Origin of the sequence: Dankookia sp. P2 (assembly GCF_050632255.1) — a bacterium.
GTDB lineage: Bacteria > Pseudomonadota > Alphaproteobacteria > Acetobacterales > Acetobacteraceae > Paracraurococcus.
In genome coordinates this window covers 4,257,045-4,311,350 of record NZ_CP192581.1, presented here as the reverse complement: position 1 = coordinate 4,311,350, position 54,306 = coordinate 4,257,045, and the positions used below count along the sequence as shown (strand labels likewise).

Here is a 54,306-nt window from a genome sequence, read left to right as displayed (position 1 = left end):
CTGGACCGCGACGCGCACCGAGAGCTTCCTCAGCGACAGCCATGCGCGGGACAATGTCTCGACCGCCGAGCTGGCGGTGGCCGCGGATGGCACCTTCCTGGCGATGCGGGTGCGGACGCTGTCCAACATGGGCGCCTATCTCGCCTGGCAGGGGCCGGTTTCCTCGACCAACAATGTCGGCGGCCTCGCCGGCGTCTACCGCACGCCGCATATCTGCACCGCGGTCACAGGGCTTTTCACCAATACCCAGCCGACCGCGCCCTATCGCGGCGCCGGGCGGCCGGAGGCGATCCATGCGATGGAGCGGCTGGTCGACCTCGCCGCCGAGAAGCTCGGTTTGGACCGCGCCGAGATCCGCCGGCGCAACATGATCTGGCCGGAGGAGATGCCGTTCCAGACAGGGCTCGACTACGCCTATGACAGCGGCGACTTCCCGCGCAACCAGGCGCTGGCCATGCAGGCCGCCGACTGGGACGGCTTCCCGGCGCGGCGCGCGCAGTCCGAGGCGCGCGGGCTGCTGCGCGGCATCGGCATCGCCAATGCGATCGAGAGCGCCGGCGGCCCGCACCGCAAGCCGCTCGAGGAAGGCGCCGAGATCCGCTTCGATCCCGGCGGCACCGCGACCCTCCTGCTCGGCAGCCACAACCACGGCCAGGGGCATGAGACGGTGTTCCGCCAGATCGTCGCCAGCCGGCTCGGCCTGGCGCCGGACCGGGTGCGGATCCAGTTCGGCGATACCGACGTGGTGGCGCATGGTCGCGGCACCATTGGCTCACGGTCCATGATGGCGGCAGGCGGCGCGCTGGTCGGCGCGGCGGAGAAGGTGATCGCCCGTGGCAAGCAGATTGCCGCGCACCTGCTGGAAGCGGCCGAGGTGGACATGGAATTCGCCGATGGCACCTTCCGCGTGGTGGGGACCGACCGCGGCCTGGGGCTCGAGGCGGTGGCGAAGGCGAGCTACGTCCCCGGCGCGCTGCCGGACGGGGCGGAGCTCGGCCTCGGCGCCTCGCTGGTGACGCGGCCGGGCGACGCGACCTTCCCCAATGGCTGCCACATCGCCGAGGTGGAGGTGGACCCCGAGACCGGCGAGACGCGGCTGCTGGCCTATACCGTGGTGGACGACGTCGGCACCGTCATCAACCCGCTGCTGGTCAAGGGGCAGATTCATGGCGGCGTGGCGCAGGGCTTCGGCCAGGTCTTCGGCGAGGCCATCCTGTACGCTGAGGGCCAGCTGCTGACCGCGAGCTTCCAGGACTACCCGATGCCGCGCGCCGCCGACTTCCCCGAGATGCTGGTGAAGAGCAACCCGGTGCCGACGAAGACCAACCCGCTCGGCGTCAAGGGCGCCGGGGAGGCCGGCACGGTCGGCGCCCTGCCGGCGCTGGTCGGCGCGGTGGTGGATGCGCTGCGGCCGCATGGCGTGACGCATCTCGACATGCCGCTGACGCCGGAGCGGGTCTGGGCGGCGATGCAGCCAGCCCGCGCGTAGCGTCGGGACAGCAAGATTGGGGAGGAAAGCATTTCCTCCCCAAACCCCACCTTTGCTTTTTGTGAGTCTGGCAGCCGCCGTGCGGAGAGCGTCTCCCCGGCCTTACGCCTTCGCGCCGCGCACCAGGCGGCCGGGCAGCGCCCCGGTCGCCTCGCCCTCGCGGTAGGTCACCGCGCCGTTCACCAGCGTGGCCGTATAGCCCTCCGCCCGCTGCACCAGCCGCTTGCCGCCGGCCGGCAGGTCGTAGCGCATGACCGGCACCTTCACCTGCAGCCGGTCGTAGTCGATGACGTTGATGTCGGCCTTCTTCCCCGCCGCCACCAGGCCGCGGTCGGCCAGGCCCAGCGCCATGGCATTGTCGCGCGTCAGGCGCTTCACCGCGAAAGCCAATGGCAGCTTCGGCCCGCGGGTGCGGTCGCGCGTCCAATAGGACAGCATGTGGGTGGTGGACGACGCGTCGCAGATGATGCCGACATGCGCACCGCCATCGCCAAGGCCCATCAGCGTCTGCGGATGCTCGACCATCGCCCGCACCGCTTCCAGGTCGCGGTCGGCATAATTGATGATCGGGCGGTTGAGGATGGCGCGGCCGCCCTTTTCCATCATCCATTCCCAGGCGAGTTCTTCCGGCGCCATGCCGCGCTGCGCCGCGATGGCGCCGAGGCTGGTCTCCGGCGCCGGCTCGTAGTCCGGCGGGTCGCCCAGCCGGAAGATCATGTCCCAGGTGTTCAGCCGCGCCCGCAGCATCGGGTCGGGCGTCTCCTCGGACAGCAAGCGCGCCTTCAGCGCCGGGTCGCGCAGCGCCTGCATCCGCTGCTCGAAGGGCAGCTGGGCGATCGCCCTCCAGGAGGGCTTGGCCACAAGGGATGCTGCGACAACTCGAAGCCGAACATCAGCCCGACCGGCCGCGCCATGACCTGGCCGGTCATCCGGGCGCCTTCGCGGTTCGCCGCCTCGATCTTCTCCAGCAGGAAGCGCCAGAGCCAGGGCCGGCTCTCCCGCTGCAGCAGGGAGAAGGTCATGGGACGGCCGGACGCGGTGCAGATGCGCTGCAGCCGTGCGAACTCGTCCTCCGGCTCATCGAAGTCGGAGATCACCTGCATCCAGGACGCGCCGGCGGCGCCGACCGCGCGGCCGATCGTCTCCAGCTTGTCCTCGGGCGTCCCCAGCGTCGGGATATGCCGGCCGTCCAGCGTCTTGTGGGCGATGGCGCGGGAGGTGGAGAAGCCGAGCGCGCCGGCGCGGATGCCCTCGGCCGCGAGGCGCGCCATCTCGGCGATCTCCGCCGGCGTCGCCACCGCATGCGCCTCGGCCCGCGCGCCCATGGTATGGACGCGCAGCGGCGCGTGGGTCACCTGCGCGGCGATGTCCATGTCGTAGTGCCGCGCCGCCAGCGTATCCATGAACTCGCCGAAGCTCTCCCAGGTCCAGGGCAGGCCCTCGGCCAGCACCACCTCGGGCAGGTCCTCAACGCCCTCCATCAGCTTGACCAGCGCGTCGCGCCGCTCCGGCCGGCAGGGGCGAAGCCGACGCCGCAATTGCCGATCAGCGCGGTGGTGACGCCGTTGTAGCTGCTGCTGTCGATCCGGCTACTCCAGGTCGCCTGGGCGTCGTAATGGGTATGGATGTCGACGAAGCCGGGCGTGACGATCTTGCCGCGCGCATCGATCTCCTCGGCGCCACGACCGGTCACCTTGCCGACTTCCACGATCTTCCCGCCGGCGATCGCCACGTCGGCCTCGAACGGCGTGCCGCCGCTGCCATCCACCACGGTGCCGCCGCGGATCACCAGGTCCAGGTCGGACATGGAACGTCTCCTCGCTTTGCCGGCAGCATGGGCCGGGAGATGAGCCTGTCAACCAACTTCCGGGCGGCGCATCATCCCCGGAAGGAGGGAGGAACCGTAACATGGCCAGGATACTGCTCATCCACGGTGCCTATCAGGGCGGCTGGATTTGGACCCGCGTCGCCGCCCGGCTGCGCGAGGCCGGGCACCTCGTGCTGGCCCCGAGCCTCGATGGCTGCGCCGAGCGGGCGCATGCCGTCCGCCCCGGCATCACCACCGAGAGCCAAGCGGAGGAGCTGGCCTCCCTGCTCTTCCACGAGGACTGGCGCTATGCCACCGTCGCCGGCACGTCCACGGGCGGCATGGTGCTCTGTAAGCTGGCGGAGCTGGCCCCCGACCGGATCGGCCGGCTGGTCTTCGCCGATGCGCTGGCGCTGCAGAATGGCGAGAAGCTGCCGGACATCGTCGCCCGCCCGACCGCTGTGAACACCGAGCTGACCAGCGGGCCGAGCCGGGCGGATGCCGAGGGGCGGCTGTTTGCCGAGCTTGATCCCGAGACCCGCGCCTGGACGCTGGAGCGGATCTGCCAACACCCGATCCTGCCCATGCTGGCGCCGGTGGTGCTGCCGCGCTTCTGGTCGATGCCCTGGAAGGCCAGCGTACTGTGGTGCCGCCGCAGCCAGAACCCGCCGGTCGCGCACCAGCGGCGGCTGCAACAGGCGCTGGGGGCATCCTGGCATGAGCTCGACACCGGCCACTACCCGATGCTGAGCGAGCCGGCGACGCTGGCCGGGCTGATCGCCGCGGAGTAGCCGGGCCCGCCGGCCCGTGCTGGGATGGCGCCCGAGCAATGCGGAGAGGGATATGAGCCCCGCCGATGGTCGCATCCCCGTCCTCGATATCGGCCCGACCCTGGCCGGTGAGCCCGGCGCGGCGGAGGCGCTGGCCGGGCGCGTCGCCCGCGCCTGCGAGGATACCGGCTTCCTGGTGCTGTCGGGCCACGGCATCGACCCCGCTTTGCCGGCGGCCTGCTTCGCCGCGGCGGCACGCTTCTTCGCCCTGCCCGACGAGGTCAAGCTGGCGCTGAAGGTCGGCGCGCTGAACATCGGCTTCCTGCCGACCGGGGCGCAGGTAATCCGCACCAGCAAGGTCGCCGAGGTGAAGAAGCCCAACCTGAACGAGAGCTTCTACATCATCCGAGACCACGGCCCGGACCATCCGGACATCCTCGCCGGGAAGCCCTTCGTTGCCCCGAACCGTTGGCCGCCCGACCTGCCCGGCTTCCGGGAGGCGACGCTGGCTTATTTCACCGCGATGGAGGCGCTGGCGCTGCGCCTGCTGCCGGTGGTCTCCATGGCGCTCGGCATGCCGCCGGACTTCCTCGCCGGCGACTTCCGCGACCCGGCCTGCACCCTGCGGCTGATCCGCTACCAGCCGCAGCCGGAGCCCGAGGAGGGGCGCTTCGGCTTCGCCCCGCATATCGACACCAACCTGATCACCTTCCTGGCGCAATCCGCCCTGCCAGGCCTCGAGGTGCGAACACGTGAGGGCGAATGGCTGCGCCCGCCGGCCATCCCTGGCACCTTCGTGGTAAACACGGCTGAGATGCTCGGCCGCTATTCCAACGACCGCTTCGCGCCGACGCCGCACCGGGTGGTGAATGCCGCGAACGAGATGCGCTACGCCATCCCCTTCTTCTTCGGCCCCGACAACGACGCGGTGATCCGCCCGGTGCCGAGTTGCGTCACGGCCGAGAACCCGTCGCGCTACGAGCCGCTGCTGTACGAGGACCACAGGCGCAAGCTGAACCAGGCGAATTTCGCCCATCGACAGGCGCCGGCCGGGGCCTGAGGGCAAGAAGGCCAGGGAGGGAAAAGTATTCCCTCCCCGGACCCCTCCCTTCTTTTGTGAGTCCGGCACTCACCGCGCCACGAGTGCCGACTCACAAAAATAGATGAGGGGGTCCGAGGGAGAATACCTTCTCCCCGGCCTTGGGGGCTTCGGCGCCCGCCGCCGCCCGGGTCTAATCTCCCCCAAACTGCGAACCTTGGGGAAACGGGCCATGGACGGCTTCGATATGGGCGGCATTCCGGCACTGGCCGAGGAGCACCGGATGGTGCGCGACCTCGTCGTCAAATCTCGTCGAGCGCGACCTGATGCCGCTCGAGGCCGCGGTGCTGAAGCGCGAATCCGAAGGCCAGCGCTACGGGCTGACGCCGGAGGAAGAGGCCCCGCTGCTGAAGACCTGCAAGGAGCTCGGCCTCTGGGGCCTTGACGTGCCGGAGGAGTTCGGCGGCGCCGACCTGCCGCTGGCCGCCCTGATGGCGATCGAGGAGGAGATGGGCCGCACCGTCACCCCCTTCCTCTTCCCGCCGGACAGCCCGAACCTGCACATGCTGAAGGCGGTGGCGAACCCGGAGCAGCGCCGCAAGTACCTCGACCCCTATGCGCGCGGCGAGATGCGTTCCTCCATCGCCATCTCCGAGCCCGGCGCCGGCGGCGACCCGGCGGGGATGACCACCCGCGCGGTGAAGGATGGCGACGACTGGGTCATCAATGGCCGCAAGATCTGGGTCAGCGGCGTGCCCCGCGCCGACTTCATCATCCTCATGGCCCGCACCGGCGAAGGCAAGCGCCAGGAGGGCGTGACCGCCTTCATCGTCGAGCGCGGCACCCTCGGGCTTCGTCATCGAGCGCGAGATCCCGATGATCGGCGGCCGCCGGACCTATGAGCTGGTCTTCGAGGATTGCCGCGTGCCGGGCAGCCAGGTGCTCGGCAAGCTCGGCGAGGGCTATGCGCCGATGCAGCTGCGGCTGAACGTCCGCCGGCTGCAGATGGGCGCGCGCTGCACCGGCATGGCCCGGCGGGCGCTGGCCATGATGTGCGAGCAGGCGAAGAATCGTGTGACCTTCGGCGTCAAGCTGGCCGACCGCCAGGCGATCCAGTGGTGGATCGCCGAGGCCGCGACCAAGATCCATATCTGCCGCCTGATGGTGCGCGACGCCGCGGCGAAGATGGGCGCCGGCGAGGACGTGCGGAACGAGGCCTCGATGCTGAAGGTCTTCGCCACCGAGATGGCGCAGGAGGTGCTGGACCACGCCATGCAGACCTTCGGCGCCATGGGCATGACCAAGGAGCTGCCGCTGCAGCTGATGGCCAACCAAGTCCGGGTGCAACGGATCTACGAGGGCCCGAGCGAGGTGCATCGCATGGCGATCGCCAAGCGGGTGCTGAAGAACGGCATCTGATCCGCGGCCTTCCTGGGAGAAACGACACATGGCGGACAACGCCTACAATGTCGGCGACCTGGTGGCGGAGTTCCTCTCCCGCATCGGCGTCACCACCTGCTTCGGCATCGTCTCGGTCCACAACATCCCGATGCTGGACGGCATCGGCCGCCGCAATGCCATCCGTTACGTCATGGCGCGCGGCGAGATGGGCGGGGCGCATATGGCCGATGCCTATGCGCGGGTCTCCGGCCATCTCGGCGTGATGTTCTCTTCGACCGGGCCAGGCGCGGCGAACACCGTCCCTGGCCTGGTGGAGGCGCAATCTCGCCGGCTCCCCTGTGCTGCACATCACCGGCCAGACGCCGACCAAGTTCATCGACCGCGACATGGGCACGGTGCACGACGTGCCCGGCCAGACCGCGATGCTGGCGGCCGTCGGCAAGGCCGCCTTCCGCATCCGCTCGGCGCAGGAGGCGCTCGGCGTGCTGACCCGCGCCGCAACGCTGGCGCTGACGCCGCCGATGGGCCCGGTCAGCGTCGAGGTGCCGATCGACATCCAGCGCACGCCCATCCCGCGCCCGGCGCAGCTGGACACGCTGGTCCTGCCCCTCCCGCCGCCCATGCCGCCGTCGGAAGCGGCGCTGGACGAGGCGGCTGAAATCCTGGCCCGGGCGAAGCGGCCGATGCTCTGGCTCGGCAACGGCGCCAAGGCGGCGGGCGCGGAGGCGATGGCGCTGCTGGCGCTCGGCTTCGGCGCTGTCTCCTCATGGAACGGACGCGGCATCATCGCCGAGGACCACCCGATGACCCTCGGCGGGCTGCATGGCAACGGCGCGCCCCGCGTGCAGGAATTCTACAAGACCTGCGACGCCATGCTGGTCGTCGGCTCCCGCCTGCGCGGGCATGAGACGGGCGATTTCTCGCTGCCCCTGCCCGAGCCGCGGGTGCATGTCGATGTCGACCCGCGCGCCAATGGCCGCACCTATGGCAACACCGCCTTCGTCTGCGGCGATGCCGCGCTGGCCATGGCGGGCCTGACGAAGCGGCTGCAGGGGCGGATCGCCGTCGATCCCGGCTTCGCCGCCGATTTCGCGGCGATGAAGGAACGGGCGCTGGCGGAGTACCGCGATACCCTCGGCCCCTATGCGGACTTCCCGGCCGAGCTGCGCCGCGCCCTGCCGCGCGACGCGCTCTGGGTGCGCGACATCACCATCAGCAATTCCTCCTGGGGCAACCGCATCTTCCCGGTCTATGGCCCGCGCGACGCGGTGCACCCGATCAGCGCGGCGATCGGGCCGGGCCTGCCGATGGGCATCGGCGCGGCGATGGCAGGCGGCGGCCGCAAGGCGATCGCCATGGTCGGCGACGGCGGCTTCGCCATGAACCAGACCGAGCTCTGGACCGCGGTGCAGGAACGCGCCGAGCTGGTGATCATGGTGATGAACGACCGTGGCTACGGCGTCATCAAGCATATCCAGGGCGCGCTGCAGGATGGCCGGATGTTCTTCGGCGACCTGCTGGGGCCGGACCTGCAGAAGCTGGCCGCCGTCGCCGGCCTGCCGAGCTTCAAGGTCAGCCGGGCCGAGGACCTGGCGGGCACGGTCGCCAAGGCGGTCGCCACCCCGGGCCCGAGCCTGGTCGAGGTGGACATGACCGCGATCGGCGCCTTCCCGCCCTATGCGCCCTACAACACCATGGGCATCTACGCGAGGCGGTCTGCGGAATAGCCGCCCGCGAAACGCCAATCACGGCCGGCCGCTGCCGCCGCCGCCGCCGTCATTGCCGCGCGGCGAGCCGAGCCGGTCCTGCCGGTCCATCTCCTGCAGGGCGAGGTTCGCTCCGGCGGCGGCGCGCGGCAGCACCGGCATCGCCGCCAGCCGCTGCAGCGTCGCCGCGCCGCCGAGGGTGAAGACCGGGGGCGACAGGACGCGCTCCGCCCCCACCTGGTCGCCGGCCTGCAGCGCCCGGGATGCGCCGTAGAGCCCGTTCACCACCGCCTGGGTCGGCGCGTTCGGGGCGATGCCGAAGGCCGCCTGCACCTCCTGCATCCCGAAGCCGAGCTCGGTCGAGACATTCGGGTTGAAGCCGCGCCAGCGCGGACCATAGGGCAGTTCGACCGTGAGGAAGGCGTAATTGGCCACGGCCCGTGCTGCCTGGTCCGGCCGGCCGGCGACGCTGCCCGGGTTGCCGAAGACATAGGCGGTGTTGATCATCGCCGCGCGCACCGGGTCGCCGGCGCCGACCACGGCATCGTTCGGCAGCGTGGCCCAGCCATTCGGCGGCTGCTGCGGCGGGGTGCAGCCGGCCAGTAGGGGCAGGCAAAGCGGAAGGCAGAGCAGGGCCGCGCGCAAGGTGAAGGCGGGCCTGGGTCGGTCGAAAGCCATGATGCTGGGATCTCCTGCTTGCACCGAACGGTGAAGGGCCCGGCCTCAACGGCGTCCACCCAGTATAGTCGCCCGTTGCAACGATTTCATGTGTCATCTCGACGTGAGGCACGGCCCCTGGCTGCCGCTTTCCGCTCCGCCGCAAGGGTGCATAATCGCCGCAACGGAGCGGGGAAACGCGGCATGAGCGGCAGTGGCACGGGTAATACGGGCAAGCCGGCGGGCTGGGGTGCAACCGGCGCGGCGGACACGCCGGCCGCACAGTTGCGCCGCAAGTACCCCACCTTCAACGACCTGCAGCGCCGGGCGAAATGGCGCGTCGCCCGCTTCGCCTACGATTTCGTGGCGGGCGGCGTCGGCGACGGCGCGCCGAACGTGGCGCATAACCGTGCGGCGATGGATGCGGTGCGGATCGTGCCGCGCTACGCGGTGGACCTGACGGGCGTCAACATCGCCACCTCGCTCTTCGGCCGCGACTATGCGGCGCCGGTCGGCGTGGCGCCGATGGGCAATGTCGGCATGGTCTGGCCGCGGGCGGATGCCATCCTCGCCGCCGCGGCGCAGGCGGCACGCATTCCCTATGTCTCCTCGACCGTTGCTAATGTTGGGATGGAGGAGCTGGCGCGGATCGCGCCGGACAGTTTGTGGTTTCAGCTCTATGGCATGCCGGCCGACAGCCACCGGCTGTCGCTCGACATGATCGCCCGGGCGGAGGCGGTCGGGGCGCATGCGCTGGTCGTGACCCTCGACGTGCCGATGCGGCAGAAGCGGGTGCACGACGTGCGCAACGGCCTGGTGGTGCCGTTCAAGTTCCGGCCGAGGACCGTCCTCGACATCGCCCGCGCCCCCTTCTGGGCGCTCGAGATGCTGCAGAAGGGCCAGCCGCGCTTCGAGAACATGCGCAAGTACGTCGGCGAGAATGCCTCGGTCGCCGAGCTGGCGAGCTTCGTCACCCAGAACATGACCACCGGCGTCACCTGGGATGACATCGCCCGGTTCCGCGAGGCCTGGCCGCGCGCCCTGGTGCTGAAGGGCATCCAGCACCCGGCGGATGCCGAACGCGCCGTGGCGCTCGGCGTCGATGGCATCTGGGTCTCGAACCATGGCGGCCGGCAATCCGATGCCGCGCCGGCCTCGATCGACACCGTGCCGGCGATCGCCGCCGCGGTCGGCGGCCGAGCGAAGATCCTCTATGACGGCTCGATCCGCTCCGGCCTCGACGTGCTGCGGACCTTGGCGGCGGGGGCGGATTTCTGCTTCGCCGGGCGGGCCTTCCTGCTCTCGGTCGCCGCGATAGGCGAGGCCGGCGGCGGCCATGCGACGGCCGCCTTCATGGAGGAGATCCGCGGCACCTTCGGCCAGGCCGGCATCCGCAACGTGGAGGAGGCGCACCGGGCGACGGTGCTGCACCCGAATGCTGTGCGGTTCGAGCCGGAGGGGAATACGGCGGGGGTCGAGGTGCCGCGACGGCGGGTGGGGTAAGCAAGGCCAGGGGAGAAGGTATTCTCCCCCGGACCCCCTCATCTATTTTTGTGAGTCTGGCACTCGCCGCGTGGCAGCAGCCGACTCGCAAAAGGGAAGGGTGGGGCTTGGGGAGGGAATACCTGTTTCCCTCCCCAACCTTGCCTACCCGCCGTCCCGCAGCAGCTCGCCGATCACCCTCTCCAGGTGCTGCAGCGTGTTGCACACCGCCGTTACCCGGCAATGCGGCGCATAGCGCAGCATGTCGGAATCGCCCGTGCCCCACAGCGTGCGGTATTCCGGGTTCAGCCAGACGATCTGCTTTGACCGGTCGGCCATGCGCGTCAGGATATCGACCCGCGCCTCGGTCCGGTTGCCGCGGCCGTCGCCCAGCACGATCACCGTGGTGTGGCTGTCCAGCAGGCGCATGTGCTCCCGCTCGAAATCCTCCAGCGCCATCCCGTAGTTGGACGATCCGAACCCCGCCCGCGCCATGACCTCGGGGATCGCCGTCTCGATCGGGTTGCGCTCGAGGATCTCCGAGACATCGACCAGGTTGCCGGAGAAGGCGAAGGCGTGCAGGTCGGATAGCGCCTCGTTCAGGGAATAGAGGAAGAGCAGCAGGAATTGCGCGATGGCGGCGACCGAGCCGCTGACGTCGCAGAGCACCACCAGCTTCGGCTTCTGGATGCGCTCCTGCTTCCAGATGGTGTGGAAGGGGATGCCGTCCCAACCCATGTTCCGCCTGAGCGTCCGCCGCACGTCCAGCACGCCGCGGCGGTCGCGCTTGCGGTTGCGGCCGTATTGCGTCGCCAGGCGCCGGGCCATGGCGCGGACCAGCAGCCGCATGCGCTCGTGGTCGCGCCGGTCGATAGCGGATAGCCGGGTCTGGGTCAGCATCCGCTCGCGGAAGGCCTCGGTCTCGCCGCGGGCATAGAGCGCCAGGTTCTGCTCGACGAATTCCTTCACCTGCTCGCGCAGCCGGTCGCGGCCCTGGCGCAGCTGGCCGGTCCGCTCGGCCTTCGGCGCCGCGGCGATGGCGCGTTCCAGCGCTTGCAGCCCCATGCGTTCCAGGATGCGGCGGGTGAAAAGGTTGACCTGGGTGAAGAGCGCGATGTTCGAAAGCCCGGCCTCCTGCCCCGCCCGCTCCACCGCCGCGGCCAGCGCCGCTTGGTCGCCGGCCAGCAGCATCTCCGCCAGCGGACCGCCGCCACCGCCGCCATTGCCCTCCCCTCACCGCCACCGGCCTCCCCGCCCGGCGGGGGCTGCGGCCCCGGCGGGGCCTCCGCCTCCGGCTCCGCGTCGCCGGCGAAGTTGCCGCGCTTGAAGAACAGGTCGAAGACCGCGTCGAATTCACGCTTCTCCTCCACCGTCTTGGCCATGACGATGGCGAGCGTGTCGCGCAGCCGCTCGCGGTCGGCAAAGCCCACGACCTGCGCCGCCCGGGTCGCGTCGATGCTCTCGGCCGGGGAGATCCGCAGCCCGGCGCTGCGGGCGGCGCGGAAGAAGTCGAGAAGCGGGCCTTCCATGGAAGTGGGGGCCATCAGCGTACCGGCACCGCCTCCCGCCTCGCCTTCAGCAGCAGGTCGGCAATCTGCGGCTGCACCGCCTCGATGTCGCTCTCGAATTTCAAAAGCACGTTCAGCGTATCCCGCACCATGGCATGGTCCAGCTGCGCCGCATGCAGCAGGACCAGGACCCGCGCCCAGTCGATGGTCTCGCTGACCGAGGGCAGCTTCTTCAGGTCCAGCGATCGCGAGCTGCTGGACGAAGGCGACCAGCTGCCGTCGCAGGTCCTCGGCCGCGTCGGGGACGCGGGAGGCGATGATCCGCGCCTCCAGCCGCGCATCCGGCAGGCCGATATGCAGGTGCAGGCAGCGGCGCTTAAGCGCATCGCCAAGGTCGCGCATGGAATTGGAGGTCAGCAGCACGATCGGCGCGATATCGGCCTTCACCGTGCCGATCTCCGGGATGCTGACCTGGTAGTCGGACAGCAGCTCGAGCAGGAAGGCCTCCGGATTCCTGGTCGGCCTTGTCCACCTCGTCGATCAGCAGCACCGCCCCGCCCGGCTCCCGCAGCGCCCGCAGCAGCGGCCGGGGCTCGAGGAACTCCTCGGAGAAGAAGAGGTCGCTGACGCCGTGCAGGCGGCGCATCGCCGCCTCCATTCCCGGCTCCTCGCCGAGGACGCTGCCCAGCCGGTCCTTGAGGATCTGGGTGTAGAGCAGCTGCTTGCCGTACTTCCACTCGTACAGCGCCTTCGACTCGTCGAGGCCCTCGTAGCACTGCATGCGGATGAGGCTCAGGCCGAGCCAGGAGGCCGCGGCCTTGGCCAGCTCGGTCTTGCCGACACCGGCCGGACCTTCGACCAGGATCGGCTTACGCAGGTGGTGCGCGAGGTAGAGCGCGGTGGAGATCTGCCGGTTGGCGATGTAGCCGGCGCCTTGCAGCCCGGCCTCGGTGGCATCGATCGAGGACAGCAACCCGTGCCAGGCGATGCTCATGCGGTGGTTCGGCTCATTGGGGGACGTCTCCGGTTCGGCGTTGCCGCTTTCGCCCATCATGGCCCGGCCCGGGCTGGCGGACAAATCCGCGCCGGGGGCCTGGAGTGATCCGCCGGGTGGTCTAGACTGTCGCCCAAGGAAACAGTCCCAGGAGATTCCGGTGCATTTGTCCGACCGGGTTACCGGCGCGGTTCTCGTGGCCCTGGGCGGCGCCGCCGCCCTCGTGGGGTCCCGCCTTCCGGCGGTGCCCGGCCAGGATGTCGGGCCGGCCGCCTTCCCGCTTGTCATCGGCAGCGGGCTCGTCATCTGCGGCGCGCTCATCGCCTTCGGTATCGGTCGCAGCTTCGAGGTGCCGGAGGAGGAAGCCGCCGGCCCCGGCCCCTGGCGGCTGGGCGGCCTGCGCGCCCTGGTCCCGCCCGCCCTGCTCGCTTTCTATGTCTATGCGTCGGAGCCGCTGGGCTTCCTGCTGACCGGCGCGATCATGGTATTCGTCGCGGCGCTGGCGCTCGGCGCCTGGCCGCGGCTGGCTGTGCCACTGGCGATCGTCGCACCGCTGCTCGTCCATCTCGCCTTCTACAAGCTGCTGCGGGTGCCCTTGCCCGCGGGCGTCCTGCCGGCCCCCTGGTGATCCCCCGACATGCATGATCTTCTCGAAGCCTGCCGCCTGGTGGGGCAGGTCGACGTCATCGTCGCCATCCTGGCCTCGGCGGTCTACGGGCTGGTTGTGGGCTCGCTGCCCGGCCTTTCCGCCACCATGGCGACCGCGCTGCTGGTGCCAGTGACCTTCTGGCTTTCGCCGATCGCCGCCATCGCCACGATCATCACGGCCTCGGCCATGGCGATCTTCTCGGGCGACATTCCCGGCTGCCTGCTGCGCATCCCCGGCACGCCGGCGAGCGCCGCCTATACCGACGAAGCCTATGCCATGACCCGCAAGGGCCAGGCGGAGATGGCGCTCGGCGCCGGGCTCTGGTTCTCGGCGATCGGCGGCATCGTCGGCACCCTCTCGCTCGTGCTGATGGCGCCGCTGCTGGCCGAGATGGCCTTGTCCTTCTCGACCTACGAGTATTTCTGGCTCGCCTTCCTCGGCCTGATGTGCGCGACCCTCGTCGCGCGGTCCTCGCCGATCAAGGCCATCGCCTCGATGCTGCTCGGCCTGCTGGTCTCCTGCATCGGCATGGAGAACCCGGCGGGGACGCCGCGCTTCACCTTCGGCCTGACGGACCTGCTGGGCGGGATCGAGCCGATCCCGGCCCTGGTCGGCGTCTTCGCGGTGTCCGAGGTGATGCGGGCCATGGTGACGCCGGAGCCACCGCCGCTGCCCAAGCGCAAGTTCGGCAGCATCCTGGCCAACCAGTGGATGCTGACCAAGAAGTATCAATGGCCGATGTGGCGCGGCAACGTCATCGGCATCATCATCGGCGTGCTGCCGGGGGCCGGCGCCGATATGGCGGCCTGGGTCAGCTACGCCATGAGCAAGCGCTTTTCGAAGGAGCCGGAGAAGTTCGGCACCGGGCACCCGGAAGGGCTGGTCGAGGCCGGCGCCTCCAACAACGCCTCGCTCGCCTCGGGCTGGGTGCCCAGCCTGCTGTTCGGCATCCCGGGCGACACCATCACCGCGATCGCCATAGGCGTGCTCTATATGAAGGGGCTGAATCCCGGCCCGACGCTGTTCACCGAACGCGCGTCGAGCATGTACGCGCTCTACCTCATCTTCATCATCGCCAACATCATCATGATCCCGCTTGGCATCGTCATGATCCGGCTGGCGGCGACGGTGCTGCGGGCGCCGCGGGCGGCGGTGATGCCGGTGATCATGCTGCTCTGCGCGGTGGGCGCCTTCGCCACCGGCAGCAACCTGTTCTCGGTGCTGCTGGTAGGCGTCTTCGGCATCCTGGGCTTCGTGATGGAGCGCAACGGCTACCCCGTCGCGGCGCTGGTGCTCGGGATCGTGATGGGAACGATGGTCGAGCAGAACTTCGTCACCTCCCTCATCAAGTCGGATGGCGACATCCTGCCCTTCTTCGAGCGCCCGGTCTCCGGCGTGCTGGCGGCGCTCACCTTCGGCGCGCTGCTCTGGCCGCTCGGCGTGTGGGTCTGGAACCGCAGCCGCGGCCGCCGGCTGGCCGCGGGCTAGCTCCGGCGCAAGGTTCTGCCACCGGGCCTTGCCGCCCGGTGGCCACCTGCCCTAGCTATCGACGCAACGAAGCGCCCCGCCGGGTGGGGCGCCCGAGGAGGAGACCATCCATGATCGAGCTTTCCCGCCGCACCCTGCTCGGCAGCGGCGCCGCGCTGCTGGCAGCCCCCGCCCTTGCCCAGCCGAAATGGCCGACCCGCCCGGTGCAGCTGCTGTGTCCCTGGGCCGCCGGCGGCGGCACCGATGCCGTGGTCCGCATCGCCGCGACCTTGCTCGAACGCGACCTCGGCCAGCCCTTCAACGTGGTGAACCGCACCGGCGGCTCAGGCGTCGTCGGCCATGCCGCGATCGCCCAGTCCAACCCGGACGGCTATACGCTCGGCATCATCACCTCCGAGATCTGCATGCTGCACTGGCAGGGGCTGACGGAGGTCACCTACAAGAACTTCACCCCGCTGGGTCAGCTGAACAACGACCCGCCCGGCATCCAGGTGAATGCCTCGTCCCCATACAAGACCGCCAAGGACCTGGCGGAGGCCATCAAGGCCAGCCCGCCCGGCAAGTTCAAGGCAAGCGGCACCGGCCAGGGCGGCATCTGGCACCTGGCGCTGGCCGGCTGGCTGATCGCCATGGGGCTGAAGGCCGACCATGTGCGCTGGGTGCCGTCGAACGGCGCGGCGCCGGCGATGCAGGACCTGGCGGCCGGCGGGCTCGACTTCACCACCTGCTCGGTGCCCGAGGCGCGCGCCATGCTGGATGCCGGCCGGGCCCGGAGCCTGGCGGTGATGGCGCCGGCGCGGCTTTCCGCCTTCCCGAACATCCCGACCCTGCAGGAAGCCATGGGCATCGGCTTCACCACCGGCGCCATGCGCATCATCGCCGGGCCTGCGGGGCTGCCGGCCGCGGTGGTGGCCGCGATCGAGCCGGCGCTGAAGAAGGTCTATGACAGCAAGGAATACCAGGACTTCATGAACGCCCGCGGCTTCGGCCTGGTCTATGCCGATGCGGCAGGCGCCGGGAAGGCCCTGGCCGAGGCCGATGCGGCGCTGGGCAATGCGATGAAGGAAGCGGGGCTGGCCAAGGCCTGACCAGCGGCAAGGCTGGGGGAGAAGGTATTCTCCCCCAGGCCCCCTCATCTATTTCTCCGAGTCTGGCATCCGCCGCGCGGCGGCACCCGACCCGCAAAAGGGAAGGGTGGGGTTCGGGGAGGGAACACCTGTTTCCCTCCCCGACCTTCACTCCTCGGGCTCGGTGGTGAACAGCAGCGGATAGCCCTCCCGCCGCCCCGCTTCCGTTGCGGCGGTGGCCTTCTCCTCGGCGACGTCCTTGGTGAAGACCGCGACGACGCAGACGCCGCGCCGATGCGCGGTCATCATCACCCGCCCGGCCTGTTCCTCGGCCATGCGGGATTCCGCCCGCAGCACCCGCACCACGAAGCCGCGTGGGGTGAAGTCGTCGTTGACCAGCAGCACCTTGTGCAGCTTCGGCCGCTCGACCTTCAGGTCCGGCCTCGTGCGGGAAACGGTGATCGGGTCGCTCATCCTAGCCCTCCGGCCAAGCCGTAACCGATGCCCCGCGGCTTACACCCGCCCCGGCCCTCCCGCCAATGCCCTTGCCGCGACGGGCGGATGACCACACTCTCAGGGTTGAAATGGCGGGAGGGCCTGGCGTGGCCGGCTTCAAGAGCACCGAGAGCTACATCGCGTCGCGCGACCTGGAGGTCGCGGTCAATGCCGCCGTCGCGCTGCAGCGCCCGCTGCTGGTGAAGGGCGAACCAGGCACCGGCAAGACCGTGCTGGCGCACGAGGTCGCCGCCTCGCTCGGCCATCCGCTCATCGAGTGGCACATCAAGTCGACCACCAAGGCGCAGCAGGGCCTGTATGAATACGACGCGGTGTCGCGGCTGCGCGACGGCCAGCTCGGCGACGAACGCGTCCACGACATCGGCAACTACATCGTCCGCGGCAAGCTCTGGGACGCCTTCGAGGCCGACCGGCCGCAGGTGCTGCTGATCGACGAGATCGACAAGGCCGACATCGAGTTCCCAAACGACCTGCTGCTCGAGCTCGATCGGATGCAGTTCTTCGTCTACGAGACGCGGCGGACGGTGGTGGCGAAGCACCGCCCCGTCGTCATCATCACCTCGAACAACGAGAAGGAGCTGCCGGACGCCTTCCTGCGCCGCTGCTTCTTCCACTACATTCGCTTCCCCGACCGCGAGACGATGGAGAAGATCGTCCAGGCGCACTACCCCGACATCAAGCAGGAGCTGGCGCGGGAGGCGCTGAACGTCTTCTTCCAGGTCCGTGGCGTGACGGAGCTCAAGAAGAAGCCGGCGACCTCCGAGCTGCTGGACTGGCTGAAGCTGCTGATGATCGAAGACCTGCCGCCCGAGGTGCTGCGCAGCCGGGACCCGAAGACGGCGATCCCGCCGCTCTACGGCGCGCTGCTGAAGAACGAGCAGGACGTGCACCTGTTCGAGCGGCTCGCGTTCCTGAGCCGGCAGCGGCAGCGGTGAAGAATGGGGGAGAGAGGGCTACCTCTCTCCCCCACCCCCACTCACCGCTTTCTCTGAGTCGGGACCCGACTCGGAAAAATAGATGAGGGGGGCTCGGGGGAGAATACCTTCTCCCCCGATCTTCCTTCGGGAGATCCAGGATGCTCGCCCAGTTCATCTTCGCGCTCCGCACCGCCGGCATCCCGGCCAGCATCACCGAATACCTCACCCTCCTGCAGGGGATGAAGTCGGGCGTCGCCGACTACAGCGTCGACGATTTCTACCACCTGTCGCGCGCCACGCTGGTGAAGGACGAGCGCCTGCTCGACCGCTTCGACCGCGTCTTCGGCGAGGTCTTCAAGGGGCTGGAGCCGCCCGAGGGCGACCCGATGCAGCAGCTGCCGGAGGAGTGGCTGCGCAAGCTGACGGAGAAGCTGCTGTCGGAGGATGAGAAGGCGGCGATCGATGCCGCCGGCGGCTTCGACAAGCTGATGGAGCTGCTGAAGCAGCGCCTGGCCGAGCAGAAGGGCCGCCACCAGGGCGGCAGCAAGTGGATCGGCACCGGCGGCACCTCCCCATTCGGGGCCTACGGCTACAATCCCGAAGGCGTCCGCATCGGCCAGGAGGAAAGCCGCAACCGGCGCGCCGTGAAGGTCTGGGACAAGCGGGAGTTCAAGGACCTCGACGGCGACATCGAGATCGGCACCCGCAACATGAAGCTGGCGCTGCGCCGCCTCCGCCGCTTCGCGCGCCAAGGTGCTGCGACCGAGCTTGACCTGCCCGACACCATCCGCGCGACCGCCAACAACGCCGGCACGCTCGACCTGAAGATGGTGCCGGAGCGGCACAACACGGTGAAGGTGCTGCTCTTCCTTGATATCGGCGGGTCGATGGACGACCACATTCGGGTCTGCGCCGAGCTGTTCTCCGCCTGCCGGGCGGAGTTCAAGCACCTCGAGCACTACTATTTCCACAACTGCCCCTATGAGCGGCTCTGGACCAACAACCGCCGGCGGAAGGAGAGCGAGGTCTCCACCTTCGAGGTGCTGCGGAAATACGGGCCGGACTACAAGGCGATCTTCGTCGGCGACGGGGCGATGAGCCCCTACGAGATCATCCAGCCCGGCGGAAGCGTGGAGCACTGGAACGAGGAGACCGGCCAGGTCTGGCTTGACCGGATAACCGGGCATTTCCGCCGCAGCGCCTGGCTGAACCCCATGCCGGAACTGGCCTGGCCGCGCTACCAGTCGGCCCAGATCCTGCACAAGCTGATGGAGCAGCGCATGTTCCCGCTGACCCTCGGCGGGATCGACGCGATGACGCGGGAACTCAGCCGGTAGCGCCGCAGGGCCGGCGCCCGGGCATGAAAAACCCCCGGAGCCTCGCGGCGGCCGGGGGTTTTCGTTGGGGTCAGGCCCGGATCAGGGCAGCGGCTGCGGGTTGGGCGACAGGCTGCGCAGATAGGCGATGACGTTGGCGCGGTCCTGCACGTCCTTCAGGCCGACGAAGCCCATCCGGGTGCCCGGGGCATACTTGGCCGGGGCGAGCAGCCAGTGGTTCAGCTCCTCGTAGTTCCAGGGCCCCTGCTTGCTCTTCAGCGCGGCGGAGTAGTTGAAGCCTTCCAGGTGGCCGTGCGGCTTGCCGACCACGTCATAGAGGTTCGGGCCGACGCCGTTCTTCCCGCCTTCGTTCGCGCTGTGGCAGACGGCGCATTGGCGGCGGAACAGGGCGCCGCCCTTCTCCGGGTCGGCACTGGCCATCAGCGGGCCCACGGCCGGGATCTCGGCCTCGGCAGCGGGCGCGGCCGGGGCGGCGGCAGGCGCTGCCGCAGCGGCCGGGGCAGCGGCGGGCGCCGCGGCGGCACCTGCCGGCGGCAGCGGCGGGGCATTCGGCGAGATCGAGCGCAGATAGGCGATCACGTCGGCGCGCTGCTGCGTATTGCTCAGGCCGGCATAGCCCATGCGGGTGCCGGGCGCGTAGGCGGAGGGCTTGTACAGCCACTCGTTCAGCTCCTGGTAGTTCCAGGGGCCCTGCTTCGACTTCAGCACCGCGGAGTAGTTGAAGCCTTCCATATGGCCATGCGGCGCGCCGACGACGCCGTAGAGGTTCGGACCGACGCCCGCCTTGCCGCCCTGGTTCAGCGTGTGGCAGGCGGCGCACTGCTTCTGGACGATGCCCTGGCCGTTCTCGACGCTGGCATTCGCCAGCAGGCCGGCGATCGGCTCGGGCCCGGCGGGCGCGGCGGCCGGGGCGCCGGCAGGCGCGGCGGTCTCGCCGATCTTGATGGCGCTTTCGTGCGGACGCTCGCCATGCACCAGGAGTTTGCCGACCTGACCGGCCAGCATGAAGGTGATGCCAGCCGTCAGGACGGCGGCGAAGGCCTTGTTCAGTTCAAGCGAGCTCATCGGCGATGGCGTCCTTGGCAACGCGACGGACGAATGGCACCGCGCGCCGGTCGGGCACGGTAGGCAGCCGCGAATGGATATAACCGAAGCGGCGAAGGTCGCAACCCACCCCGGCGGCGATTGCGGGTGGGAAAAGCCGCTTGGAAGCCCCGGGATTGCCAAGGGCCGGGCCCCGCCGCAGCGGGGCCCGGCCCTGTCCTTGACGGGCCCGGCGCGCCGGGCCGAGGCCTACTGACGGATCGGCTCCGGGGCGTCGATCTTGGTCACGGCGTTCAGCTCCGGATAGTCCCGCAGCATGGAGACGCCGAGCAGCGGCTTGTAGGCGCCCTGGTGGCAGGTCCCGCAATTCACCTTCAACGGGTCGCCATGCAGGCCAACGCGCGGCTGGACCGGGCCGGTGGGCGGGCCGTAGGGGTTCGCGGCCCATTGCGGCTGCAGCGGGGTGATGAAGTTGTTGTTCACGTCCCGCACCATGCGGATGCCGTGCCAGGCGTTGGTCCGCTGCGGCGGGCTCTCCTCCCAGGAATACCAGGCGCGGGAGTTGTGGCAGTAGGTGCAGACGACCCCCAGCGAGGTCGACATGTGCATCATCAGCCCGTAGGTCCACTCGGCATCCTTGATGCCGGGCTTCACCGGCGTGACGCGCGGCGCCGGGGTCTGCACCCGGATTTGCGCATCGCCGCTGAGATAGGGCGTGAAGGGATCATAGGGCAGCGAGGTCAGGCCGACCGAGCCGCTGGCCAGGTTCTGCCCCGCAGTGCCGACCGAGAGACCCGCCGCGCGCGGCGGGGTGTCGTTGCGGGCCCAGGAATAGGCCGGCACTGGCTGGCCGCGGTGGCATGTGTAGCAGGTGACGCCGGTCTCCTGCACGTGGCTCTTCCACTCGGCATTGATCCGGGCGGTCATCTGCAACATGCGCCGGGCGACGACCTTGGTGTAGATCTCGTCGGAGGCCATGTTGTTGGGGTTGTGGCAGTAGTTGCACCCCTGCTCCGGCGCCACCCAGCTGGTGAGCGCCGCCATGGTCCGGGCAAACTGGGTGACCGTGAGGTCGCCCAGCACCTGGACATTCTTGTAGATCGCGCCCGCCTTCGGCCCGACCGCGCCGACCTGCGGCACCACGGCCGGGATGGCGTTCTTCGCCAGCGTCACCTGTTCCAGCCGCGGGTTCACCACCTGCTCGATGCCGAGCCCGCGATAGCCGAGCTGGACGGTATCCATCGGCGGCCGCTCGAAGGTGAAGAGCAGCGCGAAGCCGCCGATCAGCGCCGCGGCGGCGCCGGCGGCTTTCAGGGCGTAGCTCATCGTGCACCTCCCAGGGCAGGATCAGGCAGGGCGTTGAAGGCCTCTGGCGGATAGGACGGCGCGAAGGCGTGCTGCATGGCCCATTGGTGCCAATTGTCCACCACCGTGCCGGTCAGCAGGATGCCGATGCCGCCCGTGAGGGGGCACAGCACCGCGAACCACCAGGCCCAGCGATGGATGCTCTCGAAGCTGGCGTTGAAGCCCATGGTCCAGCGCCAGAACAACCCGCCCCGCTCGGCCGCCGTGCCGCGATCGATCGCCAGCTCGATCTCGCGCTCGCCGCCGAAGCGGCCGAGCGCGAGGATGGTCGCGCCGTGCATGGCAAACAGCAGGGTCGAGCCATAGAGGAAGACGATGCTGAGCGCGTGGAACGGGTTGTAGAACAGGTTGCCGTAGCGGATCGACAGCGCCGCGGTCCAGTCGAGGTGTGGGAAGATGCCGAAGGGCACCGCCTCGGACCAGGACCCCATCGCCAGTGGCCGCAGGAAGCCGCAGACGAAGAACAGCCAGAGCGCCGCGGCGAAGGCCCAGGGCACATGGGTCCCCATCCCCAGCGCGCGGGCCCGGCGATAGGTGCGGATCCACCACAGGATGACCGAGAGCGAGAGGAAGAAGCCGGCGACGATCCACCAGCCGCCCTCGTTCAGCGGCGGGAAGCGCAGGCCGTATTTCGGCGCCGGCGGCTCGAGGCGCCAGCCAGAAGAGCTGCCGGACGAACTGGCGGAGGTCCCAGTTGACGCTGTCGAGCATCACCAGGCCGATGATCTCGAAGGCGATGAAGCCACATACGACCGAGAGCAGCCCGGTCATGCCGAGATAGAGCGGCCCGACCTGCGCGTCGCCGAGCCGCCCCAGCAGGTGCCAGTGCCCAGTCTTGGCTTGCCGCTCGACGCTGTCGCGCCCCAGCGGCACCCCGGGATAGGCAGGCCCTACGACCTGTATCCGGGTGAAGATGTTCTGGTATTCGGCCATGGATCGGTCCCTCCCCTTACGACCAGATCGGCAGGTTGAGCCACCAGCCCCACCATTCGGGCCAGCCGCGCGTCCAGAACGGCCCGCTGATGATGATGCAGACGGCACTCCAGAAGCCGGCCGACAGCGCGACGAAGAGACCGAGCCGGTGGATGCCGAGGGTGCCGATCGAGTAGCCGATGAAGTCACGGAAGAAGCTGTTCTCGTGCTCCGAGGTCTTCACCGTCTCGCCCCGCGGCGGGTTGAGCGCCGAGAGCACGAGCGCGCCGTGCAGCGACAGCGCAAGCACCGTGGTGAAGAAGAAAGTCACCGCGATCATGTGTGCCGGATTGTAGTGGAAGTGCAGGTACTGGTACCCGACATTCGACACCCAATCGAGATGGCTGAAGATGCCATAGGGGAAGCCGTGCCCCCAGGCGCCCAGCAGCACCGGCCGGATCACCACCAGCGAGATGTAGGCGAAGACCGCGACGCTGTAGGCGACGGGGATGTGGTACCCCATGCCGAGCTTCCGCGAGATCTCCGCCTGCCGGAAGATCCAGGAAACGAATGCGCCGATCGCGCAGATCGTGATGACCTGCCACAACCCGCCTTCGCGCATGGGCGCCAGGCCGAGACCGTATTTCAGGTCGGGCGGCGCGATATTGATCAGCCACGGATTCCACGTACCGCCGATGGCCGCGCCGTAGAGGATCAGCGCGGTGCCGATCACGGTAAAGAATGCCGTGGTGATGCCGAAGAAACCGACCCAGAACGGCCCGATCCAGAAGTCGAAGAGATCACCCCCGACCAGGGTGCCGCCGCGGACACGGTACTTCTGCTCAAAGCTCAGCATGGACATCGCATGATCCCCTCATCCGCGCGGCGGCGGGGACGCCGTCGCAGGATGCTTCCGACAGGGGCTGGGGCGGGCTTCCGCCCGTCCCGCCCACTGTCGTGAAGCGGACGCCGGCGCGTTACCGCGCGGGCGGACGGGCGGCCACGGCGCCCGGCTGTGCGTTCACCGTCGGCGCGCACCAGCCGAGATGGTCGCAATAGCGGGGCAGAGCTGAGCACCGCGAAGTGGATGACCGCGGCGATGGCGATGACGCCGATGGCCGCAAGCACGAGCGAGCGACGCGGATCGAACAGCATCCACATCTTGTGCATATCTAACATGTTCTTCTCCCCAGGATGCGGGCTGCAAGGCGGCCATGCGGCCGCCCGTCGGCCTTCAGAAGAAACGCCAATCCGGCGGCACTGCCTGGCCGCCGTAAACGAGCGGACGCCACAGCCACACCAGGATATGCGCCCCCATCGACGCGAAGACGGAGAAAGCCCAACCCTTGATCAGCAGGTTGTGGACTTCCTTCGCCTCGTCCTCCGTCAAACCGGAGGGTCCCTTGGAATCCGCCATGTGTCGGACCTCCTAACTGGCCTTGCGGCCGTTACCGCGCAGGTCCCGCGCGGCAGGGATCGGCGCGACGGCGAACGCCGCGCGCGATAGGATACCGGAGCGATCGCCGGGCGCGGTCACGCGACGCGTCCCTCGGCAAGCTCGGCGAGCAGGCGCGCGATGCGCGCGGCAGTGATGGTCGGCTCCGCCGCATCGCGCGCGTCGCGCTCGGCGCGGTCGCGCAGTCGCTTGGCGGCGGAGATGCGGAGCAGGAAGGGCTCGGCTTCCAGGTGCCGCTCGAGCAGCGCCTGCGCCATCGGCTCCCAGGTCTCGGCCGGGCGCGCCGGCGTCGGCTCGACCCGGTCGAGGTCGGTGCCGAGCGGCAGGATGTGGAACAGCGCGTCGAATAGCGCGTTGCAGTATTCCTGGATCAGGTAGGTCGCGCCGGCATAGCCCATGAAGGGCGTGCCGGTGGCGCGGCGGATGATCGCCCCGGGGAAGCTGGCCGGGATGTAGGTGCAGCGCGCCCGCGTCTCGGCGGCGTACATGCGCTCGTTGTAGGATCCGAACAGCACCAGCGGCGGGCTGCGCTTCATCGCCTCCCGCACCGCCGCATTGTCCGGCTTCATCCCCGGCCGCCGGGCGAAGGAGAAGGCGCAGGGCACGCCCATCTCGTCTTCCAGGAAGCGGCGCAGGCCGCGCGCATAGGTCTCGGTCGCCACCACGGCGAAGCTTGCGGTGGCGTAGAAGTCCTGGGTGACGCTGCGCCAGAGATCCCAGATCGGCTTGATGGTGGTGTGCTTCTCGCGCTCGATGAATGGCTCGGGGTCGAGCCCGGTCAGCTCGCCCAGCTTGCGCAAGAAATTGGTGGTGGCGAAGATGCCGAAGGGCGCATGCAGATAGGGCCGGTCCAGCTCCTCGCACAGCTTGCGGCCGAATTCGCGGTATAGGCAAATATTGACGTCGGCATCCGGCAGCCGGGCGATATCCTCGACATGCGCGCCGAGCGGGAAAACCAGGTTGATCTCGCAGCCGATGCCCTCGACCAGGCGCCGCACCTCCGCCAGGTCGGACGGCATGTTGAAGGTGCCGTAGATCGGGCCGATGAGGTTGACCCGCGGGCGCTCGCCCTCCTTGCGGACGCGCGGCCGTACCTTTCCCTTCTTCGCGCCGAACTCGGTCCAGAGCCAATTGATGGCGCGGTCCGCCGCCTGCCACTGGTCCTCGTCGATGGTGCGGGGGATGAAGCGCAGCAGGTTGCTGCCCTCCGGCGTCACCCCGCCGCCGATCATCTCGGCGATCGAGCCGGTGACCACCACGGCGGGAAGGTCCGGGTCCTGCGTCGCCGCGGCGCGGCGCATCGACCCTTCGGTGCCGGTCTTCGAGAGGCTGTCCTCGTCGAGCCCGGTGACGACGACCGGCAGCTCGTGCGGCGGCAGCGCGTCGGTGTAGTGGAGCACCGCCGTCACCGGCAGGTTCTCGCAGCCGACCGGGCCGTCGATCACCACGCGCAGGCCGCGCACCGCGGCAAAGGCGTAGACCGCCCCCAGTAGCCGCCGGCGCGGTCATGGTCGATGACGAGCATCGGTCAGGTCCCCACCGCTTCGATCGCCTTCGCCTTCGCCGCGCGGATCTTGCGCTGGCGGTCGCGGAAGCCGGGCGGGTCGGACGGCCTGCCGGCGAAGCCGTAGCCCGCGCTGTCCTTGGTGCCGACGCCCTCGAAGAAGCCGACCATGCGGCTGAACCGCTCGCGCCCCTTGGTCTGCGCGTTGACGATCGCCGCCATGGACCCGGCGCCGGCCGGCCCGAACAGCGGCCGGGCGGAGACCATGTTGGTGAAGTAGAGCGAGGGGATGCCGAGCTCCTTGCCCCGCTGCACCAGCGGCGTGGTGCCGATGGCGAGGTCGGGCCGGACGTCCTCCATCGCCGCGACATCGTGTTCCAGGCTGGCGCGGTACTGCACATGCGCGCCATGCGCGGTCAGCCAATCGAGGTCGGCGGCGCTCCATTCGGTCTTCGGCAGCGCGGTGCCGACATAGGGCACCTCGGCGCCGGCCTCGATCAGCAGCCGCGCCACCAGCAGCTTGCTGCCCTCGTAGCCCGAGACGGTGACGCGGGCCTTGATCGGGTTGGCGGCGAGCGCGCCGCGCAGCGCCGGCAGGACAGCCTGGCGCGCCGCCTCGATCCGCGGTCCGTCGATCCCGGCAGCGCGGCCGACTGCCTCCAGCCAGGCCATGGTGCCCTCGATGCCGACCGGGCCGGAGCCAATAACGGGGCGTCCCGCAGCGCGGAATTCGCGGATGCTCGCGGTGTAGAAGGGGTGCACCGCGGCGACCACCTCGGCATCCAGGGCGGCATAGAGGTCGCGCCATTCGCGCGACGGCGTCTGCGGCGCGACGCCGAGGCCGAGCGGCTTCAGCAGGCCGGCCACCACCATCGGGTCGGCCGGGAAGAGCTCGCCGACCAGGGCTACGGTGCGCTCATCCTCGACCAGGTTGCGCGGCCGGGCGACCGGGCCGGCTTCGGCCTCGAGCCGCGCATATCTCAGCATCGCCGCGGCGAGCACGTCCTTGGCCTCGGCATGGGTCGGCACGCCGAAGCCGGGAACGTCGATGCCGATGACTCGGACGCCGTCGATCTGCTTCGGCAGCAGGTCGAGCGGCACGCCGGAGGCGGTCGGGACGCAGAGGTTGATGACGACCACGGCGTCATAGTCTTCAGGCTTCGCGGTCTCATGCACCGCGTCGCGGATGTCCTCGAACAGCTTGCCGGTGACCAGCGTCTCGGAATTGAAGGGGACGTAGCCGACCGAGCGCTTGGCGCCGTAGAAGTGGCTGGTGAAGGTCAGGCCGTAGACGCAGCAGGCGCTGCCCGACAGGATCGTCGCCGTCCGCCGCATCCGCAGCCCGACGCGCAGCGACCCGAAGGCCGGGCACATGGATTGCGGCTGGTCGTGCGGGCCGCGCGGGTAGTCCCGCACCAGCTGGTCCATCGCCGCGGACTTCCCCGCGGCGCCGGCGGCCGCCAGCATCGTCTCCCGGCCACCGTGGCATCCGCCGACCTTCGGAGGGAGCGCGTCCATGCTCAGGCGCCTTCGTAGACGACTTCGAGGGACGGCTTCTCGATGACCTCGGCGCCGCACATGTCTTCCATGGTCGCCGGATTCAGCACCACGCCCCGGCCGACCGCGTCGCCCTTGAACAGGCCGAGCAGCGCATCGTGCGTCAGCGGCTTCGGCCGCAGCGGGGGGCCTCGGCGACCTGCTGCGCAAGCTGCTCGAAGACGCTGGCCCAGGGGCCGCCCGGCGTGCCGACGATCTCGTAATTGGCCGACTTGCGGCGGATGTCGTCATCGGCCGGGATGGCCGAGAGGATCGGGATGCCGGCCGCGGCGGCGAAGGCCGCGGCCTCCCCGGTGCCGTCATCCTTGTTCACCACCATGCCGGCGATGCCGACATTGCCGCCGAGCTTCTTGAAGTACTCGACCGCGCTGCAGACGTTGTTGGCCACATACAGCGACTGCAGGTCGTTCGAGCCGACCACGATCACCTTCTGGCACATGTCGCGGGCGATCGGCAGCCCGAAGCCGCCGCAGACCACGTCGCCCAGGAAGTCGAGCAGCACGTAGTCGAAGTCCCACTGGTGGAAGCCGAGCTTCTCCAGCAGCTCGAAGCCGTGGATGATCCCGCGCCCGCCGCAGCCGCGGCCGACCTCCGGCCCGCCGAGTTCCATGGCGAAGACGCCGTCGCGCTTGAAGCAGACATCGCCGATGGCGACAGGCTCGCCGGCCAGCTTCTTCTTGCTGCTGGTCTCGATGATCGTCGGGCAGGACCGGCCGCCGAAGAGCAGCGAGGTGGTGTCCGACTTGGGGTCGCAGCCGATCAGCAGGACCCGCTTGCCCTGCTGCGCCATCATGTAGGACAGGTTCGCCAGGGTGAAGGACTTGCCGATGCCGCCCTTCCCGTAGATCGCGATGACCTGGGTTTCCTTCCTAACCGGCCCGGTATGGACGGCGTCCGGCTCCTGCGCCGCCTCGGCGCGCAACGCCTCGGCCATGCTGGCCTTGGGGGACTCGGACGGGGTCTTGCCGACGGCCACGTTCATGCGCAGTCCCTCCAATCGAGGATCATTTTCAGGCAGCCCGCATCGGTGAAGGCGGTGCGGTAGGCATCCGGGGCCCGTGCCGCGTCCGCGACATGGGTGATCAGGCCATCGAGCAGAGCTCGGCCGGCGGCGAGCAGCGCCTGCACCGCCAGCAGGTCGGGCGCCTTCCACTCGGCGGCGACGCGGATCCGGGCCTCCCGCATGAAGGCGGGCGGGAAGGCGAAGCTCAACGGCTCGGCATAGAAGCCGGCCAGGCAGATCTCGCCGCCCGGCGCCAAGCGGGCGATCAAGGTGTCGAGCAGCTTCGGGTCGCCCGAGACGTCGCAGATGGCGCGGTAGTCGCGGCGGTCGTCGCTCGCGGGATCGACCACCCGGTAGCCGTCGGCGCCGTCGCGGCGGCCGGGGTTGCTTTCCCAGACGGTCGGCGGCGGCGCGCCGGCGGCGATCGCGAGCCTGGCCAACAGCCGGCCCAGCACGCCATGGCCGATGATCAGTTCAGGATGGGCGGCGCCGGCAGGGTGGCGTGATGGGCGGTGGCGGCCAGCGCCAGCAGCACGCCCGCCTCGCCCAACCCCTCGCCGACCGGCACCGCCTTGGCGCCGGGCACGACAAGCCGCGACGCGGCGCCGCCGAACAACCCGCGAACAGGACCGAAGCAGCGCGCGCCGGGGACGAAGACCCGCTCGCCGACCCGGCGGCCGGCATCAGGGCCGGCCTGCGTGACGCGGCCGACGGATTCGTAGCCGGGGACCAGCGGGTAGCCCATGCCGGGGAAGTGCGGCATGCGGCCGGACCAGAGCAGCCGCTCGGTCCCGGTGCTGATGCCGCTCCACTCCACCGCGACGACGACATCGTCCGCGCCGGGGGGTGTGAGGTCGAGCCTTTCGAGGCCCAGATCTTCCGGTCCCCTCAGCAGGACGGCGATGGTGTCCATTGCTTGGACCTCCCATGTCCAGTCCGATGTCAGGATATATTGACGGCTTGAAGTGTCAAGGTCGTTTGACATATCTCAAACCGCCTTGGCGACCATGACGCGCGCCAGCAGCGGCGTGCGGGTTGCCATCAGGGTAGGCGCGGCGAAGCCGGCCTGGCGCAGCAGCGCGGCCAATTCCTCGGCGCTGCGTGGCCGGCCGGTGCCCATGGCGAGCAGGTAGAAGCCGAAATAAGCTTCCGTGATCGGCTCGGCGCCCGGCGTGCCGGACATCGGCTCGGCCACCAGCAGGGTGCCGCCCGGGGCGAGCGCGCTGCGGGCGGAGCGCAGGATGGCCAGCGCCTTTCCGTCGTCGTGGTCGTGCACGATCCGCACCAGGGAGACGATGTCGGCGCCTGCCGGCATCGGGTCTTCGGTGAAGTCGCCGCCGAAGGCCTCGGCGCGATCCGCCAGGCCTGCCGCGGCGAAGGCGGCGCGGCCGCGCTCGGCCACTGCCGGCAGGTCGAACAGCATCAGGCGAAGATCGGCGTGTCGCGCCGCGACCGCGCGCAGGAAGCTGCCGTCGCCGCCGCCCAGGTCCAGCAGGCAGCGGTGCCTCGAGAAGTCGTATGCGGCCAGCACCTCCTCGGCGATGAAGGGCTGGGACGCCGCCATCAACGCGGTGTAGGCGGCGACCTGCGCGTCCGGCAGCGCGGCGGGGCGCTCGACCTCGGCATAGGGCCAGTAGCCCGAAAGCCCGTTGCCGCCGCGGTCGCGCCGCAGCAGCGCGACCGGGTCGGCAAGGTCGCGGTAGACCAGCGCATGGTGCTCGACCATCGCGGTCACGCCGGGATTGTCGACCATGGCGGCGCCGAGCGCGCCCAGGCCCCAGCGCCCGCCGCGGCGGCGCGCCAGCAGCTTCAGCGACTCGGCGGCATTCAGCAGGGTCGAGGCGGCCTCGGCGGAAAGCCCCAGCCGCGCGACCAGCGCGTCATGCGCGACCGGCCCGTCCCGCAGGATCTCGAAGACTCGCAGCCGCACGCAGGCGAGCAGGGTCTGGGTGTAGACGAAGCCGGCACACAGGTCGAAGAGCGCCCGCACCCGCCGCCGGGCCATGGGCCGGGTCAGCGGGAAGCGTGTGGCGAGTTGCCGGAAGCGCGGGCTGGCCAGCAGCCGGTCGTACAGGTCGCGGAGCCGCTCCGGCAGGCCGGGCGGCACCATGGCGGCGGTACCCGACACCCTGTCAGGCCGCGTTGACGGACAGCTTGCGGGGCAGCAGCCGGCGGGTCTCCGACAGGATGACCGCGCGCAGCGCCGAGGCCCCCGGGCAGTCCGGGATGGCGGCGACCGCCTCGGCCGCCAGGTCCTCGAGCCGGGCGATGGCGCCGGACAGGCCATACTGCAGCACCGCGCTGGGGCGATGATGCGCCGCGTCCTGGCCGGCGGGCTTGCCCATCTCGGACTCGTCCTCGACCGCGTCGCGCAGGTCGTCTGCCACCTGGTAGGCCTCGCCCAGCCGGTCGCCGAGCAGCCGCCAGACCGCCGCATCGGCCCCCGCCGCGGCGGCGCCGGCGGCGGTGGCGGCGGCGAACAGCGAGCCGGTCTTCTCCCGCTGGTACTGCGCCAGGTCGCAGCGCGGCTCGCTCTCCCAGGCCTGGCCGGCGACGATGCCGCGCGGCACGCCGACCGAATCGCCGATGACCGCCACCAGCGCGCCGAGCCGGGCCGGCGCCTGGTGCGCCGCGCGGGCCAGCAGCTGGAAGGACAGGACGATCAGCGCATCGCCGGCGAGAACCGCCAGCGGCTCGCCATGCGCGGCATGCACGCTCGGCCGGCCGCGCCGGGTCGCGGCGTCGTCGAAGCAGGGCAGGTCGTCATGCACGAGCGAGGCGCAGTGCAGCAGCTCGATCGAGGCGGCGGCGGCCTCGGCCAGGGCCGGGGCGTCGTCGCCGCAGGCGCCGGCGACGGCCAGGCAAAGCCGCGGCCGGACCCGGGCGCCCTTCGGGAAGACGGCATGCCGCATCGCCAGGGCGAGGCGCGGCGGGCAGCCCGGCCCCTCCGCCAGGCCGATGGCGGCGGACAGGGCCCGTTCGATCCGCGTGACGGCGTCCATCTGGCGATCTCCCCGGCCCGGATGCGTGTCGGGCCTTATTGTCATCGTTAACTGTCAACTTGAATGGACATATCCGTCAACCGGAATCCACGCCTCGCCGGGTCGTGAACCAAGACCTCTGGTGGAAAGGCGCCATATCTCCCCCGCTAAGGCTCGCGTGGCGGCTCCCGCCCCTCCATGGCCGGCGCCGCCCCGGGTCCATCTGGATCACGGCAAGGCCGCGCGCGGCGCGGCGAGAAGGGAAGGGTTGCGCTATGGCTGATGCCTGGACCAATGACCGCCTGGCTGCCGATGTCGCGGAGGCAGGCATCCGCCGCATCGGCACCGCCGATCTCCGCCTTGCACTGCGCCAGGGATGGGAGGATTTCCGCGCCATCCCGACGCAGCTCGTCTTCCTCTGCGTGCTCTACCCGATCGTCGGGCTGGTCGCGGCACGCGCCTTCTCCGGCGGCGACCTGCTGCCGCTGCTCTGGCCGCTGGTCGCCGGGCTGAGCCTGGTCGGGCCGATTGCCGCCGTCGGGCTCTATGAGATCAGCCGGCGGCGCGAGGCGGGGGATGAGGTGTCCTGGCTCACCGCCTTCGCGGTGCTGCGCCACCCCAACCTGCCGCAGATCGCCATGCTCGGCGTCCTGCTGATGGCGATCTTCGTCGCCTGGGTGGCGGTGGCGCAGGCGATCTGGAACGCGACCCTCGGCCACCTGCCGCCGATGGGCTTCAGCGAGATGGTGCACGCCGCCTTCACCACCCCGGAGGGCCAGCGGCTGCTGCTGTTCGGCAACGGCGTCGGCTTCGTCTTCGCGCTGATCGTGCTGGTGCTGACGGCGGTGTCGGTGCCGATGCTGATCGACCGGCCGCGGGTCGGGATCGGCTCGGCCATCAACGCCTCGGTCCAGGCCTGCATCGCCAACCCGGTCCCGATGGCAATCTGGGGCATGCTGGTGGCGGTGCTGCTGCTTCTGGGCAGCATCCCCGCCTTCATCGGGCTGGCGGTGGTCATGCCGGTGCTGGGGCATGCCACCTGGCACCTGTACAAGCGGGTGGTGGTTTAGGAAGGCCGGGAGACGGCATCCTCCTGTTGGGGAGGGAATGAGCTTCCCTCCCCAGGCTTGGCGTTGATGGCGCGCACGGCGCGTGAGAGCCTGCAGCCCCGGGAGGAAAAGCCGCCATGACCTGGTCCATCCTCGGGGCGTCACTCGTGGCGCACGACCTCGCCGCATCCGGCCACTTCTTCGGCACGCTGCTCGGCCTCGGCACGCCGCGGCAGCGCGACGCGAGGACACTGGGATTCGGCCCTGGCCTGCGGCTGCAGCGGCCTGAGCCGAGGCTGTCCCGCGCGGCGGGCGCGCTGTTCGGCCCCGCCGGGGCGCGGCATGTGGCGATCGCAGTGGAGGACCTGCCGGCAGTCGCCGGCAATCTCGGCCGCGCGGGCCTTCCCTGCCTCGCGGCCGAGCCGGCCGAATTCGGGACCGACGCGCTCTGGACGCTCGATCCCGCGCAGAACCTCGTCGCCTTCTGTGAGCGGCGCCCGGGCCATGCCGCGGCGGCATGGCACCTCCACCACGTCAACCTGCCGGCAGCCGACGTGCGGGAGGCGACGGCCTTCTATGTCGAGATGGCCGGCATGACCGAGGGGCGCTGGCGGGCGCCGGCCGCGCGCGGCGACTTCAGCATCGACCCGGCCGAGCTCGCGGTACTGACCCTCGGCACCGACAATAGCGGGCTGCACATCATCCGCCCCGATCCCGGCTTCGCCCTGCGCAACGGCTTCGCCCACAATCCCTCGATCGGCGGCCACCCCGCCTTCTGCGTGCCGGATGCCGGCGCGGTGAAGGCGCGGCTGGAGGCGGCCGGGGTGACGGTCTCGGATGCCGGTGTCTATGCCATGGCCGGCATGCGGCAGATCTACGTGCTCGACCCCGCGGGCAACATGATCGAGGTGAATCAGCGGGTATAGGCGACCTCGAAGACGCAGGCGGGATCGCCCATCGCCGCGCAGGCCACCTCCGTCACCCGGGCGCGGCGATGCACCAGCGCGGCGAAGAGCCGCTCGAAGGTCGCAGCGAAATACACACAGGCCGGCTGGTCCAGCGCCGCGCCGCGGCAGAGCGAGCAGCCCTCGATCGAGAGCAGGGTCGGCCGGCCGGGCCGGGCGGCGAAGGCGCCGCTGCCGGCGAAGGTCCAGGCATGGCGGCGGATCGCGGCGCAGAGCAGCCGCGCCGCAAGGGGTGCCGGCAGGACGCGCAGCAGTCCCTGCACCGGGCGCGGGATGCGGTTGGCCAGCAGGTAGTCGGCGGTGCGCCGCCCGGCCTCCCGCGCCGCCGCCGCATAGTGCGTGCGGTCGAGCCGGGCGCGCAGCACGCGGTGCAGCGCCGCGACCTCGCGCTCCGCCACCATCCCGGTGGGCGGGGCGCGGCGATAGCCGGCGAGCCCGGCCTCGGCGAAGAGCGCATCGACCGCGTCCCGCGGCAGCGCCTCGGCCATGCGGGTGATGGCGTTCGGGCCGATGCGGCCGCCCCCGGGGACAAGGGAATGCGCGCCGCCGTCCATCTACTCGACGCTTTCGGGCAGCTGCTCCGTGCCGCCGCCGCAGGCCTTGACGTTCGCCGCCGGCAGCTTGGCCTTCGGCCGGTGCATGGTCTTCCACATCGCGTTGTGCGGCGCGCGGGCCGCCGCGGCGTCCATGGTGCGCGTCGCGTCGAAGTGGAAGTCGACCGACTTCTTGGTCTGCGGCCCCCAGTAGCCGACCTTGCCGAGGTCGTAGAAGGTCCGCTGGAAGCCCGACTTCAGGAAGGCCTTGAGGCAGCCGAGCAGGTATCTCCGCTTGGCCTTGTCGCGCTCGAACGGATAGCCGAGGAAGGACTTGCGCATGTAGAAGCGCCGGTAGTTCGCCATGGTGCGGTCGAGCAGGGTCGCTCGGTCCATCGCATCCGGCTTCATGATCGGCGTGACGAAATTGTACTTCGAGAAGTCGAAAACCTCGACCTTGTCGCCCAATTCCTGGAACAGGTCGCTGAAGGGCCAGGGCGTGTACATTGCCCAGTTGGCCATGTCCGGGTTCCAGTCGAGCGCCATCCGGTAGGTCTCCTCCAGCGTCTCCGCCGTCTCGTTCTCGAGCCCGACGATGAACTGCGCCTCGGCGACGATGCCGTGCCGGCGCAGCAGCTGGATGGCACGCTTGTTCTGGGCGATCGTGGTCTCCTTGTTGAAGCGCTCGAGCTTCAGCTGCGCCGCGGCTTCCGTGCCGAGCGAGACGTGGATCAGCCCCGCCTTGCGATAGAGCGGCAGCAGCGCCTCGTCGCGCAGGATGTCGGTGACGCGGGTATTGATGCCCCAGAGCACCGGCAGGTTGCGCTCGACCAGCAGCTCGCAGAACTCGACGAACTTCTTCTTGTGGATGGTGGGTTCCTCGTCGGCCAGGATGAAGAAGCCGACCTGGTGGTCGCGCACCAGCGCCTCGATCTCGTCCACCACCTTGCGCGGGTCGCGCACCCGGTAGTCGCGCCAAGATTTCCATTGGCTGCAGAAGGAACAGGTGAACGGGCAGCCGCGCGCCAGGTTGGGGATGCCGACGCGCGTGCCGGTCGGCGTGTAGACGTAGCGCGACCAATCGAGGATGCCCCAGTCCGGCGTGATGCGGTCCATGTCGGCGATCGGCGGCGCGGCTGGCGTCGCCACCGCCTGGCCGTCCTCGGGGTAGGCAATGCCCTTGACGCTCGCGCGCTCGGCCGGCCAGCGACCTTCGTCGACGCAGCGGACCAGGTCGAGCAGCACCTGCTCCCCTCCCCGCGCACGATGGCGTCGATCCAGGGCGCCTCGGCAAGGACCTGGCCATACATGAAGGTGCCGTGGATGCCGCCCAGCACGGTCACCGCCTGCGGGCAGGCCTCCTTGGCGATGCGCAGCAGCGCCTCGGCCTCGTAGATCGCCGGGGTGATGGCGGTGCAGCCGACCAGGTCAGGCTGCAGCGCGCCCAGCAGCTCGCGCACCTGCTCGTGGTCGAGCCGCTCGGTCATCGCGTCGATGAAGGTGATCTCGGCAAAGCCGGCGGCCTTCAGGTAGCCGGAGAGATAGGCGACCCAGGCCGGCGGCCAGGTGCCGGCGATCTCGGCGCCGCCTGAATGGTAGTTCGGGTGGATCAGGACGATGCGCATCTCAGGGCCCTCCCCGGCTTCCGCCGGTGGGGGAGAGGCTGCCCGGGGAAGTGTCAGGCTACCTTGACAGAGATCAAATCGGTTTCAGATGACACTGCTTTCAGGGCGGGATGGGGAATAAGGTGTTCCCTTTCGAACCCCATTCAGTAAGGCCGCTGCCGCCACGCGGCGCATGCAGGACTCAAGGAAATCGAGGAGAGTCCAGGGAGCTTGGAGCCGCTTATACCGAACAACCATTTATCTCATGAAACATTTTGTAGGATTCGTGAATGATGTCAGCAGTGTCGATGGCTGATCCTGCTAATGCGCAGTTCCGCCCCGCACTCACCAAAATGGCGATCTCCCACGGGCTCCGATCCGTCACTCCGCTCAGCGCGATCCGACCTATTTGCTCACCGGCTCGACAGCAACCGCGAGAGACTCGGTGTAGACAAGGTCCACTCGGTCACCCGGCTTGAGAGCCCATCCGGGAAGTTTGGGTTCATGCTGAGGGCTTTGTTGCCAGCCGTCGAAGCATGATGCGGATCATGGCCATGCGGACGAAGGCGGCGGCGATGCGGCAATGCCGCTCGAAGTCGCGGGCCAGCCGCCGGTTGCGGCTGATCCAGCCGATGGTGCGCTCGACGATCCAGCGCTTCGGCAGCACGACGAAGCGGTGCCTATCGCAGCGTCGCACGATCTCCATCTTCCATGTACCGGTGCGGGCGACGGCGGCGGCCATCTTCGGCCCCTGATAGCCTGCATCGCCGATGATGCGCTCGACAAAGGGGAACAGCCTGCGCGCCTGGCGCAGCAGCGGCTCGGCGCCATCGCGGTCCTGCACGTTGGCGGGATGCACGATGACCGCGAGTAGCATGCCGATGGTATCGGTCAGCAGGTGGCGCTTGCGGCCGACGACCTTCTTGCCCGCGTCGTAGCCGGACGGGTCGAGCGTAGAGCCCCTTTTGCGCGCCCTTCGCCGTCTGGCTGTCGATGATCGCGGTCGTCGGGCTGGCCTCACGCCCGGCACCCTCGCGCACCGCGACGTAGAGCGCGTGGTGGATGCGCTCGATGGTGCCTTCCCATTCCCAGCGCGAGAAGTAATCCCAAACCGTGCTCTTCGGCGGCAGGTCCTTCGGCAGCGCGCTCCATTGGCAGCCGGCGGAGAGCACGTAGAACACCGCGTTCAACACCTCGCGCACGTCCACCTTGCGGGGCCTGCCGCCGTGCTTCGCTGGCCGGATCAGTGGCGCAACCAGCGCCCACTCGGCATCCGTCAAATCTGAGGGATAGCGCAGCCCCCGCCGGTCCGCCGCACGCCGATGTTCCGCCGTCCATGCCATCCGTCTCCTCCCGCGAATCGCCCGCAGGAACAGCGAATCACATCCGATTCAGGCGATTCAATTCCTTTCCGGATGGGCTCTAAGCCTGATCGAAGGGCTTTTCGTACTCTACCGTAAGATCCGGTCCGATGAAGGCAATGTTGAAGTCTACCCGATCCTACTTGGCGGCATTGTAGATCCGTGTCAGGTCGTTCAAGCCACCCGCGGCAATCATGGCGGTGATGGCGCGGCTGGCACTACCAAGCGTACGCCGGTCCACTGCGGCCTATTTGGGATCCGGCCAATCTTTGCGGATCACCCAGGCCCGAAGTGGCGCGACCGGTATGCGCTTGGCCATTCGCTTCCTGCGGAGTTGCGATACGCTGGCGGGATTGAGGAACACCTGAGCGAATGCGCCGCCGTCGACATGCAGTTCCTGGTAGGACTGCTCTGCCAACATGACGTCGAACAGCATAGGCGCGAAGGCGCCTGGAGTCGCCGAAGTGTCCCACAGAATCCGGCCCACGGTCTCAAGCGCCGCCGGGTGGCGGCTTTGGGCTATCGCGCCGATGTTCCAATTCACCGGCACCTGTGCATCCAGGTTGGAAGTCCCAATCGGCAACATCCGCCCACCGGCATAAGCACGGCCGATCTCCGCCAATATCGCCTCGTCAACACAGCGTGAGACGGTGCGAAACAGCGGAGTGGTATGCGCCATTCCATCGCTCCATACTGCTGCGGCATCTCCGCACTGGATGAGCACGTCAGCCAGGATAATATTGGTGTAGACAACCTTCAGCTGCGCCTCCCAGCCGCTGCCTAGGAAGGCGAATGGTGCGCTAAGTGCGCCGGTGCTGATTCCGGTGACCAGCGAAAAGGCGAGACGGTCCCACGCTTCGTCCAGCCATTCAGCACGCCCGCGCCAAAGGCTCTGTTCTCACCGCTACCCGAAATGCCGACCAGGTCCAACTCCGGCAGGAGCGCGCTTTATGGCAGGTCCTTCGCCACGAGTTGGCTCTGGACGGCGCCGATGAACTCGTGCTGGAGCGCCGCCTAGCCTGCAGCCTTGACCGGGAAGAAGCGCTCGTTTGGCAGGCCCAGCACCGTCGCCGCGCTTGTGCGACCGCGTGGGACGGCGGCAAGCCGGGTCGGAAAGGAACAGCCCGGAAGACTTACTAAAAGCGTGCCGCAGGCAAGACCCAGCAGGGCGCGGCGGCGCGGATTGGGTGCCCGTGGGCGCGCGATGCCCACGCACCTCGTCATTCTCCCGGTACCTTCAGGTCGAGGTGCTGATCCAACGCGGCCGTCCGGCTGCCGAACCCGGACTTCACGCGCTCCCGGACCCACTGGAACACGACGTACAGGACGGGGATTACGAAGATACCAAGTGTCGAGGCCGCCAACATGCCCCAGAAAACCGGGGTACCGACCGCACGACGACTGATCTCCGAGGCGCCCGACGCCACGACCAACGGATATAGGCCAAGGATGAATGCGAAGCTCGTCATCATGACGGCACGGAAACGGAGCTTCGCCCCGAGCACCGCAGCTTCCTGAATGCTCTTCCCGTGCTCTCGCTGCTCCTTGGCAAACTCAATGATCAGAATACCGTTCTTCGCAGCCAGCGCGATCAGCACGACGATCCCGACTTGGGCGTAGAGGTCGAGCGCGAGGCCTGAGGCGCCCACAGCGGCGATGGATCCGAGTACCCCGACGGTCACTGAGAGCAGCACCGGCACGGGGATCGTCCAGCTCTCGTACAGCCCGACCAGGAACAGGAAGGCGAACAACACCGCCAGCCCCAGGATAATGATGGTCTGCCCGCCAGCAGCCTTTTCCTGGTAGGCGGTGCCAGTCCATTGGAAGCTGTAGCCGCGCGGCAGCGTCTCCTGGCTCAGGCGTTCCATCGCGGCCAGCGCATCGCCGCTGCTGCGGCCCGTTGCCGGTTCGCCATTGATGGTCAGGCTACGGACATTGTTGTAACGAATCACGGTCTGTGGCCCGAACTCGATCCGCGCCTCGGCGAGCGCGCGGACCGGCACCATCTCGCCAGCCGCGCTGCGGACGTGGACGCGGTAGATGTCCGTGATCGCCAGCCTGTCGCGTGCCTCAGCCTGGATGTTCACCTGCCAGGTCCGGCCGAACAGATTGAAGTCGTTCACATAGGCGCTGCCGAGCGATGCCTGCAGCGCAGCGAAGATGCTGTCGATGGGTACGCCGAGGACCTGTGCCTTCTCGCGGTTAATTGTCAGGAAGACCGTCGGCGTGTTCGCCGCGAAGGTCGAGAAGACACGTTGCAGAGCTGGGTCCTGGTTGGCGGCCAACACCAAGGCCCGCATGACCCCGGCCATCTCCGAGGCTGGCCGTCCCTCGATGTTCTGCAACTGGTATTCGAAGCCGCCGGCGGTGCCGAGGCCGATGATGGGCGGCAGGTTGAACGGGATGACCTGTGCCGCAATATCGGCGGTCTCGCGCTGAACGCCCGCCAGCAAGCCGTTCACCTTGGCCTCGGCCGCTTTGCGTTGCTCGAACGGAGCCAGCGTCACGATGAAGAATGCGCTGTTCGACTGCGCCAGCGCGCTCAACTGGCTGAACCCGGTGACCGTGCTGACGTACTGGATCCCGGGCAGGCGGCCGATCGCCTCCTCGACCTGAAGCGCGACCTCGCGCGTACGATTGAGCGAGGCGCCCTCCGGCAGCTTAAGCTCGACGAAGAAGGCACCCTGGTCCTCCTGCGGCAGGAAGCCGATCGGCGTCCGGCTGCCGACCGCGACGATTCCGTACATCACGACCGCCAGCAGCACGAGGCCGAGCACGGCGACCCGGACCAGCCGCGCCACGAGCGCCGCATAGCCGTCCCGCACCCAATCAATGCCGCGGGAGACATAGCCCATCACCCCGCGCTTCGCGCCGTGGTGGCGCTTCAGCATCACGCCGCACAGGGCAGGCGAGAGCGTCAGCGCGTTGATCGCCGAGAGCAGCATCGAGACGCTGATGGTGACCGCGAACTGCCGGAACAGCGTGCCGGAAATGCCGGGGATGAAGGCGAGCGGGACGAAGACCGAGAGCAGGACGAGCGTGATGGCGATGATCGGCGCGGTGATCGTCTCCATCGCTCTCTTCGTCGCCTCCGCGGGCGTCAGCGCCGGAAATTCATCCATCGTCGCCTCGACCGCCTCGACCACCACGATGGCGTCGTCGACGACGATGCCGATCGCCAGCACCATGGCGAGCAGGGAGATGGTATTCGCCGAATAGCCCATGGCCAGCAGCACGGCGAAGGTGCCGATCAGGCTGACCGGTACGGCGATCAAGGGAATGATGGTTGCCCGGACGCTTCCGAGGAACAGGAACACCACGATGACGACCAGCACGAAAGCCTCGATCAGGGTGTGTATCACCTCCTCGATCGTCAGCTCGACGAAGATGGTCGTGTCGTAGACGATTTGATATTCCAGCCCCTCCGGAAAGCGCCCGCCGAGTTCCGCCATGGTGTGCTTGATCTGCTCGGCAGTGCCGACGGCATTCCCACCCGGCGCCAGGTAGGTGGCGATCAGGATGGCCGGCTTGCCGTTGGTCCGCGTCTCGACATCCAGGATCTGCGCCCCGAGCTCGAAGCGCGCCACGTCTCGCACCCGCAGGACCGAGCCGTCCTGATTGGCCCGGACGATGATGGCGCCGAATTCCTCGGGGTCCACCAGCCGTCCCTGGGTCTGGATATTGAGCTGGAAGGACGAGTCCTTGCTGATCGGCTGCGCGCCGATCTCGGCCGACCGGCGCGACCCGGTTCTGCTTCTGGATGGCCGCGACGATGTCGGCAGGGGTGAGGCTCAGCCCGGTCAACCGGTCAATCTCGAACCAGATCTGCATCGAGTAGTCGAGCGGGCCGAGCATCAGCGCGTCACCGACGCCGTTGATCCGCTTGAGCTCATCGAGGATGTTGATCGTCGCATAGTTGCTGATGAACAGCGGGTCCTGCGCGCCGGAGGTCGACCGCAGGGAGATGACCTGCAGCATCGCCGAGGATTTCTTCTTGATGGACAGGCCCTGCTGCTGGACCTCGGCCGGCAGTCGCGGCACCGCCAACTGTACCCGGTTGTTGACGTTGACCGTATTCTGGTCCGGGTCGGTGCCGAGGGCGAAGCTGACAAGCAGGGTGTAGCTGCCGTCATTGCCGCTGGTTGACTTCATGTAGATCATCTTGTCGACGCCGACGACCTTGCTCTCCAGGAGCTGGCCGACGGTCGCCTCCACCACCTCGGCCGATGCGCCGGGGAAGCGCGCTGTCACCTCGACCTGCGGCGGGACGATGTCGGGGAACTGAGCCAGCGGGATCTGCTTCAGCGAGATCGCGCCGGCGATGACCATGACGATGGCGATGACGACCGCAAGCCGCGGCCGGTCGACGAAGACCTTGGAGATCATGCCGCCTTACCCCGCCGGAACCAAAATAGGGCCGCCTGCCGGCGGCTCGGCTGCCGGCTTGGGCACGACCTGAGCGCCGGGCCGCGCCCGCTGCGCACCCTCGGTGATGACCAGGGTGCCGGGCTCGATGCCGCTATCGACGACCGCCTGCCCGGCCGGCCCGCGCCCGATCTTCACCCGCCTTTGCTCGACCTTGTTGTCCTTGGTGACGACCAGGACGAAGGTTCCGGCCTGGTCGACCTGCACCGCGGATTGCGGGATGACCAGCACCTGTTGTGGTTCCTCGCCCTCCACCGTGAGGCCAATGAATTGGCCGTCCGAGAGGATGCCGGCCGGGTTGGGAATCTGCGCCTGCACCAGGGCGGTGTCGGTTGCCTTGTCGGTTTGCACGTCGATGAAGTTGATCTCGCCCCACTTGGTCATAGGTCGAGCCATTCGGCAGCCGCACCCGCACCCGCAGGGATTCCGGTCCGCGAACCCGGGCGTCCTTCCGGATGTCGAGCAGCTGGCGCTGGCTCACGGGGAAGGTGGCCCGCACCGGGTCCTGCCGCACCACGACCGTGAGCACACCGGAATCGGGACCGACGACGTTGCCGCGGGTGATGGCAGCGCGGCCGACCCGCCCGTCGATCGGGCTGCGTATCTCGGTATAGCCGAGGTTGACCTCGACCAGCCGCAGATCGGCCTTGGCGCCAGAGAGCGTTGCCGCCGCGATGCCCTGCTCGGCGATGCGCTGGTCGAGTGTCGCGCGCGGGATGGCGTTGGTCCGCACCAGCTCGCGTCCACGCTCCACTTGGTATCCGGCATAGGTGAGGGCGGCTTCCGCGCTCTCGATCTTCGCCTGCTTGACACCGACCTCGGCCTCGAACGGCTCGCGCTCGATGGTGAAGAGGAGGTCGCCCGCCCGCACCATCTGGCCATCCTGGAAATGTCGGTCACGCAGGAAACCAGTGACGCGGGCGCGGATGTCCACCTTCTCCAGCGCCTCCACCCGTCCGACGAATTCGATCGATTGCGCAACCGCCTGCCGTTCTAGTGAAGCAACGATCACCGTCGGGGCCGCGGCCGGGGTGGCTGTCGGCGCGGCCGTTTCCTTCTCGTTGCAGCCGAGCAGGAGGAGCCCGATTAGGATGCCGCCCAGGCCTCGCCCTGCCGCGCCCCGGACGATCTCGCGCCTGAGTGAGGCGCCGGGCCGTCGCGGTGTCTGTCGATCGTCTCTGCATCCGTTCCTGGTCCCCGCTTGCGCTTGCACCTGCCGCGCGCTGACCGGGATGCTTCCCCCGGGGTGAGGACGGTGCGGCCGGGTCTCGTGGCACCACCCCGCTTCCGCGGTCGGATGCGGGACGCGGGGCCGTGATGTGTGGGCCAGACTAGGCGCAGCCTGGGGCGAGGGTGGCGTGAAGCCCTATCGAAAAAACCGGTCTTCGAGGCGGCCGGCGATGACGGAGAATTCTGACATCTTTGGCGCGTGCATGCCGGATTCCGCCTTCTATCCTCCGCTCGATCGACCGAGCAGGCCACGCGGCGCCGTAAGCCGGACCGGTGCCAGGCGACGGCGAGGCAGGAGGACGCAGCATGGCCCTGACGGCGGAACATGGACGCCTCGCCCAATGCCGTGACGGCGATGCCGCCTGGCGCCGCTGGGGTCCCTACCTGTCGGAACGGCAATGGGGCACGGTGCGGGAGGACTACAGCGCCGGCGGCGATGCCTGGAACTACTTCACGCACGATCAGGCACGGTCACGGGCCTATCGCTGGGGCGAGGACGGGCTCGGCGGCATCAGCGACGACCGGCAGATCCTCTGTTTCGCGCTCGCCCTGTGGAATGGCAAGGACCCGATCCTGAAGGAACGGCTGTTCGGCCTGACCAATGCGGAGGGCAATCACGGCGAGGATGTGAAGGAATACTATTTCTACCTCGACAGCACGCCGACGCATTCCTGGATGCGCTTTCTCTACAAGTACCCGCAAGCCGCCTTTCCCTATGACCGCTTGGTCCGGGAGAACCGGAGCCGCGGCCGGCAGGATTTCGAATTCGAATTGCTGAACACCGGCGTGTTCGATGAGGACCGCTACTTCGACATCGTCGTCGACTACGCCAAGGCGGCGGCAGACGACGTGCTGATCCGCATCACGGCGTACAATCGCGGGCCGGAGCCCGCGACTCTGCACCTGCTGCCGACGCTCTGGTTCCGCAACACCTGGTCCTGGCCGGGGGGACGGAGAAGCCCAGCCTAGGTGCCGCCGAGGTGCGCGGCGCGACTGGGCTCGAGGCCGGGCACGCGCTGCTCGGGCGCAGGGTGCTGCTCTGTGAGCGGGAGGACCTGCCGGTCCTCGTCGTCGAGAACGAGACGAACGAGGCGCGGATCTTCGGCCGCCCGGGTGGCACGCCCTTCCCGAAGGACGGCATCAACGACTGCGTGGTGCAAGGCCGGCAGGCCGCGGTGAACCCCGAGCGGATCGGCACCAAGGGCGCCATGCACTGGGAAGTCACCATCCCGCCCGGCGGTTGCTCAGTGCTGCGGCTCCGCTTGCGCGACGCGGATGTCGGCACCGCCCCCTTCGGCACCGAGTTCGAGCGCTGCTTCGAGGCCCGCCAGGACGAGGCCGATGCCTTCTACCGTGCCGTCTCGCCGGCCGGCTTCACCGAAGACGAAGCCCGGGTCTACCGCCAGGCGCTCGCCGGCATGCTCTGGAGCAAGCAGTACTACCAATACGACGTGCGGCAGTGGATGGCGGAGCGCGGCAGCGCGCCGCGCAATGCCGACTGGTCGCATATGGACAATGCCGACATCTTCTCCATGCCGGACAAGTGGGAATACCCCTGGTACGCGGCCTGGGACCTCGCCTTCCACACGCTGGCGCTCGGCCTGGTCGATCCAAACTTCGCCAAAGGCCAGCTCAAGCTCACCCTGCGTGAGAATTACCTGCACCCGAGCGGCCAGATGCCGGCCTACGAATGGAATTTCGGGGACGTGAACCCGCCGGTCCATGCCTGGGCGACGGCCTTCCTCTACCAGCTCGACCGGGCGCAGCGCGGCGGCAAGGGCGACCGGCGCTGGCTGGCCTACCAGTTCAACAAGCTGTCGTTGAACTTCAGCTGGTGGATCAACCGCAAGGACCGCTCTGGCCGCAACCTGTTCGAGGGCGGGTTCCTCGGCCTCGACAACATCGGCGTCTTCGACCGCTCCGCGCCGCTGCCGACGGGCGGCTACCTGGAGCAGGCGGACGGCACCGCCTGGATGGCGGTGTTCTGCCAGCACATGGTGCAGATCGCCGCCGAGCTGTCGCGCGAGGATCCGCTCTACGAGGACATGGTCCTGCGATTCTGCCACGCATTTCCTCTCGATCGGCTCGGCCATGCTGCACCAGGGCCATGACGGCATGTGGGACGAGCAGGACGGCTTCTTCTACGACGTGCTGCGCCGGCCGGACGGCAGCGCGGAGCGGCTGAAGGTGCGCTCCGTCGTCGGCCTGCTGCCGCTCTGCGCCGCGGCGGTGTTCGAGCCAGCATTTGGCAAGCTGCTGCCGGAGGTCACCTTGCGGGTGCACCGGCTGCTCGAGGAGCGGCCCGAGCTCCGGCGTTTCGTGCACCCGCTGGATCAGGTCGGGCACAACGGCCGGCACCTGCTGTCGATCGTCGATGCGGCCCGGCTTCGCCGCATCCTGGCGGTGATGCTGGACGAGGCCGAGTTCCTGGGCCCGCACGGCATCCGCTCGCTCTCGCGCCGGCATGCGGCGGAACCCTACGTGTTGCAGGTGGGCAGCCAGGAATTCCGGGTGGGCTATCTTCCGGCGGAATCCGATACCGGGATGTTCGGCGGCAATTCGAATTGGCGTGGCCCGGTCTGGATGCCGGTGAATGTCATGCTAGTGCGCGCCCTGCTGATCCACCACGCCTTCCACGGCGACGATTTCCGCGTGGAATGCCCGACCGGCTCGGGTCGGATGCTGACCCTGTTCGAGGTGGCGCGGGAGATCACCGGCCGGCTCGCCGGCACATTCCTGCGCAATGCCGCGGGGGAGCGGCCGGTCTTCGGCGGAACGCGGAAATTCCAGGACGATCCGCATTGGCGGGATTGCCTGCTCTTCCATGAGTATTTCCACGGCGACAACGGCGCCGGGCTGGGCGCCAGCCACCAGACCGGATGGACCGGCACGGTCGCCACCCTGATGCACCTCTTCGCCACGGTGACGCCGGAGGCCTTCCTGGCCGAAGGAGGTGTGGCCACCTTCGGCGGCCTGGCCCAGCCCACCCCGGCCGCGGCCGTGCACCCCGCCCGACCCGCGACGACGGTGCCGGCCGGCTGATCCGCGCCAGATTCCGGTGGAGCAGACATCCATGCCCGACATCGCACCGACATCCCGGACGCTCGACGCCGCATCGGGTCGGCTGCCGCCGCTGCCGCGCTACCCCGCGCTCTTCCAGCTCAACACCCGCCTGCGCCTGCGCGCGCTGGAGGCGGCGCTTGGCCGCCCGGCGACGCTGGACGACCTGCCGGATGCCGAGCTCGACCACATCGCCGCGCAGGGCTTCGACTGGCTCTACTGCCTCGGCGTCTGGAGCACGGGGGAGGCGGGACGGCAGGTCTCCCGCGGCAATCCCGAATGGCGGCGCGAGTTCGAGGCGCTGCTGCCGGACCTCGAGGAGCGCGACATCTGCGGGTCGTGCTTCGCCGTCACCGCCTATGCCGTGCACCCGGCGCTAGGCGGCAATGCCGCGCTGGTCCGGCTGCGGGACCGGCTGCATGCGCGCGGCCTGCGGCTGATGCTGGATTTTGTCCCGAACCACATGGCGCCGGACCATTCCTGGGCGCACGACCGGCCCGGGATGTTCGTCCATGGCAGCGAGGCGGCGCTGGCGCGGGAGCCGGGCAACTACATGGCGATCGAGACGGCCGAGGGCCCGGCGATCCTGGCGCATGGCCGCGATCCCTATTTCCCGGGCTGGCCGGATACGCTGCAGCTCGACTACGGCAACCCGGCGACGCAGGCGGCGATGCGCGGCGAGCTGCTGGCCGCCGCCGCGCTCTGCGACGGGCTGCGCTGCGACATGGCGATGCTGATCCTGCCGGAGGTGTTCCAGCGGAGCTGGGGCATCGCCGCCCAGCCCTTCTGGCCCGATGCCATCCAGGCGGTCCGGGCTACGCGGCCCGGCTTCGTCTTCATGGCGGAGGTCTACTGGAACCTCGAATGGACCATGATGCAGCAGGGCTTCGACTACGCCTACGACAAGACCCTGTACGACCGCGCGGTCGGCGGCAATGGCCGCGGCATCCGCGAACACCTGCGCGCGGGCCTCGACTATCAGCGCCACCTGGTCCGCTTCCTCGAGAACCATGACGAGCCACGCGCCGCCGGCACCTTCCCCTGGGAGGTCCACCGGGCCGCGGCCGCCCTGGCCTTCCTGACGCCGGGCCTGCGCTTCTTCCACCAGGGCCAGTTCGAGGGACGCCGCAGGCGCGTCCCGATCCATCTCGACCGCGCACCGGCCGAGCCGCCGGACCCCGCCGTCGGCGCCTTCTACGCCCGCCTGCTCGAGGTCCTGCGGGACCCGGCGCTGCGCGACGGCGCCTGGCGGTTGCTGGAGCCCACCGAGGCTTGGCCGGGAAACGGCAGCTGGGACGGCTTCGTCTGCTTCGCCTGGGAGGACGCGGGCGAGGCACGCCTGCTGGGCGCAGTGAATTTCCAGCCGCACCAAGCGCAATGCTACGTCCGGCTGCCCATGCCGGCCCTCGGCGGGCGGATGCATACCCTCGTCGACCTGCTCGGTCCCGCGCGCTACCGCCGCGAGGGGGACGCGCTGACCGGGCGCGGCCTCTACCTCGACCTGCCGGCCTGGGGCTATCACCTGTTCCGCCTGGATCCGGACTGAGGGCGCGGCGGGGTGCCTGCCCGCCGGCCGGTGCTGCTGTCCCTGCTCGCCCTGGCGGGCTGCGCCTCGATCGGCCCGGCCACCGTCCCACGCGACCGGTTGGGCTACCTCGCGGCGATCGGCGAGTCCTGGAAGGACCAGACGCTGCTCAACATCGTGCGGCTGCGCTACGGCGATGCGCCCACCTTCCTCGAGATCTCCTCGATCATCAGCGGCTACGGCCTGCAGGGCCAGCTCTCCGCCGGCGGGCAGGTCAGCTCCGACCGGACCAACACCATCCCGTCCAGCCTCGCCACCCTCGGCGCCAGCGGCACCTATCTCGACCGCCCCACCATCTCCTACGCGCCGCTGACCGGCGAGCGCTTCACCCGCAGCCTGCTGCGGCCCATCCCGCCGAGCGCGATCTTCGAGCTGATCCAGACCGGCTTTCCCGCCGACTTCATCCTGATGGTCACGACCAAGGCGCTGAACGGCGTCTTCAACCGTTCCAGTGTGGGCGGCGTAAGCCGTCCCGCCGATCCCGCCTTCTACCCGTTGCTCGACGCGCTCCGCCGGTTGCAGGTCTCGGGCTCGGTCAGCCTGCGCCTGGAGAAGAACGGACCGGTCGAGACGGCGCGGGTGGTGCTCTCGGCACGCCGCTCGGTGGCGATCGACCAGGACCTGCAGCGGGTACGAGAGATCCTGGGCCTGGCCCAGGACCGCCCGCGTGAGATGACGCTCGTCTTCGGCGCGGTGCCGCGCGATGGCGGCGAGCTCGCCGTGCTGTCGCGGTCGATGATGGAGATCCTGCTGGAGATCGCGCTCGGCATCGACGTCCCGGCGGAGCATGTCGCGCAGGGCCGCACCGCCGCCTCCGCCCGGCCCGCCGACGCCGAGGATCCGCGTGACCGGCCGCTGGTCCGGGTCCTTGCCGGGCCGGACAGGCCGGCGGACAGCTTCGCCGCGGTCCGGCACCACGACACCTGGTACTGGATCGACGACCGCGACTACCGCTCGAAGCGAGCGCTCTCGATCATGATGCTGTTCTTCTCGCTGGCCGAGACCGGCGTGACGCCGCAGGCACCGCTGTTGACGGTGCCGGCGAACTGACCCGGAAGGAGATTTGCATGGTAGCGAAATGTCAGCCTGGCAGCGTGTCGGGGCTGCTGGCCGTATTTGCCCTGGCCGCCATCCCGGCCCTTGCCTGGGCGCAGCCGGCAACCCCCGCCGAAGGGCGGCGGATTGCTGAGCAGAACTGTGCCCGCTGCCATGTCGTCCAGCCCGATGGCGGCGCGGGATGGACTGATGCGCCGGCCTTCGTCGTGATCGCGCAGGACCCGAAGATCACCCGAGCCTGGATGCGCGACTTCGTCACCAGGCTGCACATGCACATGATGAACACCGACCGGACCCAGGCCGAGGCGGATGCGCTGACCGCCTATCTGCTCAGCCTGCGCCGGGCGCGGTGACCCCCGCCGTCACTCGCTCCCGGTGACCGCATTCCAGCCCGGGCCGGGATCGAACACCGCCATGCGCCGCACCACCTCGACCGTGCGATTGCCGAGCTCCTGCTCGAAGATCGTGTTGCGGTGGTTCATGATGAAGGTCGAGATCCCGCTCTCGCCCGGACGCACGGGCCAGGCGACGACCGCGAAGCCCTCGGTCATCCGGTCGCCGGCCAGGTAGGAGGCCGCGCCGCCCTCGGCATGCGGACCCTGGCCGGTGAGGATCCGATAGGCATAACCGGCAGGCGGTACCAGGCGTGGATCGCCCGGCTCGCCCTCGGCCTGGCCGAAAGCCTGGTTCAGCAGGTCGGTAGAGGGGCCGGGCACGGTCTCCTGCCCGCTGGAGGTGAGCCCATCCAGCTTGCCGGGGCCGCTGCTGCGGATGCGGCGCGCATATTCCAGCACGCTATCGGTGCGGCGTTCGCTAAGCCGGTAGCGCGCTTGCGCCGCGGCCAGCGCCCGCAGCGCCTCGAGCGCATTCGCCTCGTTGACGCCGATCCGGCGCTTGCGCATGGCCTCGATGGTGCCGGCCTGGTCGAAGATCCAGCCACGCGGCGTCTGCACCAGCAGGGCGGGCAGCGGCACATGCGCCTCGCCGAACAGCGCGGTCGCGCGGCCGCCTTCCTCCGGCGCAATCACGAAAGGCTGTAGCGCCAGCCAGCCGCCCGCGGCACGCCGCCGATCATCCGCTTGGCGCTCCGAAAGCGGCACGGCATCGAGCACCGGGCCACCCAGGATGTCGCGAAGCGGCAGGTCGGTCGGCGCCTGCAGCGCCTCGATCAGCGCCTTCACCGCGGCCTCCGGCGTATAGAAGGCGCGTTGCTGCCGGGCCGCCTGGCCGCCGGCCGGCGCCGCGGTACTGCGTGCGGCGGGCTGCCCGCTGATGGGTTGCGCCATCCCATCCGGCGCGAGGATCGACAGGCAGAGGCCGAGCGGGGCGAGCCAACGCCCCGCGCCGCGCCGCCAGTACATGCTGACAATCATCATCGGTCTCCCCCTATCGCCGCCGTCCACCGCCACCGCCGCCCCGCGCCGCTGCAGCGCGGCCACCGCCGCCACCACCCCCGGCCCTGGCCGCCGCTGCACGACCGCCGCCGCCCCCGGCCGAGAAGCCGCCGGACGGGGCGCGGGAGCGGCTGATGTCGGCGCCGCCGGACATGCCGCGGGCCGGACCCCAGTCCGCAGTGCGCGTGGCCGGCGGCGACGAGCGTGGCTGTGCCGCCGCGGGTCGCTCCCGGGCGCCAAAATCGGCGCGTTGCTGGCCGGCTGTGGCGGCCGCCCGGCGTTCCGGGCCGGCGCCGCCCATGGCGGAGCGCTGCTCCGCCCGCGGCCTGGCGCCGGCATCGCCGCGTTGCTGCTGGCGTTCCTGTCGTCTTTCCTGCCGGCCGCCCTGGCGATCGTCGCGCGTTGCCTGGCGGGCTGCGCCGGCATCCTGCCGGCCGGCCTGTCGGTCGTCACGCGTCGCCGACCGTTGCTGCGCTCGCTCGCCGGCGGCCTCGCGTCCGTCCGCGGCATTCGCCTGCCGGTCCTGCTGCCGCGCGTCGAGGCTGGCCTGGCGGTCTTCCTGCCGCACGCGTGCCGCCGCCTGGCGATCCTCCTGCATCACCCGCGCGGCGTCGGCGCGCGCCCCGCCATAGGGGGCATAGGGCGGCGGCACCGCATAGGGCGGGCGGTAGCCATAGCCGTAGCCCGGCGCCCCCAATGGTCGTCGTCATGCACCAGTTCGGAGATCAGCAGCCCGGCGCCGAGGCCGATCATGCCGCCCACCAGGGCGGAGCCGACGGGATCCACGGTGGCGACCGGCGCCGGGGTGGTGACGACCGTGACCGGCGCGGCGGGTGCCGTGGTGACGGCGCTCCCCGGCGGGGTCTCGACCACCACTGGCGGGGCCTCCCTCGGGACCGGTGCGGCCTGGACGGGTTCCGCGGCCGGCGGCCTCGCAGGCGGTGAGGCGGCCGGCCTGGCGTTGTCGCGCGCAGGGTCCGCGGGGGGCAGTTGACTCGCGGGGGGCGGCGGGCCGGTGTCCGCCGGGGGCGGCTGCTGCTCGGCCCCGGCTTGCACCGCCAGGGTGACGCGGCCGAAGGCCAGCCAGACATCGTTTGGTTGGTTCTGGAAGGCGTCCCCCAGCACGGCGGTCGAGGCGATGTCCTGGGTCAGGTATTGCAGTGTCCGCGGCGCCTGTTCCGCGAGCAGCCGGACCGGCGGCGGCCAGGCCTGCTCCGCCGGTCCGCGTTCGGCCACCGGCTTGGCCGCCCATTGCGCCGCGGCCACTAGCTCCGTCGGGTAGCGGCAGGCGTCGAGCACGACCGCGAGGACATCCTGCGGCGCGCCGGCGAAGGGTTCCAGCAACCGTTCGAGCTGCTCGGGCGTCACCTTCGGCGTTGCGGCCTGCGAGATGGGCAAGGGGGCCAGCGCGGGCGCCATCGTGGCGGAGGGTATCGGCTGCGGCTGGGCGCTCGCGTCGGCGACCGGCCCGACCATCAGCGGGAGGACGACGAGGGATCGCCACCATGTCCCTGCCGCGACGGTCGGCCCGGCAACTGTCCGGCTCATTGCACGGCCACCCGCGCCAGGAAGCGCGGGTGCCCCTTCTCCCAGCGATAGCCCTGCGCGGCCAGGCGGTAGCCATACTCGAACAGGGCCCGCATGTAGACAGGATCGAAGATGTCCTTGTGCTTCACCACGAAGTCCTCCCCGATATAGGCGAGGTTGAAATCGACCCCGTCGCGCGCCGCCGTCAGCTGGAGCCGCACAATGTCGCTGTTTCCGCTGTAGTGGATCATGCTGGAGATGGCGCGGCCGGCGATGCTGAAAATGCTCCGTTCCACGGCGACAGCCTCGGCGTCCAGGCGCGCGTTCCGGATGATGAAGGCACGCCGCTCGCGCGCCAGCGGGCTGCGGCGCAGGTTGCGGTTGGCCATGATCGCCGGCGGGTAGAGAAAAGCTGCGCCACCGCGCCGCCATCCACATGCATCTCCTGGTAGCGATGGTCACCGATGGCGACATCGATCAGTACCGGGGGAAGACCGCCGGCACCGCGGATGACGCCAGCAGGATGCTGCGGAACAGCCGGAGCGCATCGGGGTGCCCGCTGGCGGCGATGGCGCCGATGTTCCAGATGATCGGCCGCATGACGTCGAGATTGGTCGTCCCGATCAGCAGCAGCCTGCCCTTGTCGTATTCGCGCGCGATGGCGGCCAGCATCTGCTCATTGGCATTGCGGGAGATGAGGCCGAGCAGCGGCTGCGTGTCGCTCATTGCCTCGTCGAACGGGATCTCGAGATAGCCGCGGCGCCGGAAGACATCGGACGGGCGGATGGCCGTGTAGACCTCCCTTAATTGCTGATCGTAGGCGGGACCAAGGAAGGCGAAAGGTGCGATCAGGCTGCCGGTGCTGACGCCGGTCACCAGCTTGAACTCCGGCCGGTCTCCCGCCGCCGTCCAGCCCACCAGCAAGCCAGCACCAAAGGCGCCGTCGTCGCTGCCGCCCGAAAGCGCGAGGAGGTTGGCAGGCGGCAGCCAATCGCTCTTGCCGAGCCCCAGCTGGCGGCGCTCGCGCTCGAGCGCCCGCAGCGCCTCCTCGGCCAGTTCGGGCACCTCGGTGTCGGCCCAGAAGCGAGCATTCGGCAGCCCGCCGAGCACGGTTGCGGCCTCGATCTCAGCATGCGGGACGGCCGGCTGCCGCGCAGGGACGCTGCAGGCGGATGCGAAAACCGCAAGAACAAGAGCCAGTAGGCGCCTGAACCGAGCGAAGGCTGGTACTTGGCTGCCTGAAGCTCGCGCCGGTGTCGGTCGAGGCCACTCCGCGCCGTGCGTCTGCCGTTCTGCCGGTGAGAAGGCATGGTTCGGAGCAGTGGACCCCACGCAGCAGCCCTCGCCTGTCAGGTCGTCGAAGGCTACCGACTGCCTGCATCTTTCTCGACTCGTGTCGATGTCAAGAATCATCTCCTTCGAAGTCATCCTCGCAGCCTGCCCGGCCCGGGTCGAAGCGTGAGTCGCCAGCGGCCTCCGCCGTGCGTTCCAACCTGGCCGCCCTAGCCTCCATGTCGGACCGCACCACTGCGGCACGCTGTTCGACCGCCTGGCGCGCGGGACCATCGAGGCGTGCGGCCTGCGCACGCAGGACGGCAACCTTCACCGCTGCCTCGCTGCGCAGGTTTCTCGCCAGTGCTTGGGTTTCGGCGACCAAGCGCTGGAATTCGTGCATGCGGTCGCGCTTGACGCGTGCGCCCGCTGCAGCCCCCACCATATCGTTCGGCTCCGAACGTAGGCGGTGCAACTCGCCGCTCAATGCAGACAGCTCCCGCACCGTGCGCTCCTCGCTGAGCGAGCGAAGTAACCGGTGGCGGGAGATGCGCCCGCCAAGTGCCAGGATGCGGCTATCAAGCGGCAGCTGCCGCTCCTCCTCAACTTCCGCCACGACCACCTCGCCGCTGGCGCGGAGCCGACGCGAGATCCGATGGAGGAATCCGGCATCGAGACCCGCTTCGTCCAGATCGCGCACGGCGCCAACCAGACCGGAAGTAACGCTGTGCGATGCGAGCGCGAGGGTTCCACCGAGCAGAGTGACGAGCGCCCCGACGGCCGCGCCGACGGCCGGCGCGGCTAAAGCGGCATGCGGTTCCGTTGCAACGCGGACGGTCAGACCAATGCTGCCTTCGTCATGCCCGACCACCGCCGCGGCATAGAGGGTCAGGGTTCCATCTGCATGCAGGTCCTGCATTGTCCGAATGGCGGCACCAATGTTAGCCCCATTCGCAAATGCCGCGACCAGCAATACTCCCACAGCTGCCTCCCGCGTCCGGTGCGACGGCGTCTTCGCGCGTACCCAATCTGACTGGCGCCATGTCGGCCTCTCCGGGCGACAAACGGGACGGGGCCAAGGCTTTCAGGCCATGCTTTTCGCTAAGACGGTGCAGCATGCCCTGAAGTGTTCGATTTCGACCTCGTTGAAGCAACAGATGTCGCCAGGATGTCGCCCGCGGTACGAAATCCAAGCCACCTGTTGCGCCGTGCGATGTTGTACAAAGCCGATCGTCGAATAGCCAACTTCCCCGACTCAGTTACTTGGCTCCATCGAAGCGTGGTATTTACAGCGGCTTGCGTCCAGCAGCGTACGCCATGCCGCCCTAGCTCGGTCTGCTTGGGTCGAAACGCGGACGCTGGCGTCATCCACTGCCTCGAATTTGCGTTAGCGTGCCGCTTGGCTACGTCCGGTCTGCACGCCACGATTGTAGGCCTGTTGCTCGCTCTGTTTGTGCCGGTCGTACAGATACCCACCCGCGGCGCCGGCGCCGGCACCGATCAGCGCACCCATCCCGGCATTGCCCGCCAGGGCACCGATCACGGCGCCGCCCGCGGCCCCGCCAAGACCACCCGTCATGGTCCGCTGCTGCGTCGACGTCAGGTCGCTGCAGCCGCCCAGGCTGATCATGATCACGACGGCTGAGATTGCCTTCTTGTGCATGGCTGTGAGCTTCTCAGCGCCGGGTCGCACTGGACGTCAGCGGGCATGGCCAGGTCGTACCGGCAAACCGCATGAGCCCGTCGACGGCCCGTGTGTCGGCATACTGCGTGTTCGATTGTGTCCATCCGACGAAGGCGGTGCGGACCTGGTCCAGCGTCATGTTGGAGTCCGGTAGGCAGTAGACGCGGCCGATCGACGGATTGGCTGCGGCGACCGAGCCATGGTACTGCCCCGTTGCGATGATGAAGGCGTTGCACCAGGCGCGTGCCACCTCGCCGCCAGGGCTTGCCTCATTTGTTGCGCATAGCTTTGCAAGGTCGCCAGTGCGGCCGCTGCTGAAAGTCTGCTCCGAAATCTGAGCTGACGCCTGCCCTATCAAGGCGAGGGATGCGCCAAGAACCGAGCCCAGGATCTTGGCCGATGTGCGCGACTGCGGCATGCCTCGACTGCTCCTTCACGAGAAACCACCACCCGTTGTCGACGGCGGCCAACCGCATCCTGCCTTCGGGAGCGGCATGACGAGGCACGAAGACCGGAGGAAGGGTAGTGACCGCACGCGGAAGTGCGAAAGCGTCACCACTATCAATAACGAATGGTATTCGCCGCTTCACGCAGTGCGTCGGCGAGACTGCCGGCGGGCAATGTCTCGTCCAGCCTGATCATGTGACGCCTGGCTGCAACAGGCGATGTCGCTGGAATTTTTGCTGATGTTTTGTGAACTCAAAGTGCCTTAGAAGCGTCATCTCTCAACTAGATGGGGATGGCTGGTCAGATCCATGCGGCAAGAAGGTAGCTACACGGTCCGTCACACCCAATCCGATCTGGCCGCGCAGTTGTTCGTCAGGAATGCCCTAGAGGTAGTTCCGTTGCCTGGTAGCCCGTTTCTCCTCGATGCGGTGGACATCTCACTCGGTGACCTTGACATCCTGGTTG

56 protein-coding genes and 5 pseudogenes (2 of these 61 running past the window's edge) are annotated in these 54,306 nt (G+C 69.2%); 23 read left to right on the top strand and 38 right to left on the bottom strand.

Annotated elements, in window-relative coordinates; genetic code table 11:
* Positions 1 to 1,489: the 3' portion of a xanthine dehydrogenase family protein molybdopterin-binding subunit gene (locus ACQ86J_RS25530; RefSeq protein WP_431267738.1), read on the top strand. It extends 839 nt beyond the left edge of the window; the window shows 1,489 of its 2,328 coding nt (coding positions 840-2,328); the start codon falls outside the window, past its left edge; its stop codon occupies positions 1,487 to 1,489.
* Positions 1,490 to 1,591: 102 nt separating this feature from the next.
* On the opposite strand, the pseudogene ACQ86J_RS25525 reads toward ACQ86J_RS25530, so the two are convergent.
* Positions 1,592 to 2,970, bottom strand: a pseudogene (locus ACQ86J_RS25525) (N-acyl-D-amino-acid deacylase family protein).
* Positions 2,970 to 3,296 (bottom strand): amidohydrolase family protein, encoded by a 327-nt coding sequence (locus ACQ86J_RS25520; RefSeq protein ID WP_431267737.1) that lies wholly within the window; start codon positions 3,294 to 3,296, stop codon positions 2,970 to 2,972. Before ACQ86J_RS25520 ends, ACQ86J_RS25525 begins: the two are co-directional and overlap by 1 nt.
* 101 nt (positions 3,297 to 3,397) lie before the next feature.
* Here ACQ86J_RS25520 and ACQ86J_RS25515 point away from each other — a divergent pair, with 101 nt between their 5' ends.
* The 6 genes and pseudogenes from ACQ86J_RS25515 (at position 3,398) to ACQ86J_RS25490 (ending at position 8,233) form a co-directional block, all read left to right on the top strand.
* Positions 3,398 to 4,087: an alpha/beta fold hydrolase gene (locus tag ACQ86J_RS25515; protein ID WP_431267736.1), complete on the top strand. Its 690-nt coding sequence runs from the start codon at positions 3,398 to 3,400 to the stop codon at positions 4,085 to 4,087.
* A 52-nt stretch (positions 4,088 to 4,139) separates the two neighbouring features.
* Positions 4,140 to 5,126 carry an isopenicillin N synthase family dioxygenase gene (locus tag ACQ86J_RS25510; RefSeq protein ID WP_431267735.1) on the top strand — a complete coding sequence of 329 codons (987 nt, stop codon included), beginning with the start codon at positions 4,140 to 4,142 and terminating at the stop codon, positions 5,124 to 5,126.
* Between the two features lie 305 nt (positions 5,127 to 5,431).
* Positions 5,432 to 6,007 (top strand): acyl-CoA dehydrogenase family protein, encoded by a 576-nt coding sequence (locus tag ACQ86J_RS25505; RefSeq protein ID WP_431267734.1) that lies wholly within the window; start codon positions 5,432 to 5,434, stop codon positions 6,005 to 6,007.
* Positions 5,982 to 6,524: an acyl-CoA dehydrogenase family protein gene (locus tag ACQ86J_RS25500; protein WP_431267733.1), complete on the top strand. Its 543-nt coding sequence runs from the start codon at positions 5,982 to 5,984 to the stop codon at positions 6,522 to 6,524. Before ACQ86J_RS25505 ends, ACQ86J_RS25500 begins: the two co-directional genes overlap by 26 nt.
* Positions 6,525 to 6,552: 28 nt before the next feature.
* A pseudogene (locus ACQ86J_RS25495) lies at positions 6,553 to 6,786 on the top strand (thiamine pyrophosphate-binding protein); the annotation flags it as partial.
* 58 nt (positions 6,787 to 6,844) lie between these two features.
* On the top strand, positions 6,845 to 8,233 hold the full coding sequence (locus tag ACQ86J_RS25490; protein ID WP_431267732.1) for a thiamine pyrophosphate-binding protein: 1,389 nt from the start codon (positions 6,845 to 6,847) through the stop codon (positions 8,231 to 8,233).
* Between the two features lie 18 nt (positions 8,234 to 8,251).
* Here the strand turns inward: ACQ86J_RS25490 and ACQ86J_RS25485 are convergent, their stop codons facing one another.
* Positions 8,252 to 8,890 carry a hypothetical protein gene (locus ACQ86J_RS25485; protein ID WP_431267731.1) on the bottom strand — a complete coding sequence of 213 codons (639 nt, stop codon included), beginning with the start codon at positions 8,888 to 8,890 and terminating at the stop codon, positions 8,252 to 8,254.
* Between the two features lie 183 nt (positions 8,891 to 9,073).
* On the opposite strand from ACQ86J_RS25485, the gene ACQ86J_RS25480 reads away from it, so the two are divergent.
* The gene (locus ACQ86J_RS25480; protein ID WP_431267730.1) at positions 9,074 to 10,372 is read left to right on the top strand and encodes an alpha-hydroxy acid oxidase; all 1,299 of its coding nucleotides are present in this window, start codon (positions 9,074 to 9,076) and stop codon (positions 10,370 to 10,372) included.
* Between the two features lie 144 nt (positions 10,373 to 10,516).
* Here ACQ86J_RS25480 and ACQ86J_RS25475 read toward each other — a convergent pair whose 3' ends face one another.
* The 4 genes from ACQ86J_RS25475 to ACQ86J_RS25460 are packed head-to-tail and all read right to left on the bottom strand — an operon-like array spanning position 10,517 to position 12,853.
* Positions 10,517 to 11,416 (bottom strand): VWA domain-containing protein, encoded by a 900-nt coding sequence (locus ACQ86J_RS25475; protein ID WP_431267729.1) that lies wholly within the window; start codon positions 11,414 to 11,416, stop codon positions 10,517 to 10,519.
* Complete coding sequence (locus ACQ86J_RS25470; protein WP_431267728.1) at positions 11,317 to 11,895, bottom strand: hypothetical protein; 579 nt, start codon at positions 11,893 to 11,895, stop codon at positions 11,317 to 11,319. Before ACQ86J_RS25470 ends, ACQ86J_RS25475 begins: the two co-directional genes overlap by 100 nt.
* On the bottom strand, positions 11,895 to 12,200 hold the full coding sequence (locus ACQ86J_RS25465; protein WP_431267727.1) for a hypothetical protein: 306 nt from the start codon (positions 12,198 to 12,200) through the stop codon (positions 11,895 to 11,897). The genes ACQ86J_RS25470 and ACQ86J_RS25465 overlap by 1 nt, the downstream gene beginning before the upstream one ends.
* A 35-nt stretch (positions 12,201 to 12,235) precedes the next feature.
* Entirely contained in the window at positions 12,236 to 12,853 is a 618-nt protein-coding gene (locus tag ACQ86J_RS25460) for an AAA family ATPase (RefSeq protein WP_431267726.1), read from the bottom strand.
* A gap of 160 nt (positions 12,854 to 13,013) precedes the next feature.
* Here ACQ86J_RS25460 and ACQ86J_RS25455 point away from each other — a divergent pair, with 160 nt between their 5' ends.
* The 3 genes from ACQ86J_RS25455 to ACQ86J_RS25445 all read left to right on the top strand — a co-directional run bounded on the left by ACQ86J_RS25455 (position 13,014) and on the right by ACQ86J_RS25445 (position 16,078).
* Positions 13,014 to 13,481, top strand: a complete 468-nt coding sequence (locus ACQ86J_RS25455; protein WP_431267725.1) for a tripartite tricarboxylate transporter TctB family protein — start codon at positions 13,014 to 13,016, stop codon at positions 13,479 to 13,481.
* Positions 13,482 to 13,490: 9 nt separating this feature from the next.
* Entirely contained in the window at positions 13,491 to 14,990 is a 1,500-nt protein-coding gene (locus tag ACQ86J_RS25450; protein WP_431267724.1) for a tripartite tricarboxylate transporter permease, read from the top strand.
* A 110-nt stretch (positions 14,991 to 15,100) separates the two neighbouring features.
* Positions 15,101 to 16,078 carry a tripartite tricarboxylate transporter substrate binding protein gene (locus ACQ86J_RS25445; RefSeq protein ID WP_431267723.1) on the top strand — a complete coding sequence of 326 codons (978 nt, stop codon included), beginning with the start codon at positions 15,101 to 15,103 and terminating at the stop codon, positions 16,076 to 16,078.
* 147 nt (positions 16,079 to 16,225) lie between these two features.
* Here ACQ86J_RS25445 and clpS read toward each other — a convergent pair whose 3' ends face one another.
* Positions 16,226 to 16,531, bottom strand: a complete 306-nt coding sequence (clpS, locus tag ACQ86J_RS25440; protein ID WP_431267722.1) for an ATP-dependent Clp protease adapter ClpS — start codon at positions 16,529 to 16,531, stop codon at positions 16,226 to 16,228.
* A 128-nt stretch (positions 16,532 to 16,659) separates the two neighbouring features.
* Here clpS and ACQ86J_RS25435 point away from each other — a divergent pair, with 128 nt between their 5' ends.
* Positions 16,660 to 17,508 (top strand): AAA family ATPase, encoded by an 849-nt coding sequence (locus ACQ86J_RS25435; RefSeq protein ID WP_431267721.1) that lies wholly within the window; start codon positions 16,660 to 16,662, stop codon positions 17,506 to 17,508.
* Positions 17,509 to 17,648: 140 nt separating this feature from the next.
* Positions 17,649 to 18,827, top strand: a complete 1,179-nt coding sequence (locus ACQ86J_RS25430; protein WP_431267720.1) for a vWA domain-containing protein — start codon at positions 17,649 to 17,651, stop codon at positions 18,825 to 18,827.
* An 81-nt stretch (positions 18,828 to 18,908) separates the two neighbouring features.
* Here the strand turns inward: ACQ86J_RS25430 and ACQ86J_RS25425 are convergent, their stop codons facing one another.
* The 3 genes from ACQ86J_RS25425 to ACQ86J_RS25415 all read right to left on the bottom strand — a co-directional run bounded on the left by ACQ86J_RS25425 (position 18,909) and on the right by ACQ86J_RS25415 (position 21,844).
* Positions 18,909 to 19,892, bottom strand: coding sequence for a c-type cytochrome (locus ACQ86J_RS25425; protein WP_431267719.1), 984 nt, complete (start codon positions 19,890 to 19,892; stop codon positions 18,909 to 18,911).
* Positions 19,893 to 20,120: 228 nt separating this feature from the next.
* Positions 20,121 to 21,197 (bottom strand): photosynthetic reaction center cytochrome PufC, encoded by a 1,077-nt coding sequence (gene pufC, locus ACQ86J_RS25420; RefSeq protein WP_431267718.1) that lies wholly within the window; start codon positions 21,195 to 21,197, stop codon positions 20,121 to 20,123.
* Entirely contained in the window at positions 21,194 to 21,844 is a 651-nt protein-coding gene (locus ACQ86J_RS25415; RefSeq protein WP_431272530.1) for a hypothetical protein, read from the bottom strand. The genes pufC and ACQ86J_RS25415 overlap by 4 nt, the downstream gene beginning before the upstream one ends.
* Here ACQ86J_RS25415 and ACQ86J_RS25410 point away from each other — a divergent pair.
* Entirely contained in the window at positions 21,789 to 22,208 is a 420-nt protein-coding gene (locus tag ACQ86J_RS25410) for a hypothetical protein (protein WP_431267717.1), read from the top strand. The genes ACQ86J_RS25415 and ACQ86J_RS25410 overlap by 56 nt on opposite strands.
* On the opposite strand, the gene pufL is transcribed toward ACQ86J_RS25410, so the two are convergent.
* The 10 genes from pufL to ACQ86J_RS25360 form a co-directional block, all read right to left on the bottom strand.
* Positions 22,186 to 23,010 carry a photosynthetic reaction center subunit L gene (pufL, locus tag ACQ86J_RS25405; RefSeq protein WP_431267716.1) on the bottom strand — a complete coding sequence of 275 codons (825 nt, stop codon included), beginning with the start codon at positions 23,008 to 23,010 and terminating at the stop codon, positions 22,186 to 22,188. The genes ACQ86J_RS25410 and pufL overlap by 23 nt on opposite strands.
* Positions 22,998 to 23,303: a light-harvesting protein gene (locus ACQ86J_RS25400; protein ID WP_431272529.1), complete on the bottom strand. Its 306-nt coding sequence runs from the start codon at positions 23,301 to 23,303 to the stop codon at positions 22,998 to 23,000. Before ACQ86J_RS25400 ends, pufL begins: the two co-directional genes overlap by 13 nt.
* 79 nt (positions 23,304 to 23,382) lie before the next feature.
* Positions 23,383 to 23,565: a hypothetical protein gene (locus tag ACQ86J_RS25395; protein WP_431267715.1), complete on the bottom strand. Its 183-nt coding sequence runs from the start codon at positions 23,563 to 23,565 to the stop codon at positions 23,383 to 23,385.
* A gap of 116 nt (positions 23,566 to 23,681) precedes the next feature.
* Positions 23,682 to 25,067 carry a chlorophyllide a reductase subunit Z gene (gene bchZ, locus ACQ86J_RS25390; protein ID WP_431267714.1) on the bottom strand — a complete coding sequence of 462 codons (1,386 nt, stop codon included), beginning with the start codon at positions 25,065 to 25,067 and terminating at the stop codon, positions 23,682 to 23,684.
* Between the two features lie 65 nt (positions 25,068 to 25,132).
* Positions 25,133 to 26,626: a chlorophyllide a reductase subunit Y gene (gene bchY, locus ACQ86J_RS25385; RefSeq protein WP_431267713.1), complete on the bottom strand. Its 1,494-nt coding sequence runs from the start codon at positions 26,624 to 26,626 to the stop codon at positions 25,133 to 25,135.
* Positions 26,627 to 26,768: 142 nt separating this feature from the next.
* Positions 26,769 to 27,647, bottom strand: a complete 879-nt coding sequence (locus ACQ86J_RS25380) for a chlorophyllide a reductase iron protein subunit X (RefSeq protein WP_431267712.1) — start codon at positions 27,645 to 27,647, stop codon at positions 26,769 to 26,771.
* On the bottom strand, positions 27,644 to 28,108 hold the full coding sequence (locus ACQ86J_RS25375) for a hypothetical protein (RefSeq protein ID WP_431267711.1): 465 nt from the start codon (positions 28,106 to 28,108) through the stop codon (positions 27,644 to 27,646). The genes ACQ86J_RS25380 and ACQ86J_RS25375 overlap by 4 nt, the downstream gene beginning before the upstream one ends.
* Positions 28,109 to 28,137: 29 nt before the next feature.
* Positions 28,138 to 28,581, bottom strand: coding sequence for an alcohol dehydrogenase catalytic domain-containing protein (locus tag ACQ86J_RS25370; RefSeq protein WP_431267710.1), 444 nt, complete (start codon positions 28,579 to 28,581; stop codon positions 28,138 to 28,140).
* Positions 28,582 to 28,656: 75 nt separating this feature from the next.
* The gene (locus ACQ86J_RS25365; protein WP_431267709.1) at positions 28,657 to 29,796 is read right to left on the bottom strand and encodes a methyltransferase; all 1,140 of its coding nucleotides are present in this window, start codon (positions 29,794 to 29,796) and stop codon (positions 28,657 to 28,659) included.
* 4 nt (positions 29,797 to 29,800) lie between these two features.
* A complete protein-coding gene (locus ACQ86J_RS25360) occupies positions 29,801 to 30,670 on the bottom strand; it encodes a polyprenyl synthetase family protein (RefSeq protein WP_431267708.1) in 870 nt (289 codons plus the stop codon).
* Between the two features lie 254 nt (positions 30,671 to 30,924).
* Here ACQ86J_RS25360 and ACQ86J_RS25355 point away from each other — a divergent pair, with 254 nt between their 5' ends.
* Positions 30,925 to 31,719 carry a DUF2189 domain-containing protein gene (locus ACQ86J_RS25355; protein ID WP_431267707.1) on the top strand — a complete coding sequence of 265 codons (795 nt, stop codon included), beginning with the start codon at positions 30,925 to 30,927 and terminating at the stop codon, positions 31,717 to 31,719.
* Positions 31,720 to 31,835: 116 nt separating this feature from the next.
* Complete coding sequence (locus ACQ86J_RS25350; protein ID WP_431267706.1) at positions 31,836 to 32,624, top strand: VOC family protein; 789 nt, start codon at positions 31,836 to 31,838, stop codon at positions 32,622 to 32,624.
* On the opposite strand, the gene bchJ is transcribed toward ACQ86J_RS25350, so the two are convergent.
* From bchJ to ACQ86J_RS25305, 9 genes and pseudogenes are all read right to left on the bottom strand, one after another.
* Complete coding sequence (gene bchJ / locus ACQ86J_RS25345; protein WP_431267705.1) at positions 32,612 to 33,217, bottom strand: bacteriochlorophyll 4-vinyl reductase; 606 nt, start codon at positions 33,215 to 33,217, stop codon at positions 32,612 to 32,614. The two genes, ACQ86J_RS25350 and bchJ, sit on opposite strands and share 13 nt — an antisense overlap.
* Positions 33,218 to 34,441 (bottom strand): magnesium-protoporphyrin IX monomethyl ester anaerobic oxidative cyclase, encoded by a 1,224-nt coding sequence (gene bchE / locus ACQ86J_RS25340; RefSeq protein WP_431267704.1) that lies wholly within the window; start codon positions 34,439 to 34,441, stop codon positions 33,218 to 33,220. It lies immediately after the preceding gene.
* A 62-nt stretch (positions 34,442 to 34,503) separates the two neighbouring features.
* Positions 34,504 to 34,821: pseudogene (locus ACQ86J_RS25335) on the bottom strand (cobalamin-dependent protein); the annotation flags it as partial.
* Positions 34,822 to 35,302: 481 nt separating this feature from the next.
* Positions 35,303 to 36,143, bottom strand: a protein-coding gene (locus ACQ86J_RS25330; protein WP_431267703.1) for an IS5 family transposase whose coding sequence is annotated in 2 segments (ribosomal slippage) — positions 35,303 to 35,773 and positions 35,775 to 36,143 — 840 coding nt in all. Because the reading frame shifts where the segments join, the coding sequence is not laid out codon by codon here.
* A gap of 265 nt (positions 36,144 to 36,408) precedes the next feature.
* Positions 36,409 to 36,840: a hypothetical protein gene (locus tag ACQ86J_RS25325; protein ID WP_431267702.1), complete on the bottom strand. Its 432-nt coding sequence runs from the start codon at positions 36,838 to 36,840 to the stop codon at positions 36,409 to 36,411.
* 541 nt (positions 36,841 to 37,381) lie between these two features.
* Complete coding sequence (locus ACQ86J_RS25320; protein ID WP_431272528.1) at positions 37,382 to 39,823, bottom strand: efflux RND transporter permease subunit; 2,442 nt, start codon at positions 39,821 to 39,823, stop codon at positions 37,382 to 37,384.
* Between the two features lie 136 nt (positions 39,824 to 39,959).
* Positions 39,960 to 40,490: pseudogene (locus tag ACQ86J_RS25315) on the bottom strand (efflux RND transporter permease subunit); the annotation flags it as partial.
* A 63-nt stretch (positions 40,491 to 40,553) separates the two neighbouring features.
* Positions 40,554 to 40,970 carry an efflux RND transporter periplasmic adaptor subunit gene (locus ACQ86J_RS25310; RefSeq protein ID WP_431267701.1) on the bottom strand — a complete coding sequence of 139 codons (417 nt, stop codon included), beginning with the start codon at positions 40,968 to 40,970 and terminating at the stop codon, positions 40,554 to 40,556.
* A 67-nt stretch (positions 40,971 to 41,037) separates the two neighbouring features.
* A pseudogene (locus ACQ86J_RS25305) lies at positions 41,038 to 41,538 on the bottom strand (efflux RND transporter periplasmic adaptor subunit); the annotation flags it as partial.
* A 584-nt stretch (positions 41,539 to 42,122) separates the two neighbouring features.
* Between ACQ86J_RS25305 and ACQ86J_RS25300 the strand changes: the two are divergent.
* Genes ACQ86J_RS25300 through ACQ86J_RS25275 form a run of 6 tightly spaced genes read left to right on the top strand, consistent with a single transcriptional unit; the run spans position 42,123 to position 47,870 of the window.
* Positions 42,123 to 42,785: a hypothetical protein gene (locus ACQ86J_RS25300; protein ID WP_431267700.1), complete on the top strand. Its 663-nt coding sequence runs from the start codon at positions 42,123 to 42,125 to the stop codon at positions 42,783 to 42,785.
* 11 nt (positions 42,786 to 42,796) lie between these two features.
* Positions 42,797 to 43,927 (top strand): MGH1-like glycoside hydrolase domain-containing protein, encoded by a 1,131-nt coding sequence (locus ACQ86J_RS25295; protein ID WP_431267699.1) that lies wholly within the window; start codon positions 42,797 to 42,799, stop codon positions 43,925 to 43,927.
* On the top strand, positions 43,908 to 44,858 hold the full coding sequence (locus ACQ86J_RS25290) for an MGH1-like glycoside hydrolase domain-containing protein (RefSeq protein WP_431267698.1): 951 nt from the start codon (positions 43,908 to 43,910) through the stop codon (positions 44,856 to 44,858). Before ACQ86J_RS25295 ends, ACQ86J_RS25290 begins: the two co-directional genes overlap by 20 nt.
* Positions 44,859 to 44,889: 31 nt before the next feature.
* Complete coding sequence (locus tag ACQ86J_RS25285; RefSeq protein WP_431267697.1) at positions 44,890 to 46,422, top strand: alpha-amylase family glycosyl hydrolase; 1,533 nt, start codon at positions 44,890 to 44,892, stop codon at positions 46,420 to 46,422.
* 12 nt (positions 46,423 to 46,434) lie between these two features.
* A complete protein-coding gene (locus tag ACQ86J_RS25280) occupies positions 46,435 to 47,511 on the top strand; it encodes a hypothetical protein (RefSeq protein WP_431267696.1) in 1,077 nt (358 codons plus the stop codon).
* A 44-nt stretch (positions 47,512 to 47,555) separates the two neighbouring features.
* Positions 47,556 to 47,870 carry a c-type cytochrome gene (locus ACQ86J_RS25275; RefSeq protein WP_431267695.1) on the top strand — a complete coding sequence of 105 codons (315 nt, stop codon included), beginning with the start codon at positions 47,556 to 47,558 and terminating at the stop codon, positions 47,868 to 47,870.
* Positions 47,871 to 47,879: 9 nt separating this feature from the next.
* On the opposite strand, the gene ACQ86J_RS25270 is transcribed toward ACQ86J_RS25275, so the two are convergent.
* From ACQ86J_RS25270 to ACQ86J_RS25235, 8 genes are all read right to left on the bottom strand, one after another.
* Positions 47,880 to 48,965: a DUF2950 family protein gene (locus ACQ86J_RS25270; RefSeq protein ID WP_431267694.1), complete on the bottom strand. Its 1,086-nt coding sequence runs from the start codon at positions 48,963 to 48,965 to the stop codon at positions 47,880 to 47,882.
* Positions 48,904 to 49,563, bottom strand: a complete 660-nt coding sequence (locus ACQ86J_RS25265; RefSeq protein ID WP_431267693.1) for a hypothetical protein — start codon at positions 49,561 to 49,563, stop codon at positions 48,904 to 48,906. Before ACQ86J_RS25265 ends, ACQ86J_RS25270 begins: the two co-directional genes overlap by 62 nt.
* Positions 49,509 to 50,309 (bottom strand): DUF3300 domain-containing protein, encoded by an 801-nt coding sequence (locus ACQ86J_RS25260; RefSeq protein ID WP_431267692.1) that lies wholly within the window; start codon positions 50,307 to 50,309, stop codon positions 49,509 to 49,511. Before ACQ86J_RS25260 ends, ACQ86J_RS25265 begins: the two co-directional genes overlap by 55 nt.
* Before the next feature lie 146 nt (positions 50,310 to 50,455).
* Entirely contained in the window at positions 50,456 to 50,827 is a 372-nt protein-coding gene (locus ACQ86J_RS25255; protein ID WP_431267691.1) for a hypothetical protein, read from the bottom strand.
* 88 nt (positions 50,828 to 50,915) lie between these two features.
* Positions 50,916 to 51,548, bottom strand: coding sequence for a patatin-like phospholipase family protein (locus ACQ86J_RS25250; protein WP_431267690.1), 633 nt, complete (start codon positions 51,546 to 51,548; stop codon positions 50,916 to 50,918).
* A gap of 292 nt (positions 51,549 to 51,840) precedes the next feature.
* On the bottom strand, positions 51,841 to 52,629 hold the full coding sequence (locus tag ACQ86J_RS25245; RefSeq protein WP_431267689.1) for a hypothetical protein: 789 nt from the start codon (positions 52,627 to 52,629) through the stop codon (positions 51,841 to 51,843).
* 468 nt (positions 52,630 to 53,097) lie between these two features.
* Positions 53,098 to 53,373, bottom strand: coding sequence for a YMGG-like glycine zipper-containing protein (locus ACQ86J_RS25240; protein WP_431267688.1), 276 nt, complete (start codon positions 53,371 to 53,373; stop codon positions 53,098 to 53,100).
* A 13-nt stretch (positions 53,374 to 53,386) separates the two neighbouring features.
* Entirely contained in the window at positions 53,387 to 53,812 is a 426-nt protein-coding gene (locus ACQ86J_RS25235) for a Rap1a/Tai family immunity protein (RefSeq protein ID WP_431267687.1), read from the bottom strand.
* Between the two features lie 457 nt (positions 53,813 to 54,269).
* Here ACQ86J_RS25235 and ACQ86J_RS25230 point away from each other — a divergent pair, with 457 nt between their 5' ends.
* Positions 54,270 to 54,306, top strand: partial view of a hypothetical protein gene (locus ACQ86J_RS25230; RefSeq protein WP_431267686.1) — the beginning only. The gene runs 257 nt beyond the window's last position; only the first 37 of its 294 coding nucleotides appear in the window; it begins with the start codon at positions 54,270 to 54,272; its stop codon lies off the right edge, out of view.

What these genes read in the sequence shown, in the direction of transcription:
- ACQ86J_RS25520 (WP_431267737.1), bottom strand. Translation starts at nt 3,296, where the DNA reads ATGTCCGACCTGGACCTGGTGATCCGCGGCGGCACCGTGGTGGATGGC.
- ACQ86J_RS25515 (WP_431267736.1), top strand. Translation starts at nt 3,398, where the DNA reads ATGGCCAGGATACTGCTCATCCACGGTGCCTATCAGGGCGGCTGGATT.
- ACQ86J_RS25510 (WP_431267735.1), top strand. Translation starts at nt 4,140, where the DNA reads ATGAGCCCCGCCGATGGTCGCATCCCCGTCCTCGATATCGGCCCGACC.
- ACQ86J_RS25505 (WP_431267734.1), top strand. Translation starts at nt 5,432, where the DNA reads ATGCCGCTCGAGGCCGCGGTGCTGAAGCGCGAATCCGAAGGCCAGCGC.
- ACQ86J_RS25500 (WP_431267733.1), top strand. Translation starts at nt 5,982, where the DNA reads ATGATCGGCGGCCGCCGGACCTATGAGCTGGTCTTCGAGGATTGCCGC.
- ACQ86J_RS25485 (WP_431267731.1), bottom strand. Translation starts at nt 8,890, where the DNA reads ATGGCTTTCGACCGACCCAGGCCCGCCTTCACCTTGCGCGCGGCCCTG.
- ACQ86J_RS25480 (WP_431267730.1), top strand. Translation starts at nt 9,074, where the DNA reads ATGAGCGGCAGTGGCACGGGTAATACGGGCAAGCCGGCGGGCTGGGGT.
- ACQ86J_RS25475 (WP_431267729.1), bottom strand. Translation starts at nt 11,416, where the DNA reads ATGGGGCTGCAAGCGCTGGAACGCGCCATCGCCGCGGCGCCGAAGGCC.
- ACQ86J_RS25470 (WP_431267728.1), bottom strand. Translation starts at nt 11,895, where the DNA reads ATGGCCCCCACTTCCATGGAAGGCCCGCTTCTCGACTTCTTCCGCGCC.
- ACQ86J_RS25465 (WP_431267727.1), bottom strand. Translation starts at nt 12,200, where the DNA reads ATGCGCGGCTGGAGGCGCGGATCATCGCCTCCCGCGTCCCCGACGCGG.
- ACQ86J_RS25460 (WP_431267726.1), bottom strand. Translation starts at nt 12,853, where the DNA reads ATGAGCATCGCCTGGCACGGGTTGCTGTCCTCGATCGATGCCACCGAG.
- ACQ86J_RS25450 (WP_431267724.1), top strand. Translation starts at nt 13,491, where the DNA reads ATGCATGATCTTCTCGAAGCCTGCCGCCTGGTGGGGCAGGTCGACGTC.
- ACQ86J_RS25445 (WP_431267723.1), top strand. Translation starts at nt 15,101, where the DNA reads ATGATCGAGCTTTCCCGCCGCACCCTGCTCGGCAGCGGCGCCGCGCTG.
- clpS (WP_431267722.1), bottom strand. Translation starts at nt 16,531, where the DNA reads ATGAGCGACCCGATCACCGTTTCCCGCACGAGGCCGGACCTGAAGGTC.
- ACQ86J_RS25430 (WP_431267720.1), top strand. Translation starts at nt 17,649, where the DNA reads ATGCTCGCCCAGTTCATCTTCGCGCTCCGCACCGCCGGCATCCCGGCC.
- ACQ86J_RS25425 (WP_431267719.1), bottom strand. Translation starts at nt 19,892, where the DNA reads ATGAGCTCGCTTGAACTGAACAAGGCCTTCGCCGCCGTCCTGACGGCT.
- pufC (WP_431267718.1), bottom strand. Translation starts at nt 21,197, where the DNA reads ATGAGCTACGCCCTGAAAGCCGCCGGCGCCGCCGCGGCGCTGATCGGC.
- ACQ86J_RS25410 (WP_431267717.1), top strand. Translation starts at nt 21,789, where the DNA reads ATGACCGAGAGCGAGAGGAAGAAGCCGGCGACGATCCACCAGCCGCCC.
- pufL (WP_431267716.1), bottom strand. Translation starts at nt 23,010, where the DNA reads ATGTCCATGCTGAGCTTTGAGCAGAAGTACCGTGTCCGCGGCGGCACC.
- ACQ86J_RS25400 (WP_431272529.1), bottom strand. Translation starts at nt 23,303, where the DNA reads ATGCTGTTCGATCCGCGTCGCTCGCTCGTGCTTGCGGCCATCGGCGTC.
- ACQ86J_RS25395 (WP_431267715.1), bottom strand. Translation starts at nt 23,565, where the DNA reads ATGGCGGATTCCAAGGGACCCTCCGGTTTGACGGAGGACGAGGCGAAG.
- bchY (WP_431267713.1), bottom strand. Translation starts at nt 26,626, where the DNA reads ATGGACGCGCTCCCTCCGAAGGTCGGCGGATGCCACGGTGGCCGGGAG.
- ACQ86J_RS25380 (WP_431267712.1), bottom strand. Translation starts at nt 27,647, where the DNA reads ATGAACGTGGCCGTCGGCAAGACCCCGTCCGAGTCCCCCAAGGCCAGC.
- ACQ86J_RS25370 (WP_431267710.1), bottom strand. Translation starts at nt 28,581, where the DNA reads ATGGACACCATCGCCGTCCTGCTGAGGGGACCGGAAGATCTGGGCCTC.
- ACQ86J_RS25360 (WP_431267708.1), bottom strand. Translation starts at nt 30,670, where the DNA reads ATGGACGCCGTCACGCGGATCGAACGGGCCCTGTCCGCCGCCATCGGC.
- ACQ86J_RS25355 (WP_431267707.1), top strand. Translation starts at nt 30,925, where the DNA reads ATGGCTGATGCCTGGACCAATGACCGCCTGGCTGCCGATGTCGCGGAG.
- ACQ86J_RS25350 (WP_431267706.1), top strand. Translation starts at nt 31,836, where the DNA reads ATGACCTGGTCCATCCTCGGGGCGTCACTCGTGGCGCACGACCTCGCC.
- bchJ (WP_431267705.1), bottom strand. Translation starts at nt 33,217, where the DNA reads ATGGACGGCGGCGCGCATTCCCTTGTCCCCGGGGGCGGCCGCATCGGC.
- ACQ86J_RS25325 (WP_431267702.1), bottom strand. Translation starts at nt 36,840, where the DNA reads ATGGCGCATACCACTCCGCTGTTTCGCACCGTCTCACGCTGTGTTGAC.
- ACQ86J_RS25310 (WP_431267701.1), bottom strand. Translation starts at nt 40,970, where the DNA reads ATGACCAAGTGGGGCGAGATCAACTTCATCGACGTGCAAACCGACAAG.
- ACQ86J_RS25300 (WP_431267700.1), top strand. Translation starts at nt 42,123, where the DNA reads ATGGCCCTGACGGCGGAACATGGACGCCTCGCCCAATGCCGTGACGGC.
- ACQ86J_RS25290 (WP_431267698.1), top strand. Translation starts at nt 43,908, where the DNA reads ATGCTGCACCAGGGCCATGACGGCATGTGGGACGAGCAGGACGGCTTC.
- ACQ86J_RS25285 (WP_431267697.1), top strand. Translation starts at nt 44,890, where the DNA reads ATGCCCGACATCGCACCGACATCCCGGACGCTCGACGCCGCATCGGGT.
- ACQ86J_RS25255 (WP_431267691.1), bottom strand. Translation starts at nt 50,827, where the DNA reads ATGGCCAACCGCAACCTGCGCCGCAGCCCGCTGGCGCGCGAGCGGCGT.
- ACQ86J_RS25245 (WP_431267689.1), bottom strand. Translation starts at nt 52,629, where the DNA reads ATGCAGGACCTGCATGCAGATGGAACCCTGACCCTCTATGCCGCGGCG.
- ACQ86J_RS25240 (WP_431267688.1), bottom strand. Translation starts at nt 53,373, where the DNA reads ATGCACAAGAAGGCAATCTCAGCCGTCGTGATCATGATCAGCCTGGGC.
- ACQ86J_RS25235 (WP_431267687.1), bottom strand. Translation starts at nt 53,812, where the DNA reads ATGCCGCAGTCGCGCACATCGGCCAAGATCCTGGGCTCGGTTCTTGGC.